The organism is Burkholderia sp. A2 (genome assembly GCF_001729305.1).
Taxonomy (GTDB): domain Bacteria; phylum Pseudomonadota; class Gammaproteobacteria; order Burkholderiales; family Burkholderiaceae; genus Burkholderia; species Burkholderia sola.
Map to the genome: position 1 here is coordinate 335 of NZ_LZXX01000093.1, position 54,692 is coordinate 55,026.

Here is a 54,692-nt window from a genome sequence, read left to right on the forward strand (position 1 = left end):
GCGCGGCCGCGGCGATCGCGACGGCCGCGCAGGCCAGCACGCGCCGCGCGACAAACTTCGATTCGAATGCTGACTTCATGGCGTTTTCTCCCTATGGGTGATGGCGTGATGGAAATTCCTGCTCCGATCCTTCAGCAAGGCCCATGCCGTCCCCGGCCACGGTCGCGACGCGGCACGCGATTTGCGGCGCCTCTCTGCGCACGACCCTTCTGTCACCCTTCTGTCACCCCATACGGAGCCCTGCCTTATGCCTTCCGCTTCCGCTTCCCACGCGCACGGCAAGCGCCACACGCGCCGCCCGGGCCGCGCGCGCAGCGCCGACCCGGCCCACCGCAAACGCTGGTCCGGCGAAGTCACGCAAAAAAGCGATGCGCTCGACATCGAGCCCGACATCTTCAAATCCGACGATCCGGCCGCGATCGCCGCGTCGCTGAAGCACTCGGCCGAACACAGCCGCCGCCGCAAGGCGTCGCCGTTCCAGTCGGCGATGTCGATGCTGAACTTCTACGTGAACCGCGCGGGCCGCAACCTGCCGAAGACGCGCCGTACCACGCTCGAACGCGCGAAGCGGAAACTGCGCGAAGCCTTCGGGCGCAAGCCCTGACGGCTGGCGCGCCGCTCATCCCCGTCCGCCGCGATTCCCACGCATGCACGAAACCCTCTGGTACCTGATCATCGGCGCGGTGCTGCTCAGTATGGGCGTCGTGACATCCGCGCTGCGCCACCTTCCCTGTAGCTCGGCCATGATTTACCTGGTGCTCGGCGTCGCGCTGGGCCCGGCCGGCGCCGGCCTGCTGCATCTCGACCTCGAACGCGACGGGCCACTGCTGCGCGAAATCGTCGAAGTCGCGCTGCTCGTGTCGCTGTTCGCGATCGGGCTGCGGCTGCGCGTGCCGCTGTCCGACAAACTGTGGCTCGTGCCGTGCCGTCTCGGGCTGCTCGCGATGATCGTCACCGTGCCGCTGCTCGCCGCATGCGCGGTGCTCGCGCTGGACCTCGGCTGGGGCCCCGCGCTGCTGCTCGCGGCGATCCTCGCGCCGACCGACCCGGTGCTCGCGCACGACGTGCAGGTGCACGATCCCGGCGATCGCGACCTGGTGCGCTTCGCGTTGTCCGGCGAAGGCGGGATGAACGACGGCATCGCACTGCCGTTCGCGCTCGCGGGGCTCGCGCTGTGCGGCACCCCGGGCGCGACGCACGGCATCCCGCCGCTGTCCGGCACGTTCGCGCTCGTCGCGCTGTGGGGCATCGCGGGCGCGGCCGCGATCGGCGGCGGGCTCGGCTGGGTCACGACGAAGATGATCGGCTGGCTGCGCACGCGGCACGCGCAGGCGCTCGGCCTCGAAGGCTTCTTCGCGCTCGCGCTGATCGTGCTGTCGTTCGGCGCCGCGCAGCTCGCGCACACGTTCGGCTTCATCGCGACGTTCGCGGCCGGCGTCGCGATGCGGCGCGTCGAGCATCGCGCGAGCGGCGACCGGCCGCCGCGCGAAGTGATCGGCCAGATCGATTCGGAAGACGTGGTCGCCACCGAGAAGCATCCGGACAAGGCACATGCGTTCATGGCCGAATCGGTGCTGGGCTTCACGATCGAGCTCGAACGGATCGCCGAAGCGATCGTGATGACGATGATCGGCAGCGTACTGTCGACGCTGCCCGGCCCGCTGATCACGTGGGGCGCCATCGCGCTGGCCGCCGCGCTGTTCGTCGCCGTGCGTCCGCTGGCGGTGCTGCTCACGCTCACCGGCTCGCGCGCGACGCATGCGCAGCGGCGGCTGATGGCGTGGTTCGGCATCCGCGGGATCGGCTCGTTCTACTACCTGCTGTTCGCGCTCGAGCACGGGCCGTCCGAGGTGGTGCGCCCGCTCGCGGCGCCGGTGCTGGCCGTGATATCCGCGTCGGTGGTCGCGCACGGGATCTCCGCGACGCCGCTGATGAACTGGTATTACCGGCTGCAGCAGCATCGGCGCTGACGCTTCACGCGTCGACACCAAGCCGCGCCCGCATCGCCGCGGTGATGCGCTGGCGCGTGCTCGCATAGCCTTCCCACGGGTCGCGCTTCAGCGTGTCCAGCCGCGCGTGCAGCGTATCGATCGTCCATTGCGCGCCGCCCGTCGTGTCGGGTACTTCGTCCCAGTCGAGCGGCACCGACACGCCCATGCCGGGCCGCGCGCGCACCGAATACGCGGCGATCGTGCTCGCGCCGCGCCCGTTGCGCAGATAGTCGACGAATATCTTGCCGCGCCGGTGGCGCGGCCCCATCGTCGCGGTGAAACGGTCGGGCAGCGTGCCGGCGACGTGCTGCGCGACCGCACGCGAAAAGTCCTTCACGTCGTCCCAGCCCGCATGCCGCGTGAGCGGCACGACGACGTGCAGCCCCTTGCCGCCGCTCGTCTTGCAGAACGACACGAGCCCGAGCTCGTCGAGCAGCCCGCGCACGAGTTGCGCGGCGTCGATCATCGTGCGCCACGGCAGCGCCGGGTCGGGATCGAGGTCGAACACGATGCGGTCCGGCCGCTCGATGTTCGACGCGTGCGCGTTCCACGTGTGCAGTTCGACCGTGCCCATCTGCGCGGCGCCCAGCAGCGCATCGACGCTGTCGATCGACAGCAGCGGCCCGTGGCCCGGATCGAGCCCTTCGTGCTGCGTGACGAACGGAATCTCGCGGCGTTCCGCGTGCTTCTGGAAGAACAGCTCGCCGGCGATGTCGCCCGGCGCGCGCACGAGCGACACGGGCCGGCCTTTCAGATCGGCCAGCAGCCACGGCGCGACCCACTGCCAGTAACGCGCGAGGTCGATCTTGCGCGTGCCGCTTTGCGGGTCGACCACGCGCTCGGGATGCGTGATCCGCACGCGGCCCAGCGTATCGGGGCCGGACGCGTCGCCTTCCGCGCGGGCGACCGTGCGAGCACGTGACCGGTGCGTGCGATCGGCGGTTGCGTGAGCGGCCGACGATGCGCGCTTGGGTTTGTCGTCGTGGGTGGTTTCGCGTTGATCCATCGTCACCTCCGTTTCCGTGTGTTTCGGCCTCTCGCGGACGATCTGCTCCGCCGGCTTGTCGTCGCGCAGCGCGATGAATGCGGCCTGCCGCACGATCCCGTCGCCGGTCCATTCCGCGAATTCGCATTCGGCGACGAGCGTCGGCTCGACCCAGTGCACGCGCGTGCGCGTGCGCTCGCGCGGCGGCGCATCGAACGGCATCGTGTCGCGTTCGTGCTTGCGCAGGATCGCGGCGAGACGGTCGAGCATCCGCGCGTCGAAGCCGGTGCCGACGCGGCCGACGTAGCGCAGCGGCGCCGGCCCGCGCCGCCGTTTGCCGGCCGGCGCCGGCTCGTGCACGCCGAGCAGCAGCGCGCCGAAGCCGTGCCGGCTGCCCGACGGCTCCGTAAAGCCGCCGATCACGAACTCCTGCCGGCGCCGGCATTTGAGCTTGATCCACGCAGGCGAACGGCCTGCGCGATAGCGCGACTCCGCCCGCTTGCCGATCAGCCCTTCGAGGCCGGTGTCGCACGCGCTCGCGATCAGCGACGCGACGTCCTCGCCGAGATCGGGCGAAAAGCGCACGCGCGCCGGATCGCTGTTCGCGAGCAGCGGTTCGAGCAGTGCGCGACGGGCGGTGAGCGGCGCGTCGCGCAGGTCGTATCCGTCGAGATAAGGCAGATCGAATACGAAGAAGGTGACCGTGTCGGAGCGGTCCGTGCCGAACGCGTTCTGCAATGCCTGGAAATCGGGCAGCCCGTTTTCGCCGAGCACGACGGCCTCGCCGTCGAGCCATGCGTCGTCGACGTCGAGCGCCGCGAGCGCGTCGCGCTGCGCGCGCAGCTTCGCGGTCCAGTCGCGGCCTTCGCGCGTCATCAGCGTGACGCGCCGGCGTGCGCCCTTCCCTGCAATGCGCGCGAGAATCCGATAGCCGTCGAACTTCAGTTCGTAGCACCAGCCGCCCTGGGTCGGCGGCGCATCGACCAGCGTCGCGAGTTGCGGCGCGACGCGCTCGGGCAGCGGCGCACGCACCGCGCCTTCGACCTGCGACGGATCGGCAGGGCGCGGGCTGTCGCGGCTTGCGTCACTTTCGTGTCGCGCGTCGTGTCCATCGCCGGCGTCACCGGTCGATCGGCCGCGCCGCGCCGCATGCCTGCGCGCGGCGCCGTCGGATGCGCCGTCGTGCACGCTCCCCGGCCGCTCGCCGACGACGTCGAATTCATCGGCGCTGCGGGCGTCGTCGTCGCGCTCCTTGATCAGGAGCCACTGCTCCTGGCGCCCTTCCTGCCGCCCGCTGCGCACGAGCGCCCAGCCGCCGTGCAGCTTCTCGCCGTCGAGCCGGAACGTCAGCTTGCCGGCCCGATAGCCCTCGCGTGCCTGCGCAACACCGCCGTCGGGCGTCCAGGTCCCCTCGTCCCAGACGACGACCGACCCCGCACCGTAATGCCCGGCCGGAATCTCGCCTTCGAACGACGCGTATTCGAGCGGATGGTCCTCGACGTGCACCGCGAGCCGCTTCACCCTCGGATCGAAGCTCGGCCCCTTCGGCACGGCCCACGACTTCAGCGTGCCGTCGAGTTCGAGCCGGAAGTCGTAGTGCAGCCGGCGCGCATGGTGCTCCTGGATCACGAAGCGCAGCGGATGGCGTTCGCGCGCGGCGGGCTTCGCGCCTGCTTTCGCATCGGCCTTCGTGCGCCGCTTCCCGTGCGCCCCTTTGGGCTCGGGCGTCGCGCCGAAATGGCGCTTGCGGCGATACGGATCGAGCTTGCCGGCCATCGCGTCACCTCGTCTGAATCGGAACCGGAGTCGGCGTGATCCGCATCACGCCGCGTGCTTGCGGCGCGCGGCGGTCTTTTTCGTCGCATGGTCGCTCGCCGCGCCGCGTTTCGCGGCGGTCTTCTTCGCCGCGGTTTTCGCCGTCGTGCCTTTCGATGCGGATGTCGATGGCGGCTTGCGACGCGCGCCGCTGCGAGATGGGGACGACGACGCCTCGCCCTCGCCTTCGTCGCGCGCTCCACGCAGATCCGCCGCCCGCGCACCGGCGCCGCCCTTCAGGCTGCGCTTCAGCAGCTCGGTGAGATCGACGACGTTGCTCGCCGCGCGGCCGGTCTGCGCGGGCCGATCCTCGATCTCCTCGATCTTGCCGGCGCGCACCTTGCGCTCGACCAGTTCGAGGATGTCGTCGCGAAACGTGTCGTGATATTCGTCGGGCGTCCAGGTGCCGGACATGTCGTCGATCAGCTTCTTCGCCATCCCGAGTTCGCGCGCGGTGACGCCCGCGCCCTTCGCGTCGGCGGCCGGCACCGACAGTTCGTCGAGCGGCCGCAGTTCTTCCTGCCAGCGCAGCGTATCGAGCGCGAGTATCGGCCCCACCGGAATCAGCGCGCCCAGATGCTGGCGGTCGCGCATCACCACGAGCGCGATGCCGATCTTGCCGCTGTCCTTCAGCGCGTCACGCAGCAGCGCATAGACCTTCTCGCCCTTGCGGTCCGGCACCAGGTAGTACGGCGTGTCGAGATAGAGAAACGACACGGCGTCCTCGTCGACGAAGGTCAGGATGTCGACGGTCTGCGTCGATTCCGGATTCGCCGCGCGGATTTCGTCGTCGGTGAGCACGACGTAGCGCTCCTTTTCGTACTCGTAGCCGCGCACGATGTCCTCGCGCGTGACTTCCTTGCCGGTGCGCTTGTTGATCTGCCGATAGCCGATCGGGTCCATCGAGCGCTTGTCGAGCATCCGGAACGACGGCTTCACGGTGCGCGTCGCCGGAAACAGCTGCACGGGCACGTGCACGAGCCCGAAGCTGATCGCGCCTTTCCATATCATCCGCGGTGCCATGCGTGTTCCTCCTTGCCGAATGCGCGCCCGCCCGAAGGCAGGCGCGCGGTACGGCGCAAGCCGCCGTCGGCGGCTGTCGGCCGCTTTGGGCCGCTTTGGGCCGCTTTGGGCCGCTTTCGGCCTTAAGCAGGCAACTCCGCCGCCTGCTGTTCGCGCGCCCACACGCGATGCTGGCCGAGGTGATCCGACAGCGAATTCAGCACCGCGTCGAGATCGACGGCCTGTCCGACGCACACGCCTTCGGCCGGATCGGGCAGGTGCGCGGCGCTGAGCAGCTGCCGACCGGAGCCGACGGCCGCGATCGGCTTCAGGTGCTTGAACGCCTCGCGCACGAAATGGCGGGCGTCGGCGCTATGCGCGAGATCGCGGCCATCGCCGTCGCCGCCGCACACGAACACCGCGTCGAACATCACCGACGGCATGCCGACGAGTGTCGCCTCCGGCACGATGCCGCCGATCGGCGCGAGCGTCGGCGCGACGATCGTCGGCACCGCGTGCGCGGCCTGCAGCGCGTCGCGCACCTGCTCGAGCAGCACCGGGTTCACGCCAGGCGTCGCGATCAGCGCGATCTTGCGCGAGCGGATGCCGGGCTTCGCGCGGCCGATCAGGCTCAGCGCGGGCGAGCGCTGCGCGACGACCGGCGTCGCGGCCGCCTGCGGCGCGGGCAGCCCGAGCCGTTCGGCGACTTGCGCGGCGAGCCCCGCGTCGAAGCGCGCGATGATCTCGTTGACCACGCGCTCGCGAATGTGCGGCTGCGTCACCTTGCCGAGCTCGAAGCAGTACGCGTCGCGGATATGACGCTGCTCGATGTCGGTCATGCTCTGGTAGAACAGCGCGGCCTGCGAGAAATGGTCGGCGAACGATTCGCTGCGAATGCGCACCTTGTGGCCTTCGAGCGGCTCGGGCACGGTCTCGAACCCGCCGCCGGACGGCGCGGGCGGCGTCTCGCGCGGCCAGCCGCCGCTCGTCGAATTCGGCTCGTACGACGCCTGCCCGACGTTGATCGTCTGCCGGTGCATCGCGTCGCGCTGGTTGTTCGCGAACGGGCACACCGGCCGGTTGATCGGGATCTCGTGGAAATTCGGGCCGCCGAGCCGGCTCAACTGCGTGTCGGTGTACGAGAACAGCCGCCCCTGCAGCAGCGGGTCGTTCGTGAAATCGATGCCCGGCACCACGTGGCCCGGGTGAAACGCGACCTGCTCGGTCTCCGCGAAGAAGTTGTCGGGGTTGCGGTTCAGCGTCATCCGGCCGATCGGCCGCACCGGCACTTGTTCTTCCGGTACGAGCTTGGTCGGATCCAGCAGGTCGAAGTCGAATTTGTCCGCCTCGGCCGGGTCGATCATCTGCACGCCGAGTTCGAACTCCGGATAGTCGCCGCGCTCGATCGCCGTCCACAGATCGCGCCGGTTGAAATCGGGGTCATGGCCGGCGATCCGCTGCGCCTCGTCCCACAGCAGCGAATACGCACCGCTCACGGGCCGCCAGTGGAATTTGACGAAACGCTCGACGCCGGCCGCGTTCACGAAGCGGAACGTATGCACGCCGAAGCCGTCCATCGCGCGATAGCTTGCCGGCAGCGCGCGGTCCGACATCAGCCACAGCACCATGTGCGTGGTTTCCGGCACCAGCGACACGAAATCCCAGAACGTGTCGTGCGCGGACGCGCCGGTCGGCATCTCGTTCGGCGCCTCGGGCTTCACCGCATGGACGAAGTCGGGAAACTTGATCGCGTCCTGGATGAAGAACACCGGCATGTTGTTGCCGACGAGGTCGTAGTTGCCTTCCTGGGTATAGAACTTCACCGCGAAGCCGCGCACGTCGCGCACGGTGTCGGACGACCCGCGCGGCCCCTGCACGGTCGAGAAGCGGACGTATACCGGCGTTTCGGCGGCCGGGTCCTGCAGGAACGCGGCCTTCGTGTAGTCGGCCATCGGTTCGTACACGCGGAACACGCCATGCGCGGCCGAGCCGCGCGCATGCACCACCCGCTCCGGAATGCGCTCGTGATCGAAATGCGTGATCTTCTCGCGCATGATGAAGTCTTCGAGCAGCGACGGGCCGCGCGCGCCGCCGCGCAGCGTGTTCTGGTTGTCGGCGATCCGCACGCCCTGGTTGGTACGCAGCGCCTCGCCGTCGGGCCGCGCACGGTGCTCGTCGAGCTGGCGCGACTTCGCGCTGTCGTGCGGTTGAGTCGGGGGCGTCTTGCCGGCGGATGGGGGATTCGTCATCGTCTGGAGTCCTCGTGGGATTCGGTAGAAGCCGCTGCCGCACGGCGACGCGCCGCGGCGCGCGCGTGCGGACGGCACGGAAAGCCGGCCCGGCGCGCCGCGAACGGCCCCGGGCCGGCGGCGGCGTCAGGGCGCGCGCAGCGCAGCGTCGAATTCCGCGGCCGTCACGTCGAGCGCGACGTTGCATTCGATCGCGGTGTCCTCGACGCGCGGCTTGTGCTCGTCCACCGCGCGCCGCGCGCGGTCGCACAGCTGCGTGCGCACGCGCAGCCGGTCGGCCGCGTCGAGCGTCGCGTAGCGTTCGATCACGTCCGCGTCGAACCGCATGTCGACCGTGCAGCGCCATTCGCGCGCGTCCTCCTCGGACGGCACGCGCACCCACGACACGTGGATCGTCAGCCGCCCGGACGCGTCGTCCGCGTGCACGACGACGGTCGACTGCGACGGAAAACCGATCGCGAACGCGTGCTCGAGTTCCGCGACGCGCTGCGACCGGTCGGGCGTGACCGTCATCGGCGCACGACCCCCAGCAGCAGCGTGACCAGGAAGATCACGACGAAGATGTAGAACAGGATCTTCGCGATCTCGGCCGCACCGGCCGCGATGCCGCCGAAGCCGAACACGGCGGCAATGATCGCGATGACGAAGAAGATGATGGCGTATCGAAGCATGGAACCCTCCTGGATGACAGCGGTCGTCACTAAACGTCGGCGCCGATCACGCATCGTGCTTGTGTTTCGGTTTGCCGTGCGTGGGCGTCGAAGCCATTTTCTCGAGCTCTTTCTCGCTCATCGACTTGGCCATCGATTTCGACGGCGGCTTCAGGTCCTTCATTTTCGTGTCGCCGCGCTTGGCCGACAGCGCGGCCCCGGCGGCGCGCTGCTGAGCCTGGGATTTGGCTGGCATGGTTGCGCTCCTCTCGTTGGCGCGCGAGCCGACGCAACGCGCGGCACGCGCGGGTTGGAACAATGAGGCCGTCACGCGGCGTCGCGACGCCGCAGGTCGGCCGGCGGAATCTTCATCGCCTGGCGATACTTGGTCACCGTTCGACGCGCAAGAAGAATGCCGCGGCCCGCGAGGTTCTCCGCGAGCGCGACGTCGGACAGCGGGTCGGTATGCCGCTCGGCCGCGATCATGTCGCGAATCAGCACCTTCGCGGCCGACGCCGAACACACGCCCTTGCCCGCCGCCTCGAGCTTGCGCGGGAAGAAATGCTTGAACTCGAAGGTGCCGTGCGGCGTGGCCATGTACTTGTTGCCGGTGGCGCGCGACACGGTCGATTCGTGCAGGTCGAGCTCTTCCGCGATGTCGCGCAGCACGAGCGGCTTCATCGCGATCTCGCCGTAGCGGAAGAAATCGCGCTGGCGCGCGACGATGCATTCGCCCACGCGCTGAATCGTGTCGAAGCGCTTCTGCACGTTGCGGATCAGCCAGCGCGCTTCCTGCAGTTGCTGGCCGAGCGGCGAATCGCGTTCGCCGCTCGACTGCGCGAACAGCGTCGCATAGCGCTCGTGCAAGCGGGCGCGCGGCAGCACGGCCGGATTGATCGTCACGATCCACTCGTCGCGCACCTGGCGCACGATCACGTCGGGCACCACGTAGTCGCCGCGCGTGCTGCCGTAGTGATTGCCGGGGCGCGGATCGAGCCCGCGCACCAGCGCGCAAGCCGCCTGCAGCGTCTGCGGGTTGCAGCCGAGGCGCCGCTGGATCTCTGCCGTCTCGCGGCGCGCGAGCCGCTCCAGATGCTCGCGTGCGATCGCCTTCGCTTCCGCGAGCGCCGGCGTGCCGGCCGGAATCGCGTCGAGCTGCAGCACCAGGCACTCGGACAACGAGCGGGCGGCGATGCCCGGCCGGTCGAGCATCTGCACGAGCCGCAGCGCGACCGCCAGATCCTGCTCCGACAGCAGCAAGGCCGGATCGGCGGCAACCAGCAGTTCGGGCAGTTCCTGACGCAGATAGCCGTCGTCGTCCAGCGCATCGATCACGAGGCGCGCGGCTTCGCGGTCGCGCTTGTTGAGCGGATAGAGCCGCAGCGCATCGTGCAGCTGCTGATGCAGCGACGGCTCGGCGGCCATCCATTCACCCGGCGACAAGCCGTCGGCGTCGTCGCCCTGACGGCTCGTGCCGCGCGGCGCGGGCGCGGCCGTAAACGGCACCTCGCCGTCCGGCGGACGGATGTCGTCGCGCTCGGGCGCCGCGTCGGGCGCGGCCGCCTCGGGCGGCTGCTCGGCGGTCGGCGCAGCGGTTTCGTCGTCGCCCTGGCCGTCTTCCAGAAACGGGTTCATGTCGAGCGCCTGGCGCAATTCCTGTTGAAACTCGAGCGAGGACAACTGAAGCAGCCGGAGCGACTGCTGGAGCCTCGGCGTAAGTGCCAGATGCTGTCGCATCTGCAGCGCAAGCGAGACGGGCATCGAAAGCCTCCTGACGTTGGGTTCGCGGGTTCGCGGTAGGTCTTCTACCGGACGTCATGCAGCTTCCATGCCAGTCGCGTAAAGCGCGCTACGACGCGGTTCTCGCGGGTTCGCGCCCCGTTTCGCCGCATGCGAGAGCCGCTTTTTTACAAGCCGGGGGCAAGTTAGGGGGCACGTATTTCGCTCGCGGGAAACGACGCCTGCCGGCAACTGCCCGACGGCCGCACGGCTAGCGTTTTGCGTCGATGCGGTCGACCGCCGAACGATCGAGAAAAGCGGTCGTCAACTCGGGCAGATGGCGCAGCAGCCACGCGGCCATGTCGCGCTCCTGCTGCAGGATCCGCTCGCAACACGCGCGGATTTCGTCTTCGCCCGCTGCTTGCGCGGCCGCGACGAGCGCCGTGTACGCGGCGATCTCGAGTTGCGCGAACGCGTAAGCGGCGAGCGCCGTCTTCACGACCTCGTCATCCGCGAGCATGCCGCTCGCGATCTGTCCGTATGCGGCGACGCGCGCGGCGAGATCCTTGGTCGCCGACGGCGACGTGCCGAGCCGCATCAGGCACGCTTCGACGAGCGCCTGCTGGCCGAGCGTCTCGTCGAGATGAAGCCGCAGCCGGTCCTGCAATTGCGGATAGTGGCCAACCCGCCTCATCTGCGCGTCGATCATCGTCTCGGCCTGGCGCTCCATCGCGTACGCATCGCGCAGCCAGTCCTCCAGGTGCTCATGCTGATTCGCCATCGCGTTCCTCCGGCCGCATCGCGGTGCGGCATGCCGTGACGCGGCGCGTCCCCGCGAGGCGTCCCGTCAGTACTGCATCGGCGGCGGCGTGCCCGGCAGCGGCTGGTCGCCCTGCGTGCCGTTCGGGCCCGGCGGCGGCACGTCGACCGGTTCGCCGACGGTCGTCCCCGGCGGCATGGTGTTGCCCGGCGACGGACGCGTGTCGTAACGCGTGTTCGCGTCCGGCATCGTCGTGGTCGACTGCGCGCCGCGGCCGTCGGGCGGCGCGGGCGGCGCCGCGCGCGTACCGTACGGGCCGCTGGCCGGTTGCGTGCATGCGCCCAGCGCGCACGCCGCGGCGAACGCACAGGCGCCCGCGCGTAACGTCTGGATCGTGTTCATCGAATCCTCCCTGGCATCGACGGCTCCGGGCTGCGCCGTGGCGGCGCCGCTCAGAGCCGGTTGAAGTGGAAATCGCCTGCGTACGCCGTCGGTGCGCGGCGCGCCATCATCGTGTCGAACTCGGCCGCGACGCGCGTGAGCGTGCCCCGTTGCCGGTCGATGTCGGCCTGTTCGAGCGCGGCGAACGCGTCGGCGTCGAACGTCACGGTCAGCGACGCCGGATGGCCATCGACACGAAAGCCGATATGCAATGCGCCGGCCGGGTGCTCCTCGACATGAAACGGCATCGCGCGCGCCTCGAAATGGCGGCCCAGCGTTTCGGCGATGTCCCGCAGCATGCCGGGTTTCACGCGGATGCTCATTGCAGGCCCTCCCTTCGTATCGGCGGCATCGCACCCGCCGGCCGCGCGCGCACCGGCGGCTCCGGCGACGGCGGATCGCGTTCCGGCGGCGCATGCCCGGGCGGATCGCCCTCCGGCTCCCGGTACGGTTCGGGCATGTCCGGCGGCACGTCGTCGGGATCGGGCGGCCCGGGGTCCGGCTCGATGTCGGGCAACGGCGGTTCGGGCCGTTGCAGCCACTGCGCGGGTTCGTGTGTCATCGGCATTCCTCGTTGCGGGTTCGGATCGGGATCGGCGCAACGCGCCGCGTAACGAAGATTCGCAAGCCGCATGCCGTCCGTTCATATCGTCCGCGCGGACGGATCGGGCCCGGATCTGCGGGGTTCGATACGCAGCCGCTCCGTCGCGCGCGAAACGCCATGCATTCGCTACACCGCTCGCTGCAAATCTTGCAAGCACGCCGCTACGCGTCGTACGCGGCCATCACGAGCCACAGCTCGCGGCCGTCGTCGCGCACGCGCGCCGCGAGCGCATACGGATCCGACGGCTCGCATGCGCGCTGCAGCGCGAAGCGCGCGGGTTCGGTCGCGCCGAACGTCTCGTCGCCCAGCCGCCGCACGTCGGCCTTGCCTTCGAACATCCGGCGCTCGGGCCGGTAGATCAGCGGTTCATGCTTCCACATATCGAAATGGCTTTTCACCGAATCGAATCCGCCGCCGCATACATTGATTTCGTAGCGCACCCCTGGTCGTCGTTTGGGAATCATCGTCGTGCCTCCTGCTCGATGGGCGCGCGGCAGGCGCCCCTGCTGCGCTGTGTCGTCATGGTCGTCGTCGTGGTCGTCGCGGTCGCAGTGGCAAGTCGCGTGCCGGGCGTGCGGAGCGGGCACGCGGGTTGCGACACAGGCGGCTCCTCGTCACCCATACGGAGCACCGCCATGAAGGATTCGACCCGGCACGGCCACGACGCACCGGCGCGCGAGCGGCAGCCCGACCCGCAACCCCCGCTGAAGGACCAGGACCACACGCGCACGCGCCATTCGGAGCGCCATATCGACAAGCAGCTGGAGGACACGTTTCCGGCGAGCGATCCGCCCGCGACCGGCGGCGTCACGCGCATCGAGCCCGACACGCCGCCCGGCACGCACGATGGCGGGCCGTGGGAGGACAAGCGCAAACGTGACGACAAGTGACGAGACGAGCCGCGTGCACGGCATGCGGTTTGCTGGATCGCAGGGGCCGCATCGGCACATTGCTTCACCCACCCGCAAGGAGAATTTCATGCATCGCGTCAACGAAATCATGTCGCAGGACGTCGTGCGGATCGCACCGACCGACTCGATCCGTCACGCCGCCCAACTGATGGAGCGCTACGACATCGGCGCGCTGCCCGTGTGCGACAACAACCGGCTGATCGGGATGGTGACGGACCGCGACCTCGCGGTGCGCGCGATCTCGGCCGGCAAGCCGCCGGAGACGCGAGTCCACGAGGTCGCATCCGGTCCGATCGAATGGTGCTTCGACGACGATTCGCTGGACGAGATCCAGCACTACATGGCCGACGCGCAACTGCGCCGGCTGCCCGTCGTCGATCACGACAAGCGACTGGTCGGCATGCTGTCGCTTGCCGACATCGCGACGCGCACGGCCAGTCCCGAGCGCGACGACGTCGCGAACACGCTGGAAGGCGTGTCGCAACCGAAGCAGACGTGACGGGGCGATTCCCGCTCCGCCTCGACAACCCGCGCGACCCGCAGGGCCCGCCCCCCGGGCACGGTCGCGCCCCACGCAGCCAGGAGGAAACCATGCAGACTTCCGATCAAGGTCAGACCCGCATCATCGGCAAGGGCGCCGCGACGGCGGCCGGCCCCGGCCCCGACGTGATGGCGGCCGATACGCTGGAAGGCGACAAGGTCTATACGACCGACGGCGACGATGTCGGCAAGATCAAGGACATCATGCTCGACGTGCGCTCGGGCCGCATCGCGTATGCGGTGCTGTCGAGCGGCGGCATTCTCGGCATCGGCGACAAGCTGCACGCCATTCCGTGGAGCGCGCTGACGCTCGACACCGAACGCAAGTGCTTCCTGCTGTCGGTCTCGTCCGAGCGTATCCGCAATGCGCCGGGGTTCGACAAGGACCACTGGCCGGCAATGGCCGATCCGCAATGGGCCGAGCCGCTGCACGAGTTCTACGGCAGCACGCCGTACTGGAGCGCCGGCGACGAACTCGGGCTGACCGATCCGACCGAGGACCTCGACGATCCCCGCACGCGCGGGCGTCACTGAGCGCACCCTGACGCGGCGCCGGTCCGCCGGCGCCTGCGTTCCACATCCGTTCGATACGCCCCGCGCGCGCGGGGCATTTTTTTGTCCTCGCGCCGCGGCGGATGCCGCGTCCGGCGCGCCGCCGGCCTTTTTACAAGGGTCGTGTAACGTCCTCGTCGGGGCTCACCGCGCCGCCGCTCGCCGATTCGAGGTAGCCCAGCAGCCGGTGCGGCGTCAGCGGCTTCGCGCAGTGCGCGTCGAAGCCGGCTTCCTTCGCCCGTTCCCAATCGCGCCGCGACACGAGCCCGCTGCACGCGACCAGCAGCATGTCCGACGTTTGCGGATCGCCGCGCAGCCGCGCCGCGAGCTGCAGCCCGTCGAGGCCCGGCATCGCGATGTCGAGCACGACCGCGAACGGCTGCCAGTCGCGCGCGACGTCGCACACGGCGAACGGATCGTCGGCGACCCGGCACTCGAAGCCGCGCGCCTCCAGCAGCAGGCGCAGCGCGTCCGCCGCATCGCGATAGTCGTCGACGACCAGCACGCGACGCGGGCGGCGCGGCACGCTGTCGGGCGCGCGCCACAACAGCACGTCGTCGGCGGCCGGATCGTCGCCGGGTTCGGGTTGCATCGTGCTTCTCCTGTCGTTGGACGGGTTTGCCACGCAAGGCGCGCGCCCATTCCGACTGCATGCGGCATGCCGGTTGCTGTCTCTTTCGCATCGTCGACACAGGAGTCTTTCATGCGCACGATGCGGCTTCGATCTTCCGGTTTGCTTCCCTCACCGCGTGCGACAGCACGCACGCCGGCATGTTCCGCGCGAGCGCGGCGCGCCGCCCGTTCGGCCTGCGCCGGAGCGGCCGCATGACGCGCAAAACGCCCGACCGCCAGGCACCGACGACGCCGACCGACGACGATGCGCCGGCCACGCTCGACGCGTGCCGCCGCTGCGCGCTGTGGGAACACGCGACGCAGCCGGTGCCGGGCGCCGGGCCCGTCGACGCGCCGATCATGCTGGTCGGCGAGCAGCCGGGCGACCAGGAGGACCGCGCGGGCCTGCCGTTCGTCGGCGCGGCCGGCCGCATGCTCGACCGTGCGCTCGACGAGGCCGGGATCGAACGCTCGCACGTCTACCTGACGAATGCGGTCAAGCACTTCAAATGGGAACCGCGCGGCAAGCGGCGGCTGCACAAGACGCCCGCGCAGCGCGAAGTGGCCGCGTGCCATTACTGGCTCGAGCGCGAGCTCGAAGCCGTCCAGCCGCGCGTGGTGGTTGCGCTCGGCGCGACGGCGCTGCGCGCGGTGCTGCAGGACAACGACGCGACGCTTGAGCGCACGCGCGCCCCGGTGCGCACCGACGACGGCCGGCTCGTCGTCGCGACCTATCACCCGTCGTACGTGCTGCGCACCCGCGGCGCCGACTCCCGCGAACACGCATATCGCACGCTGGTCGACGCACTGCGCACCGCGTCGCGCCTCGCACGCGAGCGGCGCCACGGCGGCGGGCGCCCGTCCCACGGGGACGCCGGATGAGCGGGCTGGACGAAGACGCGCGGCCGGCGGCCGACGCGCCGCCGCGCGCCGCGAAACCGTGGTATCGGCGGCTCGGCCCGGGTCTGCTCGCGGGCGCGTCCGACGCCGATCCGAGCAACGTCGCCGTCTACGCGCAGGCCGGCAGCCAGTTCGGCTTCAACATGCTGTGGATGATCGTCGTCACGCTGCCGATGATGGTCGCCGTGCAGCTTGCGGCGGCGTTCATCGGGCGACGCAATCGCGAAGGGCTGGTGGCCGGCATCCGCGAACACTTCTCCGATCGCATCGCGAAGACGCTGATCGCGATGGTCGTGATCGTCAACGTCGTGAACGTCGGCGCCGATCTCGCGGCGATGGGCGATGCGACGGCGCTCGTCGTCGGCGGCCGCAGCTACTGGTATGCGCCGGTATACGGCCTGGCGTCGCTCGGGCTGCAGGTACTGATGTCCTACGAGCGCTACGCGCGCTGGCTCAAATGGATGACGCTCGGCCTGCTCGCGTATGTGATCGAACTCGGCTTCGTGCACGTCGACTGGGGCAATCTGCTGCATGCGATCGCGCTGCCGCGGATTTCGTTCACGCACGACTATGCGACGACCGCGGTCGCGGTGCTCGGCACGACGCTCAGCCCCTACCTGTTCGTGTGGCAGGCCGCGCTCGAGGTCGAGGAGACCCAGGCGGAGCGCCGCAACGGCGGCACGTCATGCGCGCCGGCGGCGCGCCGCGAGACCGAACAGCGCATCACGTTCGACACGTGGACCGGGATGATCGTGACCAACGCGGTGTCGTTCTGCATCATGGTGGTCGGCGCGGCCGTGTTCTTCGCGCGCGGACGGCACGACCTCGCCAGCACCGCGCAGGCCGCCGAGGCCCTGCGACCGATCGCCGGCGAAGCCGCGTTCCTGGTGTTCGCGTTCGGCATCGTCGGCTGCGGGCTGCTCGCGATTCCGGCGTTCGCGGGTAGCGCGGCCTACGGTTGCGCGGAAGCGTGGCGGTTCCGCGAAGGGCTGAACGAGCCGGTGCGGCGCGCGCCCGCGTTCTACACGGTGCTCGCGCTGTGCGTGATCGTCGGCATCGCGATCTGCTTCAGTCCGATCGACCCGATCCGCGCGCTGTACTGGAGCGCCGTGCTCAACGGCGTCGCGGCGGTGCCGATGCTCGTGTTCGTGATGCTGCTGTCGCGCAAGCGCGATGCGGCCGGCCAGCCGGGCAGCGGCCCGGTATCGAAACTGTTGGGCTGGCTGGCGGTGGCGCTGATGGCGGTGTCGGTGGCGACGATGATCGTCGACATGCTGACGTGAGGCATCCAGGCGGGATTGGTAGACGGTTGCGTACGCAACCTGATGAACCGGCAAGGGGGCGGCGCCGCACGTGCCGCCGCCCGCCTGCCCGGCGTTACATCATCTTGCCGCGCGAGCGCTCGGCACGCGCCGCATCGGCGGCGGACTCCACCTTCTTCACTTCTTCCGGCGGCGGCAGCACCGCCTTGAAGCCCATCGACTCGATCCACATTTCACGCGCCCAGCCACGCGTGTGATACAGGTGATGATCCTCGTCGGCCTCGACCTCGTCGTGCGCGGCCTTCAGCGCCTTCGCCGCGTCGCTGTCGGGCAGTTGGTCGGCCGCGTAGCCGATCAGCTCCCAGTTCAGGTGATCCTTGGTTTCGGCCAGCACCACGCACTCGGCCGCGACGACCTGCGCGACGGCCGGGTCGGCCTGCTTCTTCGCCTGTTCGATCACCCGCACCAGCGACTCGCCGGTCGCCGCCACCGCGGCGCGCCCCGGCGATTGCGCATCGGGATCGAGGCCGAGCGTGTCGAATACCTTGCGCAGCACCTCCTGGTGATGCATCGTCTCGCGGTGGTACTTCTCCCATTCCTTGTGCAGGTCCTCGTCGGTCGCGCACTGGAGCGCGGCCTCGTAGATCTTCGCGCCGCCAAGCTCGGTTTCGTATGCCTGGCAGAGCAGTTCGAGGATACCTTCGTGCTTCGATTGCCGTTGGGCCATGACTGCTTCTCCGAAAAAGCGGGCCGCCCGTGCGGCCCAGGGGTGGAACCGGGCGCGCGTTATTGCGCGCCCACCTTGCGTGCGACCGTCTCCGCCATGCTCAGGTGATGCTTGAGCGTCGGCAGCGTGGATTTGGCGAATGCGCGCAGTTGCGCATCCTTGCCGTCGCGCGCTTCGTCTTCGAACAACGCAACCGCCTTCTTGTGCGCATCGGGGCCGGCCGCCGCCAGATACGCGGTGTCGAAGTCGCGCCCGCTCTTGCCGCGCAGCGCCTGCACGTCGGGATCCGACAGCTGTTCGACCTGCGGCTTCATGCCCTTGCGCGCCGCGATTTCACTGAGCTTCGCGTTCGCCTTGCCATGGTCCGCGACCATCCGCTTCGCGAACGCCCGCACGTCCGGCGACTGCGCCTGCTTCAGCGCGAGCTGGCTCGCCTGCACTTCCGCCTTGCCGGCCATCGCGGCCTTGTCGACGAACTCCGCGTCGGCGCCCTTCGGCGCTTTCGCGATGCCGGGGTCGCCTGCGCCGCCCGCGCCCGACGACGGGTTGATCACGCCGCCCGGCACATGCGAATTCGACGCGGGAGGCTCGCTCGGCATCTGCGCGCGGGCGAGCCCCGACACGGCGAACACGCCGGCGGCGAGCGCCGCGATCGTCCAGTGGGGTTGTCTCATCTGCTTTCTCCTTGTGCTTGCATGGAAACGGCCATCAGCCGCCGACGATCGAGCCGCCGTTCGGATGCAATGTCTGCCCGGTCATGTAGCTCGCACCGTCCGACGCGAGCAGCACGTAGCAGTCGATCAGTTCGTCCGGCTGGCCCGGCCGCTTGAGCGGCACGTTCGAGCCGAATTTCGCGACCTGCTCGGGCGTGAACGTCGACGGAATCAGCGGCGTCCAGATCGGCCCCGGCGCGACCGCGTTCACGCGGATGTCGCGTTCGGCCAGCTCGATCGACAGCGAGCGCGTGAAGGCGACGATCGCGCCCTTGGTCGCCGAGTAGTCGGGCAGTTTCGGGCTACCGTGATACGCGGTGACCGACGCCGTGTTGACGATGCGCCCGCCCTGCTTCATGTGCGCCAGCGCGGCCTGCGTGCAGAAGAACATCCCGTACACGTTCGTGCGGAACGTGCGTTCGAGCTGCTCCTCGGACACGTCCTCGATGCCCGGCTGCGGATGCTGCTCGCCCGCATTGTTGACGAGCACGTCGAGCCGGCCGAGCCGCTCGACCGTGCGCGCCACCGCGTCGCGCGCCTGCCGGCGATCGCCGACGTCGCAGGCGATCGCTTCGCAGCGGCGGCCGGCCTGCTCGATCAACCGCTTCGTATGCGCGGCGTCGTCGGATTCCTTCAGGTAGACGATCGCGACGTCCGCGCCCTCCTTCGCGAAGCCGATCGCCACGGCGCGGCCGATCCCGCTGTCGCCGCCCGTCACCAGCGCGACCTTGCCCGCGAGCTTGCCGCTGCCGACGTAGTCGGCCGCTTCGTCGCGCGGCTTCGGATGCATGTCGCGTTCGGTGCCCGGCTGCTGCGCCTGTTTCTGCGGCGGTGGAGTCTGTGCGGTGGTCATGGGTTCCTCCTTGAACGGGTGCCGCCGATGCTGCGCAAGCGGCGTGCCGCGTGCGGCGCACGCCGGCGCGCACGCGGCGGCCGGATGGTGGCGGTCGGCGTTGCAAGCGTTTGGAAAAAGGGCGTATTCAGCGCGGGCTGCGGGACGCGGCTTCGTCGGGTCGGCGCACCGGATCGAAATCGCGCCATTCGCCGTCCTGCCAGTCGCCTTCGACGCGCTCGATCGACTTCGCGCCGGTCGCGCGCAGGACCTCTTCCGCGGCCGTCGCGGTGTCGGGCGTCACGCGCGCGGCGAGGATCACGCCCGTTTCGCTCTGCGCGAGCGTGCCCTTGCCTTCGGCCTGCTCGCCGCGCATCCGGCCGAGCGCGCCGCCGAACGCGCCGAGATACGCGCCGGCCAGCGCGGCGGCGGCCGGCACGAACCAGTAGCGCAGGCCGAGCGCATACACGATCAATCCGATCACGACGCCGATCAGCAGCCCGCGCATCGCGCCGACCATCGCGCCGCGCCCGCCCGGCTTCGCCGCCGTGTCGGCGTACACGTCGCCGCCGATCGGGAAGCGCGCGTGCTGGCCGCCGGGGTTCAGGAAGAAGATCGACACGTCGTCGGGCCCGAACGCGCGCTCGTAGAGGTGACGCGCCCCACCTTCCGCTTCATCGAACGTCGTGAAACGGCCTGCGACGATCATCGCCATGGTCGTGCTCCTCGTGATGGGTGCGCCGCGCGCGCACGCACGCGGCGCGACGGGGCGACGCTTACATCAGCCGCCCGAGTTCCTTCGATACCGATGCCGGCGTGTCGTATTCGCGCTCGGGAATCCTGCGCAGCATGTCGAGCACCTCGCGGTCCGCATGCGAGCGTTCCGCGCACTGCACGACGTCCGACTTGCTCGCCGGATAGTCCATCCCCTTCAGCGCCTTCTGCACGTCGACGGGGCTCGGCGGCTTGCCGTGGCCGGACTGATGGCCGCCCTTGTCGTGGTCCTGCTGCGTGCGCTCGCCTTCGTGCGCGCGCGAGTGGCTGTATTCGTGGCCCGTATGTTGTCGGGATGTCATGAAAGCCTCCTTGGAAAATGAACGAAATCACGCGGACGACCGTCGCGCCCGCGCGAACGCGGCAAACACCAGCGCCGCCGCGCCGAGCGCGACCGCGCCGGCGACCTTCGGGCGCTGCACCACCGAGTTGTACGCGCAGCTGCGCAGCACCGGCCCTTCCATGCCTTCGCGCTCGTGCAGCGCGTGGCGCGAGTCGTACAGCGCGTTGTCGTCGCGCGGCCGTGCGGGTCGCACCGTGCGCTGGCCGCGCGAGAACAGCGTGGCCGCGACGCGATCGAACAGCCGCGGCGCGTGATACGCGCTGGCCGACGTGAACTTCGCGGCGCCGCCGACGAACAGCGTGCGGCGCGGATGCGCGGCCGCGAACAGAATCGCGTCGGCCACCAGATCGGGGTCGTAGATCGGCGGCGGCAGCTTCGGCTCGACGTTCATGTAGTTCTTCGCGTGCATCACGAACATCGTGTCGATCGCGGCCGGCTTGATCAGCGTGACGGACACCGGCAGGTGATCGGCTTCCATCTCGAGCCGTAGCGAATCGGTGAAACCCTTCACCGCGTGCTTCGACGCGACGTACGCGCTTTGCAGGGGCACCGGCGCGTCGGACGCCTCGCTGCCCATGTTGATGATCGCGCCGCCGTGGAAATCGCTCTTGCGCCGAAAATGATCGGACGCGACGAGCGAGCCGTGCACGACGCCCCAGTAGTTGGTGTCGAACAGCCGGCGCTGATCCTCGAGCGGCACCGTGGCCGCCGTGCCGAAGATCGACACGCCCGCGTTGTTCACCCAGGTATCGAAGCCGCCGTACGTGTCGGCCGCGGCCGCGGCCGCGCGCTGCAGATCCTCGATGTTGCCGACGTCGCCGGCGACCGGCACCGCGAGGCCGCCGTGCTGGCGGATTTCCTCGCACAGCGTGTTCAGCGCGTCCTCGTTGCGCGCGAACAGCACGAGCTTCGCGCCGCGCCGTGCCGCCTTGCGCGCGGTGACGAGACCGATGCCGCTCGTCGCGCCGGTGATCACGATCGTCTGTTCGCCGACCGGTTTGAGCATGCAGTTCATCGCTGGACTCCTGTTACGGTCGCGTCACGGTTATTTGGGCCGGATGGTCAACTGGTCGCGCACGTCCTGCACGCCGTCGACCTGCTTCACGACGCTGACGGCTTGGGTGCGCTGCTGCTCGTCGGGCACGCTGCCGGTGAGCGTCACGGTGCCGTGCCGCGTCTTCACGTGGATGTCGCCGGCCGACAGGCCGCTCGTGCCGACCAGCTCGGCCTTCGCCTTGGTGGTGATCGTCGCGTCGCGGATCTTCGTGCCGGTGCTCGAATGCGACGACGTGGACGACGATGCGGCGCCGTCGTCGCCGGCGGCGACCGCGTTCGGCGCGACGACCATGCACGCGGTGGCTGCGGCGATCGCGACCGCCATGCCGGTGCGCAGCGCGCGTTGCCGGCGGATGCGCGGGGGGTGGGCTTGCAGCTGGAATACCTTCATCGTGACCTCCTTTTCATCGGGCCGGGCGAACCGGCGGGTGAGCAGAAGTCGCGCAAATCGCGTGCCGCGGCGCGTGCGCCGCATGCACGCGCGCCCTCGCGATCAGACGCCCTTTCATCCAACGCGTTGTAATTTTTTCGGCACAGGGGGAAGCGGTTTTCCCCGCAATGCGGCGGGCATGCCGATTGCCGAGCGACCGGTGACGGCGGCCCGTGTGCGCGGCCCCGATATCGGGAGCAATACCATGCAGAGAATCGCGTTGATCAGTGAACATGCATCGCCGCTGGGCGTGATCGGCGGCGTCGATGCCGGCGGTCAGAACATCTATGTCGCGAACGTCGCAAAGCAGCTCGCGGAGCGCGGCCTCGACGTCGACGTCTACACGCGCTGCGACAATCCCCATTTGCCGGAAGTGGTGCCGATCGGGGCGCGCATGCGGGTGATCCACGTGCCGGCCGGGCCACCGACCGACGTGCCCAAGGAGCGGCTGCTGCCGTACATGGGCGCGTTCGCGCAATACATGATCGCGCGCATGCGGCGCGAGCCCGACCCGGTCGACGTGATGCACGCGAACTTCTTCATGTCCGGCGAAGCCGCGTTGCGCGTGAAAAAGGCGCTCGGCATTCCGCTCGTCACGACGTTCCATGCGCTCGGGCGCGTGCGGCGGCTGCACCAGGGCACGGCCGACGGCTTCCCCGACGCGCGCTTCGCGATCGAGGACACGCTCGCGCGCCGCTCGGACCGCCTGATCGCCGAATGCCCGCAGGATGCGCTCGACCTGACGACGCACTATCGCGCCGATACCGCGCGGATCGAGATCGTGCCCTGCGGCTTCGATGCACGGGAATTCCGGCCGGTGCCGCGCGTCGATGCGCGCGCGCGGCTGGGCTGGCCGCAGGACGCATTCGTCATACTGCAGCTGGGCCGCCTCGTGCCGCGCAAGGGCATCGACACCGTGATCGATGCGCTCGCGCGCATGCCGCGCGACCCGCAACGGCCGACGCACCTGTACGTCGTCGGCGGCAGCCAGCCGACGCCCGACCCCGCGCGCGATCCGGAATTCGCGCGGCTCGCCGCCTTCGCGCACGAACTCGGCATCGCGAATCGCGTGACCTTCGTCGGCCGGCGCGATCGCGACGCGCTGCACCTGTACTACAGCGCGGCCGACGTGTTCGTGACGACGCCGTGGTACGAGCCGTTCGGCATCACGCCGGTCGAGGCGATGGCGTGCGCGGCGCCGGTGATCGGCAGCGACGTCGGCGGCATCCGCACGACAGTCGACGACGGCACCACCGGCTATCTCGTGCCGCCGCGCGACCCGGCCGCGCTGGCCGCGCGCCTCGTGCAACTGCGGGCGCAACCGGAGCTGTGCGCGGCGCTCGGCCGCGCCGGCTACCTGCGCGCGCATCGCTTCTACACGTGGCAAGGCGTCGCCGACCGGCTCGTCGACATCTACCGCGACGTCGCCCACCCGCAGCGCGCCGGTACGTCGGCCGGCACCGGCCGGCGCACGCCGGTCGCCACCACGCGAGGCGTGCTCGCACACCGCAAGGAGAATACGTAATGAAGGGCTACGATCGAAAACGCGTGCTCGTCACCGGCGGCGCCGGCTTTCTGGGCTCGCATCTGTGCGAACGCCTGGTGACGGACGGACACGACGTGCTGTGCGTCGACAATTTCTACACGGGCGCGAAGGACAACATCGCGCACCTGCTCGATGCGCCGAACTTCGAGCTGATGCGGCACGACGTGACGTTTCCGCTCTACGTCGAAGTCGACGAGATCTACAACCTCGCGTGTCCGGCGTCGCCCGTCCACTACCAGCGCGACCCCGTGCAAACGACGAAGACCAGCGTGCACGGCGCGATCAACCTGCTCGGCCTCGCGAAACGCGTGAAGGCGCGGATTCTGCAAGCGTCGACGAGCGAGGTGTACGGCGACCCCGACGTCCACCCGCAGGACGAGCACTATTGCGGCCGCGTCAATCCGACCGGCATCCGCGCGTGCTACGACGAAGGCAAGCGCTGCGCGGAAACGCTGTTCGCGGACTATCACCGCCAGTACGGCGTCGACGTGCGGATCGCGCGGATCTTCAATACCTATGGCCCGCGCATGCACCCGGCCGACGGGCGCGTGGTGTCGAACTTCGTCACGCAGGCGCTCGCTGAACAGCCGCTGACCGTGTACGGCGACGGCAAGCAGACGCGCTCGTTCTGCTACGTGGACGACATGATCGACGCATTGATCCGGCTGATGGACGAACCGGGCGACGCGAGCGAGCCGGTCAATCTCGGCAGCGACGTCGAGATCGCGATGATCGACGTCGCACGCGAAGTCGTGCGGATCGTCGGCGCCAACGTACCGATCGAGTTCCGGCCGCTGCCGTCCGACGATCCGCGCCAGCGGCGGCCGAATCTGGCCGCCGCGCAGAAACGGCTCGGCTGGCGCGCGACGACGACGTTCGCGAACGGGCTCGCGCACACCGCGCGCTACTTCATTCAACGCCAGGTCACGCACCACGCGCCCGGGGACCTCGTGCGCAGCACGCGCATCGCGTCGCATCTGCTCGCGCAGGTCCACACGCAGAACCGGCCGGCGCCGACCCCTTGATGCGATCCGACGCGACCTGACGCCGCCGCTACGCGCCGCGCGTCAGTCGTCCCGCTTCGTCGCGTGCGCGATCTTGTACGCGAGTTCGCGCACGTCGACCGGCTTGCACAGGTAGCCGTCGAAACCGGCCTCCAGCGCACGGCGTTCGTCGGCGAGTCCCGCGTGCGCGGTGACGGCCAGCACGCGCACGTCGAGCGGGCGGCCGTCGCCGTTCATCGTGCCGCGCCGCAATGCGTCCAGCAGCCAGAAGCCGTCGCCGTCCGGCATCGCGAGATCGGACAGGACGACCGTCGGGCACATGTCGGCCGCCATCGCGAGCGCCTCGCGGCCCGACGACGCGATCGCGACGGTTGCGCCGAACGTGGTCAGCGCGGCCGTGAGGCTCGCCCGCGTGGTCGCATCGTCGTCGACGATCAGGATGCGGTGCGTGTCGAGCACGAGCGCGTCGCGGCGGCCGCTCCCCTGCACGATGCCCCACGCCATCGCGCCGCCCGGCTGCCATCCGACCGGCAGCGTCACCGTAAACGTCGTGCCGCGATCGCGGCCCGCGCTCGTGACGCTCACGCGGCCGCCGTGCAGTTCCGCGATGTGCCGCACGATCGACAGGCCGAGACCGAGCCCGCGCCGCGGCGACGCGGGCGAATCGTCCGCGCGGCGGAACATGTCGAACACGTACGGCGCGAATTCCGTCGCGATGCCCTGCCCGGTATCGACGACGGTCAACACCGCATGCTTGTCGTCGCGTGCGAGCCCGACCGTCACGCTGCCGCCGGTCGGCGTGAATTTCAATGCATTCGAGATGAGATTGGACAGCATCTGGCGCAATCGCTCGGCGTCGCCGGACACGATGCATGCGGACGCGTCGCAGTCGAATTCGAGCAGGATGCCGGCCGACGACGCGGCGGTCTGGAACGTGCCGACCTGGTCGGAGAACAGCCGCACGACGTCGACTGGCGTCGCATCGAGCCGCAGCTTGCCGGTCGCGAGCGACGACGCGTCGAGGATGTCGCCGACCATCCGCGTGAGCGAGCGCGCGCTGCGGTCGATCGCGTCGATCGCCTGATGCTGCAACGCCTGGTCGCCCGTATTGCGCAGCACCTCGATCCATCCGTAGATCACGTTCAGCGGCGTGCGCAGTTCGTGCGACACCGTGGCCAGCAACTCGTCCTTCAGCCGGTTCGACGTGTCGGCCTGGTCGCGCTCGTCGCGCGCACCCTGCAACGAACGCTGCGCCCGCAGGTCGCGGCGGCGCTGCGCGCCGGTTTCGTGCAGCGTCAGCGACAGCGCGACGCACGCACGCGCGTCGCCCTGCACCGGGCACGCCGAGACCATCGCACGAAAGCGCCGGCCGTCGCGCCGCACGCACAGCAGTTCGAGTGGCCCGACCGGCTCGTGCATCGCGTCGAACGATTCGGCGAGCGGGTTGAGCCGCAGCCAGCGCCGCGCGATCAGCGTGTCGAACCGCCGGCCGCGCGCGTCGGCCTCGTCGTAGCCGAAGATCCGCCGCGCAGCCGGATTCCAGCTCGCGATGCGGCCGTCGGCGTCGATCCCGACGATCGCGTCCGGCGAGGCCTCGACGACCGCATGCTGGAGCCGCGACGCGTCGACGCGTGCACGGTCCGCGCCGGCATCGCGCAGCAGCAGCACCGCGCCGTCGACGTTGCCGTCCGCATCGCCGATGGGCGACGCGACCGCGACGATCGGCACCGGATCGCCGCTGCCGGCCTTCAGCCAGTGCCGGTCGGACGTCGCCTCGGCGCCGCCGAGCGCGTGATCGAGCGGCGTGGTCGGCACGCGGCGGCCTTCGTGATCGACGATCCGCAGCACGTCGCGCGCCGGCCGCCCCAGCGCCTCGTCCGGCCGGCAGCCGACCAGTTCGGCCCCGGCTGCGTTGAGATACGTGAGCCGCCCTTGCGTATCGGTCGCGATCACGCCATGCGGCAGCGCGCCCAGCACGGCCTCGAGCTGTCGGCGCGCGGCCGCCTCGCGCCGGCGTGCGCGATCGTTCGTGAGCCGCGTGTGATGCAGCATCGATGCAACCGCGCAGACCAGCGCACCGATCAGCATGAACGTGCCGAGCTGCACGAGCCGGTCGGGCAGCGGCGCCGGATAGGCGGCCGGGTCGGACAGGAACAGCGTCCAGACGAGCAGCCCGCTGACCACCGTCGACACGATGCCGAACACGAACGACGTCGCCCACGCGGCGCCGGCGAGCAGCGGGTAATACAGCACGAACGGCAGATTCACGCCGCCGAACCGGATCGCGAGCGTCTGCAGCACGGTCGCGATCGCGACCAGCATCACGGCCGTTGCGTAATTTCCGGCCTGCGGCCGTGCAATTTCGATCATTGAACACGCTCCTGCGGGGACAGTCGACGGCGGCCGGCCGGGGCGCCGCCGGCGGGCACGGCACATGCTGGCCGATCGGCACCGGCGGCCCGGCCGCTCACGATGGAGATCTTCACGTCATGCCCGACCCGACACGCTGGCTCGTCGTCTCGCCGCATCTCGACGATGCCGTCTTCAGTTGCGGGCAACTGCTCGCGCAGGCGCCCGGCTCGATCGTCGTCACCGTGTTCGCGGGGATTCCGCCGCGCGGCATGCCCGCGCCGCCGTGGGATCGCCGCGCGGGGTTTCGCCACGCCGACGAAGCGATGCGCGCGCGCCGCGACGAAGACCGCCGCGCGCTCGCGCTGCTCGACGCCCGCCCCGTGTGGCTCGACTTCCTCGACGATCAGTACGGCATACCGACTACGTCGGCCGCGATCGCGGCGCGCGTAGCCGACGTGATCGACGCGCACCCGGGCTCCGGCGTGCTCGCGCCGGCCGGCCTGTTCCACCGCGATCATCTGCAGGTGCAGGAAGCCATGCTGTCGCTGCTGCGTGACGACGATGCGTCGCACGTCTGGCGCTTCTACGAGGACATCCCCTATCGCCGCATCGACGGGCTGATGGCCGGGCGCGTGTCGGGCTGGCGCGAACGCGGCTGGCTCGCGCATCCGGTCACCGCGCCGGCCGGCAGCGGGTCGGACGGCGTCGCCGCGAAAGCCGCCGCCGTCGATGCGTATGCAAGCCAGGTGACGCTGCTCGAGCCTCATATGCGCGCCGCTCTCCGCGAACCCGAAACGATCTGGCGACTCGAATGCGACGTCACGTCCGTGTAACGCCCGCGCGCGCCGCGCAGCCGCCGGCCGAGCCGCGCGTAACGGCCGTCGTGCTGACCTGCCGGCGCGCCGCCGAACTCGCGCGCACGCTCGAACACCTGTGCGCGCTGCCCGACCGGCCGGCGATCGTCGTCGTCGACAACGGCGCCGACGCCGAGACGGCCGCGCTGATCCGCGCGCGCTTTCCGTATGTCGCGCTTGTGCACGCGCCGGGCAACCTCGGCGCGGCCGGCCGCAATCTCGGCGTCGACATCGCCCGCACGCGCTACGTCGCGTTCTGCGACGACGACACGTGGTGGGCGCCCGGTTCGATCGCCGAAGCCGCGAACCTGCTCGACGCGTATCCGCACGTCGCGGCCATCACCGCGCGCGTGCTGGTCGGCCCCGACGAGCGCGAGGACCCGACCTGCCGGCTGATGGCCGACAGCCCGCTCGACGCGCCGGTCGCGCTGCCCGGCCGCCCGATCCTCGGGCTGCTGGCCGGCGCGACCGCGTTCCGGCGCGACGCGTTCGTGCATGCGGGCGGCTACCATCCGCGCTACTTTCTCGGCGGCGAGGAAGCGCTGCTCGCGCTCGATCTGACTCGCGCGGGGCACTGGCTCGTGTACGCGCCGCGCCTCACCGTCCATCACTACCCGTCGACGCAGCGCGATCGGCCGACGCGCGAGCGCACCGCCGCTCGCAACGCCGTGTGGACCGCGTGGCTCAGATGGCCGGCCGCCGCCGCGTGGCTGCATACGGTGCGCATGCTGCCGCTGCTGCGCCGCGAACGCGCGCTCGTGCGCACGTTCGCCGGGCTGCCGTGGATCCTGCGCGAACGACGCGCGATCCCGCCGCACGTCGAACGCATGCGCCGCCGCCTCGAGCGCGAGCCGCGCCGCGAGGCCGGAACCGAAACATGAACGCAGTCGTAGCGGCATCAGGAATCGGGCTTCTCCGCTTCGTCTTCGAGTTGCGCGAGGCGGTTGTAGATCGTCTTCAGGCTGACGTCGAGCACCTCGGCCGCCTGCGCCTTCACGCCGCCGCATTGGGCGATCGTGCCGAGGATCAGCTTGCGGTCGACTTCCTCGAGCGGCGTGCCGAACGGCACCGTCACGCGATCTTCATGCGAATCGACCATGCTGGACAGTTCGTCCATGATCGGCGGCGGCAGCGTGTCGATCACGTCGGCATCGGTGAAGATGCTCGCGCGCTGCACGAAGTTGCGCAGCTCGCGCACGTTGCCGGGCCATTCGTAAGTTTTCAGCGCTTCGCGCGCGGCCGGCGAGAAGCGCAGATTGCGGCCGCTCTCCTCGTTGTAGCGCTGCAGGAACGCATCGGCGAGCATCGGGATGTCGTCGCCGCGTTCGCGCAGCGACGGCAACGGGATCGGGAACACGTTGATCCGGTGGAACAGGTCCGGCCGCAGCTTGCCGTCGGCCATCGCGGCTTCGGGGTCGCGGTTCGTCGCGGCGACGATGCGCACGTCGACGTCGATCTCGCGCGTCGAGCCGAGCCGCGTGACACGCCCCGTTTCCAGCACGCGCAGCAGCTTGACCTGCGATTCGAGCGGCATCTCGGTGATTTCGTCGAGAAACAGCGTGCCGCCGTCCGCGCGTTCGAAGAAGCCCTTGTGCTGACGTTCCGCGCCGGTGAAGCTGCCGCGGTCGTGGCCGAACATTTCGCTCTCGACGAGGTTCGCGGCGATCGCGCCGCAGTTCACCGCGAGGAACGGGCCGCGGCGGCGCAGGCTCAGATCGTGCACGGTTTGCGCGGCAAGCTCCTTGCCGGTGCCCGATTCGCCGGTGAGCAGCACCGACGCTTCGGTGCGCGCGACGCGGCCGATCGCGTCGTAGACGGCCTGCATCGCGGGCGAGCTGCCGAGCATGCGGCCGAAGCGGCCGAGGCGCTGCAGTTCCGAGCGCAGCTCCGCGATTTCCTCGTGCAGGGCTGTCGTACGCGGCACGCGCGCGAAGATGCTGTTCAGCCGCTGCATGTTGAGCGGCTTCACCAGGTAATCGGACGCGCCGCGCCGCAATGCATCGATCGCGGTTTCGAGGCTCGCGTGGCCGGTGGTCAACACCATTTCGCAATGCCCGCGCTTGGGCAACGCGTCGAACAGATCCATCCCGTTGCCATCGGGCAGCACGAGGTCGCACAGCACGAGATCGGGGGTATGCGTCGAGACGAGCGTGCGCGCTTCTTCAAGCGTCGCGGCCGTATCGCACGTGAGTTGCTGCGTGCGTGCGAGCGTGGCCAGCATCGTTCGCGTATCGGCGTCGTCTTCGACGATCAGGACGTAAGGCATCGAGGCTCCTGGTAATGCGGGCCGGCGCGAGTGTCGGCCGGCACCGCGACACGTGCGGCGCCATGCGCGTCACAGAGCTCGCGACGGCATTTTCAACGCTGCACACGAGCGGGCAGACAAGCTGTCCTGCAATGAAAACGAGTGCTTAGCAGTATAGAAGAACGGTGTCGCGCATTCGTCGCTCATCGAATAAATCTATCTGTCGCCGTAAACCGCATTGCCAGATTCAATGTCGATGAATCGGTATAAAAGGTATTCTGAGTACGTGAAAGACGACGTATGCCACGTCGTTTTTTACCTGGTCACGACATATTCGGTCAAAACTTCCCAACCCGGTTATTACTCCATGTCGAAATCCGACGATGACGGCACGCGACTGTTCGGCCGTTCGCGAACAATTCAGGATCTGCTGCTGAAAGTGTCGCGCGTCGCCGCCACCCGCGTGAGTGTGCTGGTGGTCGGCGAAAGCGGGGCGGGCAAGGATATCGTCGCCCGCCTCATTCACGACATGAGCCCGCGCCGGCGCGGGCCGTTCGTGCCCGTCAATTGCGGCGCGATTCCGAAAGACATCGCGGAGTCGCACTTGTTCGGTCACGAAAAAGGCAGCTTCACGGGCGCCGTTGCACAACATGTGGGCATGTTCGAAGCCGCGCGCGGCGGCACGCTGTTTCTCGACGAAATCGCCGAAATGCCGCTCGAATTGCAGGTCAAGCTGCTGCGCACGCTCGAAACCAACACGATCGTGCGCGTGGGCGGCCACGACGCGATTCCGCTCGACGTGCGAATCGTCGCGGCCACGCATCACGATCCCGTCGAGGCCTTGCGCAACGGCACGCTGCGCGAAGACCTGTTCTACCGGATCGCGCCGATCGCGCTGCACGTGCCCGCGCTCCGGCAGCGCGAGGACGACGTCGGCGACATCGCGCTGCAGATCGTCGAACGGCTGAACGCGCGGCACCGCACGAGGAAGCGCCTGTCGACGCAGGCGATGAAGGCGCTGCGCGCGTACACGTGGCCCGGCAACGTGCGCGAGCTGCGCAATGCGCTGGAGCGCGCGTTCATCCTCGCCGACGAGCAGATCGAACTGCAATTGCCGCGCCGCCCGCCGCCGCGCGAGGAAGTGCGCCACAACGCGATGACGCTGCATATCGGCACGACGCTCGCGCATACGCAGCAGCGCTTCATCGTCGCGTCGCTGCGGCACTTCAACGGCGACAAGCCGCGCACCGCGAAAGCGCTCGGCATCAGCCTGAAAACGCTGTACAACCGCCTCGCGCTGCTACCCGAAAGCGAGCGCAATGCGGCCAGCGGCAACGCACCGGCGGCGGCGGCGACGAATGCGTCGAACGGCAACAGCGCGCCGAGTTCGCCGCCCGCGCCGCCCCCGTGAGCGCGGCGGGCCACGCCGCCGCCGTCAAGCCGTCACGTCCCGCAGCGCGGCGTCCCAGTCGCGCGCGAAGCGCTCGATGCCGAATCGCTCGCACGCGTCGCGTTTGGCCGCCGCGCCCCACTCGCGCGCCAGTTCCTGATCGCGAATCAGCATCCGCATCGCGTCGATCAGCACGGCCGGCCGCGTATCGGCCACGCCGTTGCTGCCCGTCTTCACGAGTTGCGCCATCTCGGTCGTCGCGAGCGCGACGATCGGCAGCCCGATCATCATCGCCTCGATCACCGCGAGCCCGAGGCTCGTATAGCGAATCGGATTGAAGAAGAACCGGTAGTGCGACAGGAACTGCGGCAGCGCCGGGTTCGGCACTTCGCCGATCCCGCCGAGTTCGGTCGAACCCATCCCGACCAGATCGATCGGCACGCTGTGCCGCACGACCTCGAACAAGTCCGCGCCAAGGCGCCGGCCGCGGCGCGCGAGGTTGTTCACGACGGCCACGCCCTTCGGCAGCGTGCCGTGATACTCGACGTCCTTCGGCACCAGCACGCCGTGCTCGATCACGCGCGTCGGCGTCACGCCGTTGTCCCACATCAGCGCGTTGAACGGCGTCACGTGCACCAGCAACACGTTCGGGTCCTGCACCGGATGCAGCGTATCGGTCGGATGCTCGCGCGGCGGATCGTGCTCGACGAACAGCGTCGGCAGCGTGCGCTGCGCTTCGCTCAGCAGCCGCAGGCGGTCGTGCTGGTAATGCTTCACGTGCTGATACAGCACGCAGTCGAATGTGGTGTCGCGCACGCACTCGGCCGGCACCTCGTGCACGTTGTCGCCCCACGGCAGGTGCCCGACGCGGCCCGCATAGCCGGGCGGATGCTGCGGCTTCGTCACGATGTAGAAATCGTGCGGCGCCTGCGACAGGTAATACAGATAATTGCCATGCACGTGCCAGGTCAGCACGCGCAACCGCTTACGTGACATGACGTCTCTCCTCCGCGAGCAGTTCGCCCGCCCGGTCGATCACGTCGCCGACGCCGATCGCGGTCGCGCACTCGTGCCCGTACGGGCAGGTATCGAACATGCACGGCCGGCACGCCGGGTAGTTCGCGAGCACGCGATGACGTTCGGCGTCGAGCGGCGCCCAGCGGGCCGTATCGCTGCCGCACGCGACGACGATACTCGGCGTGCCGAGCGCCGCCGCGACATGCGATACGCCCGTGTCGTTGCACAACAGCAGCCGCGCGCGGGCAATCAGCGCGGCCAGCGCGCCGAGCGGCGTGCGGCCGCACAGGTTCACGCACGGCCGCCCGAGGTGCTCGGCGAACGCGCTCGCCAGCCCCAGTTCCGCGCGCGTGCCGGTCAGCACGATCTGCCAGCCGTCGTCCGCGAGCTGCCGCGCGGCGAGCGCGAAGCGTTCGACCGGCCAGCGCCGCGACGCCATCCGCGCGCCGGGATGGACGATCACGTAGCGGCCGGGATCGAGCGCGTGTTCGTCGCGGAGCACGTGCCACAGCGCGTAGTCGAGGCCGCCGAGCGGGAATTCGAGGTAGTCGCCCCAGTCCGCGTAGCCGAGCTTGCGCGTGAGCGCCAGATAGCGCGCCACCTCCGGTTCGTCGTCGCGCCAGACGAGCGCGCAGTCGAGCGCGGTCGTGCCGCCGTCGGCCGGCACGAAGCCGGCCGTGCGCGTCGCGCCGAGCGACGCGACGATCGCGTTCGTGTGCACGCCGCTGCCGTGCAGCTGGATCGCGAGATCGAAGTCGCGCGCGCGGCATTCGGCGATGAACGCTTCGCGCGTGGCCGCGTCGGGTTCGGGCTGCTCGCCGAGGCCCGGCGCGCCGGGGAATGCGATGAAGCTGTCGATGTAATCGGAAAAGCGCGATGCGAACTCGCGCGCCCACGGCAGGCCGATCAGCGTGATGCGTGCGTCCGGTTCGCCGCGCCGCAGCGCACGCAGCGCGGGCACCGCGCACAGCATGTCGCCGAGCTGCAGCGCACGGAACACCGCGATCCGCTTCGGGCCGCGCGGGCCGTCCGAATCGACGCTGGGATCGAGCTTCATAGGAACATCACCCGGAAGTGAAGCGCGCCACGCATGCGCCAATACAGCGACACGGGCGGAATCGCGATGGACGTGACGATCATCTCGGCCACATGCGACGCCGTGAGCTGCGTGCCGCGCAGCCGTTTCGCGCAGAACCCAGCGGTAATCGCGGCCCACACCGCCGCGCACACGATGGCCGGCGCCGGCCAGCCGGCGGCGAAACAGCCGATCGCGCCGAGCGCGGCAAGCACGGCCGCGTAGTAATGCCACGGCGGCACGGGCCGGATATGACGCCGGTAGGTCGCGCGGTGCTTCTTGTACAGCAGCGCATCGAAATACACCTTCGACTGCGCGCCGATGCTCGATCCCCAGCGCGCGGGACGCACCGGATGCACGATGCGCGCGGCGTCGGCCTCGACGATCGGCCCCGCATGCTCGCGCAGCGCGAACATCAGGTCGGCGTCCTCGCGCCACGCGCGCGTGAAGCGCTCGTCGAAGCCGCCGATGCGTTCGAGCGCCGCGCGCCGCACGAAGCAGTTCGCGGTCGCGAATTCCGCATGCGCGAGCCCCGCCGCATCGCGTTCGTAGTCGGTCGGGCGCGGCCGCAACGGTACGTCGATCCGGCCGGCGGCGGCCGCCGCCGACGGCGCGGCCTGCAGCGCGGCCGCCCCGTTGCGCAGCCAGTCCGGATCGGGAATCGTGTCGTCGTCGGTAAACGCGATCAGCGCGCCGCCCGCGCTGCGCCAGCCGACGTTGCGCGCGCCGGCCGGCCCCTGCGTGTCCGGCGCGGTCATGTAGCGGATCACCGGCACGTCGGTCACGCGCGCGCGGCACGCATCGACGACGGCGCGCGCGCTGCCGGCCGGGTCGTCGTCCACGACGACGATCTCGTAGGTGGTCGGGTCGAACACCTGCACGCACAGCGCGTCGAGGCAGCGTGCGAGCAGGTCGGGCCGCCGGTAGGTCGGCACGACGACCGACACCACCGGCGGCAGCTGCGTGTCACGCATGTTCATCTTGGCTTCTCCAGCAGGAACGGGCCGATCACGAGCGCGTCGAGCGGCGACGTCCAGAAGCATTCGATCGCGTCGCGCGGCGAGCACACGATCGGCTCGCCGCGCGTGTTGAACGACGTGTTGACGAGCACCGGCACGCCGGTGAGCGCGTCGAACTCGGTCAACAGCGCATGCAGCAGCGGATGCTGCGTCGCGTCGACGGTCTGCACGCGCGCGGTGCCGTCGATGTGGCGCACGGCCGGAATCCTGTCGGCGCGCTCGGGCACGACGTCGTACACGAACAGCATGAACGGCGCGCGCAGCGGCGTGCGCCGGCCGCCGCTGAACCAGTGATGCGCGCGGTCCTCGAGCACGACCGGCGCGACCGGCCGGAAGTCCTCGCGATCCTTGATCCGGTTCAGCTTGCGCTGCATGTCCGGATCGATCGGCGACGCGAGAATCGACCGCGCGCCGAGCGCGCGCGGGCCGAACTCCATGCGCCCCTGGAACCAGCCGATCACGCGGTTCGCGGCAAGCAGCGCGGCCGTCTGCGCGGCGACGTCGGCGAGCCGCCGGTACGGCAGCTGCGCTTCCTTCAGGAACGCCTCGATCGCGTCGTCGTCGTAGGCCGGCCCAAGATACGCATGATCCATCCGCCAGCCGCCGCGCGCGCCGCGCATCCGGAAATCGGTCCATAGCGCGGCGCCGAGCGCGGTGCCCGCGTCGCCGGCGGCCGGCTGCACCCACACGTCGTCGAACGGGCCGCGATCGCGGATCTTCGCGTTCATCACGCAGTTCAGCGCGACGCCGCCCGCCATCGCGAGCTGCCGCTCGCCGGTCTCGGCGGCGAGCCAGTCGACCGCCTGCAGCGTCGTCTCCTCGAGCACCAGTTGCAGTGCATGCGCGATATCGCAGTGATGCGGCTCGATCGGGCCGCCGCGTTCGCGCGGCGGGCCGAAGCGCGCGGCCAGATCTTCGTCGACCACGTCATAGCGCCCTTCGCCGCGATACCGCACGAGCTTGCGCATCTCGTCGGCGAACACCGGCTTGCCGTACGACGCGAGCGCCATCACCTTGTATTCGTCGGACGAGTGCAGGAAGCCGAGATAGCGCGTCACGCGCTCGTACAGCAGCCCGAGCGAATGCGGCAGATTGACCTGCCCGAGCCGCCGGTACGATCGGCCGTCGAATACGCCGTAGCTCGTCGTCGCACGTTCGCCGCGCCCGTCCATCGTCATCACCGCGCAGCGTTCGAACGGCGCCGCGAGAAACGCGCTCGCCTCGTGCGCGAGATGGTGCTCGATGAAATGCCAGCGGAACGGCCCGTCGTGCGTGACGCCGCGAAAGCGCCGCTGCAGATGATGCGGCACGCCGCCCGCGAGCTGGCGCGGCGCGTTGACGATCGACGACAGGAACAGCGGATGCCACGGCGACGCGCCGTCCGCGCGCGGCGCATGCGCGGACGGCGACAGCGGCAAGGTCAGCGCCGGCGCCGTGCCTTCGCGGTCGAGTTCGAACCACGGGTCGTACGAATACGCGACGTGGTCCACGTCCGCGAGCGTGATGCCGGCTTCCGCGAGGCAGTAGTCGATCGCGTGGAAGGGCAGCTCCCAGGTCGAGAACGGCACCGGGCGCTTCGCGTGCTTCACGTGCGTGAAGCGTTCGTCCTCGGCCGCCGCGATCACGACGCCGTCGCGCACGATGCACGCGGCGCTGTCGTGGAAGGCGGCGTTGATGCCGAGCGTATGGATCGGATCAGGCATGCGTCAGTTCCTCGTGATGACGTGCGCGAACGGAATCACGTTCGATGCGTTCGCCGCGACCGGCTCGCCGTCGTGCGCGGCGGCCCGCGCGGCCGTGCGTTGCGCATGGCGCGCGCTGCCGCGCAGCAACGCGTGCACGGCGGCGGCGACATCGTCGACGCTCACGCCGCGCAGGCACGGATGACCGGGCTGGTTGCACACGCTGCGGTAGCAGTTGCGGCACGGCACGTCGACGTTCAGCACACGGTGCGGCACACGCCACGGCGTGTGCTGCGGATTGGTCAATGCATACAGGTCGACCACCGGCGTGCCGAGCGCGGCCGCGAGATGCACGGGGCCGCTGTTGTTCGACAGCAGCAGGTCGGCCGTCTCGATCAGCGCGCCGAGCTCGCCGAGCGGCAACACGCCCGCGAGCGGCACCGCGCGCGGCCCCGCCCGTTCGCACACCGCGTCGACCAGCGCGCGTTCGTCCGCGCTGCCCGTCACCGCGATGCCGTCGAACAGCGGTGCGACCGCGGCGGCCGCTTCGCCGAAACGCTCGGCCGGCCAGCGCCGCGACGCGGCGGTCGCGCCCGGGTGGACGACGAGCCAACGCGGGCGCGCCGCCGCCGGCCGGCGCGCGCCGCCGATACGTTGCAACGCCGCCTGCAGCCGCGTGTGCACCGCACGGCGCGCCGCGTCGCCCGGCTCGAACGCCATCCGCCAGTCCGCCGTTTTCGCGCCGACGGCACGCACGAGCGCGAGCTGGCGCGCGACCTCGTGGCGCACGTGCGATTCCGGCTCGGTTTCCGGCACGCGGTCGGTCAGCAGTTCATACGGATTCTCGCGGCAATGCGCGAGCCGCAGCGGGATACCGGCGAGCCAGCACATCATCGCCGCGGGCAGCGGATTCTGGCTGTAGACGGTGAAGATCACGGCCGCGTCGAAACGGCCCGCCAGCAGCCGGTCGATCATGTCGAGATCGGCCACCGGATCGCCGCGCACGTCGGGATGCTTGACCCATGGCGCGTCGTAGCTCCACACGTCGTCGACCATCGGCAGATGCTTCGCGAGCGCGGCGCCCGTGCGCGACGTCAGCAGCGTCAGCTGGCGATCGGCGCCGCTCTCCTTCAGCGCGCGCAGCGCGGGCGTGGTCATCAGCACGTCGCCGATGCTGTCGAGCCGCACGCACAGAATGCGCCGGGCGCGGCTCCAGGCCGTGCTCATTGCCGCCCCCACGAGCCGTGCCGGCGCGCGGCCTCGCGTACGACGATGTCGGCCGCCAGGTCGACGCGATCGACCACGTGATGCGGCGTGCGCGCGGCGTCGAGCCGCCACTCGGTCTCGTTGCCGCAGTCGACCAGGATCGTGCCGCAGCGCGCGGTGCGGCCGGCCTCGACGTCGTCGAGGATGTCGCCGATCATCCAGCTCCATTCGGGCACGGCGCCGAGCGCGGCGAGCGCGCGGCGCAGCATGCCGGGGCGCGGCTTGCGGCAGATGCAGTCGCACGTGTAGCGCGGCACGCTGCCCTGCGGGTGATGCGGGCAGTAAAAAAAATCCGCCAGCGTCGCGCCGTTTGCTTCGAACAGTTCGGCGAGACGCTGGCGGACCGCGCCAAGCTCGTGTTCGGTAAAGCGACCGAGCGCGACGCCCGGCTGGTTCGACACGACCGCCAGCGGCATGCCGGTCGCGCCGAGCGTGCGCAGCGCGCGCGCGGCGCCCGGCGCGAGGCGCATGCGCGCGGGATCGACGTTGTACGGCACGTCGTCGAGCAGCGTGCCGTCCTTGTCGAGCAGCACCGCGCCGGGCAGCCCCCGTTCGCGCTTCAGGGCCATGATGTCTCCTTCATCGGCAGCACCATCAGCTCCGGCACCACGGTGCCCGGCGGCTGCGTCAGCACGAAGCGCACGGCGGCCGCGACGTGCTCCGGCGGCTGCAGCGTGTCCTCGTCGATGTCGGGAAAACGGTCGAGCAGGAACGGCGTGCGCATCCCGCCCGCGACGATCGCCGACACGCGCACGCCGCTCGGCCGCAGCTCCGCATGCAGCGCGTGCGACAGGCCGAGCAGCCCCCACTTCGTCGCGTGATACGCGGACGCGTTCGGCCACGCACGCTTGGATGCGGTCGACGCGATGTTCACGATATGGCCGTTGCCGCGCGCCTTCATCATCGGCACGGCCGCGTGACACATCAGGTACGGGCCGAACAGGTTCGTCATCAGCACCTGCTGCCACGCGTCGACGCTCACGTCGTCGATCGGCGCGGTCACGTCGATCGCCGCGTTGTTGACGATCACGTCGAGGTCGCCGAGCGACTCGCGCGCATCGTGCACGACCTGCAGCACCGATGCTTCGTCGCGCACGTCGAGCGGCCGTCCCATCGCCTGCCCGCCGTGCCGTTCGAGTCGCTGCGCGACGGCTGCCGCGCGGTCGCCGTCGAGATCAGCGACGACGACATGCGCGCCGTGCTGCGCAAGCTCTTCGCAAATGGCTTCGCCGAGACCGCGGCCGCCCCCGGTCACGAGTGCGGTCCGGCCGGCGAGCGGCGGTTTGGCTGAATCGTGAGTCGCGTTCACCTGCACCTCCTGTCGATGTCGGAAAGCAATCCGGCTGACGGCGACACTTGTCGCGACAACCGTCCGTGCAGGAGTACAGCGAAAACCGTGCCGGCCTGCGCGCGCCCGCGCCGCATCGGACCGTGGCGCGCGCTTGCTGGCTTTTTTATAACCTGCTGTAAAAACCGGCCCGGGCAGCCGCGCCCAGGCGGTCCCACCTAGGCGGCCCCACCTAGGCGGTCCCCTCAGATCGCGAGCCCGTCGGGCGTCGCCTGCGCGCGGTGCTTCGCGAGCGCACGCAGGCAGTGCGCGATGCAGCCCGCGAACGCCTCGTCGAACCACGGCTGCGCGCCCGACACGCCGACCACGATGCCGCCGAGCGCGACGCCACCCCACAGGTTCGTGTCGCCCGCGCGCAGCCGGTACGGCTCCAGCGCCTGCACGACGTGGCCGTCGCGGCCCGTTTCCCACGACAGCCGCGCCTTGGCCCGCGCGTATGCGCGATAGTCGGCGTCCCAGTCCTTCGGGTCGGGCAGCGAAAACTCATACAGGATCGCGTCCTCGAACGCCGCGTCGTGCGGCCCGAGCGCCGGGTCCATGATCACGATGTGCAGGCAACCGCTGTCGCCGACGAAATCGCTCTGCAGCGCGGCGGACAGGGTCGGCAGCAGCAGCTCGACGGCCGCCACCGCGGCCTGGCGGTCCGCGAACGCGCTACCGCCGCGACGTGCGTTCAGGGCTTCGGGTGTCGTCGGATTCAGAAGGTTCGGCATGGATTTCTCCGGAGGAAAACGCGAGCGCACGCAACGCCGCGATCAGGTCGGCCGCTACCGCGGGCTTGGTCAGGTACGCATGGAAACCGGCTTCGACGGCGCGCGTGCGGTCGCGATCGCGCGCATGGCCGGACAACGCCAGCGCTTCGAGCGGCGCACGGCCGTCGCGATCGCGCGCGGCGTCGAGCTGACGCACGCGCGCCATCACCGCGTAGCCGTCCTCCTCGTCGTCGCCGAGGTCGATGTCGCAGACGAGCAGCGCCGGCCAGTCGGCCCGGCGCGCGCGCCACAGGTCGTCCAGCAACGCCTGGCCCGACGCATACGCGTGCACGTCGGCGCCGGCCACCTTCAGCAGCGCGGTGAGTGCCTCGCGCGCCTCGTCGTGGTCGTCCACGCACGCGATGCGCAGCCCGTCGAGGGGCTTCGCGGCGGTCGCCCCGCCGGCGTCCGGATGCGGCGCGGCACCGTCCGGCTGCACCGACCCCGGCACCACCGCGTACATCGGCAGCGACAGGTGCAGCGTCACGCCGATATCGTCGCGTTCGCGCACGACGTAGCCGCCGGCTTCCTCGATCGCGTCCTGCAATCGTTCGAGATCGATCAGCGACAGTTCGGCGGCATCGACGCCCGCGCACGCGATCGTGATCCGCGCTTCCGGGTCGTGGCGCGCGGTGCGCACCTCGAGCTGCCCGCCGCTGCTCGCGTCGATCGCGCCGCGGCACAGTTCCCACACGAAGCGTCGCAGCGCGGCCGGATCGGCCTTGACGACGAGATCCTCGTCCGTCAGGTGGCGGAACACCGGCACGCCGCGCTGCGCGGCCGCCTCCGCCAGCGAATCGAGCACCTGCGACACGAGCGGGTTGATCCGCACCGGCTGCCGCGCGAACTTCGCCTCCGTGCGCTCCAGTTCGCGCTGCTTCGCCTGCAGCGACCACATCTGCGCATACACGCCGCCGCTTTCCAGCAGCTCGTCGTGGGTGCCCTGCTCGACGAGCCGGCCGTACTCCATCACGAGGATGCGGTCGGCATCGACGATCGTCGACAGCCGGTGCGCGATGATGAGGCTCGTACGATGCCGCGCGACGCGCATCAGCTCCTGCTGGATCGCGCGCTCCGAGCGTGTGTCGAGCGCCGACGTCGCCTCGTCGAACACGACGATCGGCGGCGCCTTCAGCAATGCGCGCGCGATCGCGACCCGCTGCCGCTCGCCGCCCGACAGCCGTACGCCGCGCTCGCCGACGCGCGTGTCGTACGCCTCGGGCAGCCGCTCGATGAACGCGTCGAGCTGCGCGCCGCGCGCGGCCGCGATCACCTCGCCGCGGGTCGCGTCGCGCTTGCCGTATGCGATGTTGTACGCGAGCGTGTCGTTGAACAGGATGGTGTCCTGCGGGACGATGCCCAGCGCGTCGCGCAGGCTGCGCTCGGTGACGAGCCGCAGGTCCTGGCCGTCGATGCGGATCGTGCCCGCATCGGGCTGGTACAGCCGGAACAGCAGCCGCGCGAGCGTCGACTTGCCCGAGCCGCTGCCGCCGACCACGGCGACCGTCTGCCCGGGCTCGATGCGGAACGACACGTCGAACAGGATCTGCCTGCTCGGCTCGTAGCCGAAGTCGACATGCTCGAACTCGATCGCGCCGCCGCGCACGACGAGCGGCTGCGCACCGGGCGCATCGCCGTCCTCGCCGGGCTTGCCGCGCGCATCAAGCAGCCCGAACAGCCGTTCGATGTTCGTCATCGCGTCGTTCGCCTCGCGGAACACGAAGCCGAGCGCATTCAGCGGCAGGCTGATCTGGATGATGTACGCGTTGATCAGCACGAGATCGCCGATCGTCATCGCGCCGCGCGCGACCTGCTGCCCGGCGAGCAGCATCACCGCCGCGATCCCCGCGCCGATGCACGCGCTCTGCCCGATATGCAGCGTCGACAGCGCGTACTGGTTGTCGACGCCGGCCTCGCGCCATTCGCCGAGCACGCGGTCGAGGCGGTCGCGCTCGACGTCGTCGCGCGCAAAGTACTTGACCGTATCGACGTTCAGCAGGCTGTCGACCACGCGCGAATTCGACTCGGCCTCCAGCGCGTTCACGCGCCGCTGGTAACGCATGCGCCGGCGCGTGAACACCACCGTATACGCCGCGTAGACGGTGAACGTGACGAGGATGATCGCGGTGAAGCCGCCGCCGTACTTGCCGATCACGATCACGAGCACCGAGCCGATCTCGATGGCCGTCGGCACGACCGTGAACACCGCGACGCCGAGCAGGTAGCCGATGCCGGCCGTGCCTTTCTCGAGATCGCGCACGACGGCGCCCGTCTCGCGCTGCGCATGAAAACGCGCACCGAGGCGATGCAGATGGCCGAACGTGCGCACGGTAAACGACGCGACCGTATGCTGCGTGACCTGCACGAAGGTCATGTCGCGTACTTCGTTCAGCGCGTTCGACGCGAAGCGCACGACCGCGTACGCGAACAGCAGCAACACCGGCCACGCCATCGGCTGGCCGGCCGCGCGGCCGAAGCCGTCGACGATGTCCTTGAGCAGCAGCGGCACCGATACGGCCGCCGCTTTCGCGAGCACCAGCAGCACGATCGCCGCCAGCACGCGTGCGCGGTAATGCCAGATCGCGCGCCAGAGTTCGACCGCGATCCGTACTCGCAGTCCGCGCTTGTCGCGGCGATGGCGGAGGTTGCGGCGGTCGCGGCCTGCCGCCGCATCACGGTCCTTGACGGGCGTTTCGTCGATTCCGGTCGTCATGCACGCAGTACTCGCGGTCGGGGGCGCGGCGTTTCACGCACGGGCGGTCAATGGCGCGGTTCGCGCTCGCGGCCGCTCGCCACGGTGCCCGGCTCGGGGTCGCGTGCGGCAGGGTGGGTCGGCGTGACGGTCCGCTGGTCCGGATGCAGCACCATGCCCGTATCGTGTTCGCCGTCGCGGCGCACGCGCACGCGATTCTCGACGTCGCGCACGCCCAGGCAGCCGTCGGCCAGATCCTCGATGTCATGCTTCATCCAGCGCGCCGGCACCGTGCCGTCCAGTTCGACGCGGCCCTCCTTCACCTGCACGGTGACGTCGCTCACGTCGATCTCGAGCGCATGCGCGAGCCGCTCGCAGACGTCCTCGCGAATCCGCTCGTCCGAGCGCGTATACCCTTTCGGCCCGCGGCGATGGCGCAGCGCGTCACGTTCGGTGTCCCTGCCGAACCGCGACAGGTCGGGCGCGCCGCCGCCGTAGCGCGGGTCGCCCCGATCGCGCTCGCCGCCGTACCCGCCCATCCGGTGCTGGCTGCGGAACTCCGGGCGCTCGCCACCGTACCGGCCTTCGCGCTCCTCCGCCCGGCGGCCCGGGTCGCCGTAGCCACGCTCGACGTCCCGCGCCGGCTGGCGCGCGCCGCCCGGCCAGTCCGGGTCGGCCGCGCCGCGCCGCTGGTCGGCCGGCCGCGCGGCGCGCTCGGTCCATTCGCTGCCCCAGTCTTCCGGGCCCACGTCCTCGCTCGCGAAGCGGCGGTAAGCCGATTCGTAGTCTTCTTCCGGCCACCGGGCCGGGTCGTCCGGGATACCGCGCTCGCCGGCGCCCCGGTACGCGCGTTCGTTGCGCTCGTGCCAGTCGGACGGCCCACCGCGCTCGCCGGACCGTCCGGGATATCGTCGTTGCATCGTGTCTCTCCTTGATCGCCTGCACCGCGCGCGGCACCATGCCGCGACCCGGCGTGCGACGGTCGGGTGAATGCAAATCGCGTGCCGGCGCCATTGCCGTCCCGCGACGGTTGCGCGTCGCAGCGCGGGGAAGCCGCCAGGCGCCCGAATCTGCAACGCGATTGCAGTTTTTGCGTGCCGGGCGTCACGGCGCGGCGCCGGGTTCGTCCGGGTCGTCCGTGCGACCGGGCTCGCTGAGCCGCTCCGTGCGGTCCGGCTCGATGTCCGCGCCTTCCTCGAGCGTCGAATCGCCGTCCGCCGACGCGCGCTCGCCCGTCCCCGCGCGGTCCGTATCGCTGTCGAGCGCCGCGTCGCCGCGTTCGAGCGCGTGGTCGTCGAGCGGCGAATCGACGTCGAACGGATGACGCCGCGCGCCCGCCGTGTCGCTGCCGCTGTCGGACGAGTCGCTCGGGCCCAGCGCCCGGCCGTCCCGGCCGCGGCTGGCGTTGTCGTCGTCCGGGCCGGCCGGTTCGTTATCGGGATTGAGCGTGCTGTTCATGTCGATCTCCTTGCCTGGCTTGCCGCCGCGCGATCGGCCGGAGGGCCGCCGCGCGGCAGGGACCGTACCGGCGTGCAATCGGCATGCCGCGCCGGGCGCAGCCGGCCGGCACGGCGGACGGCACGGCCCATGCGCACCCATTGATCAGCTGAATCGAGTTCCTTTATGCTTTCGGACGTGCCAACTCGCTCCATATGGCCGCCGCCGGCGCGTCCGGGGGCGGGCCGGCGACTTGCGGCCGCCCGTATTTTCAACTTGCCGCTCCGATGAAGAAAGACGACGCCGATCTCCAACCGCATCCGCCGCCGCCCGGCTCGTCCGACCCGCGCGACCTGCTGCACCGCTTCGCCGAATTCCGGTTTCAGACCGTGGTGGAGTCGATCACCGACTACGCGGTATTCATGCTCGACCCTTATGGCAACGTCGCGACGTGGAACGCCGGCGCCCAGCGCATCAAGGGTTACTCCGCCGCCGAGATCGTCGGCCACCATTTCTCGCTGTTCTATCCGACCGACGCGATCACGGCCGGCCGGCCGTCGCAAGGGCTCGCGCTGGCCGCCGCACACGGCCACTTCGAGGACGAAGGCTGGCGCGTGCGCAAGGACGGCACGCAGTTCTGGGCGAGCGTGACGATCACGCCGGTGCACGACGCGACGCATCAGCTGCGCGGCTTCATCAAGATCACGCGCGACATGACCGAGCGCAAGCGGCTCGAGGAACTCGAAGCATCGACGCATCGGCTCAGCGTGTTCATCGCGATGCTCGCGCATGAGCTGCGCAATCATCTCGCGCCGCTGCGCAATTCGGTCGGCGTGCTGCAGAGCCTGCCCGATCCCGCGCCCGCGCTCGCGCAGTGTCGCGACGCCGTGCATCGCCAGGTCGGACAACTGACGCGGCTCGTCGACGATCTGCTCGACGTCGGGCGCATCACGGCCGGCAAGGTCGAACTCGACGCGCGCCCCACTACCGTGCGCGACATCGTGTGCCGCGGCATCGAGAGCATCCAGCCGAAGCTGGCCGCGCGCGGGCAATGGATCCGCGTCGATCTGCCGGCCGATTCCGTGGCCCTGCACGGCGACGACGCACGGCTCGTCCAGGTGCTGCACAACCTGCTCGACAACGCGTCCAAATTCTCGCCGCACGGCGGCCGGATCGACGTCGGCGCGCGGATCGAGGGGCCGTTGGTCGCGATCCGCGTCGCCGATCACGGCGTCGGCATCGCGCCGGGCGCGCTCGACGCCATCTTCGACCTGTTCCAGCAGGAAGGCGCGTCGAGTCGCTCCCCGTCCGACGGGTTCGGGCTCGGTCTCGCGATCTGCCGGTCGTTCGTCGAACTGCACGGCGGGCGGATCGTCGCGGAAAGCGACGGGCCCGGCCACGGCGCAACGTTCACAATCTGGCTGCCGATCGCGCAAACGACCCGCACCGTCCCCTCCGCACCGCCCGCGCCGGCCGCGCTCGAACAGCCGGCCCACGTGCCGCTGCGCATCGTCGTCGTCGACGACAACCGCGATTCGGCCGATACGCTCGCGGTGCTGCTGCAACTGAAAGGGCATGCGCCGCGCGTCGCGTACAACGCGGCCGACGCGCTCGCCCTCGCGCGCGACTACGCACCGCAACTGATGCTGCTCGACCTGACGATGCCGGACGTCGACGGCTTCACGCTGCTGCAGGAACTGCGCGCGATCGACGCGCTGCGCGACACGACCTGCGTCGCGCTGTCCGGCCATGCGCGCGCGTCCGACCTCGCGCGCACCGAACGCGCGGGCTTCGACGACCATCTCGTGAAGCCCGTCGAGATGGCCGTCCTCGACGCGCTGCTGCAGCGCGTCGCGCGCCAGGTTCAGGACACGCCGTAAGCGCCCGGCCTCAGGCCATCGCGCGGCACATCGCCGCGCACGCCTCGCACGCAAGCGCGCAGCGGCGGCAATGTTCGTGCGCATGCCGCGAACACTCGGCCGCGCACAAGTCGCACGCGTGCGCGCACAGCGCGCAAATGCGCGGTGCGAGCCCGCTGCGGCGCGCCATCGCGCCCGACGCGAAGCGGCACAGCTGCGCGCATTCGATGTCGAGCGCGATACAGCCCGCCAGCGCGTGCACGTCGCGCTCCGCGAGGCAGGCGGCCGCACAGGTGTCGCACGCGTGCGCGCACGCATCGCACGCGGCCATGCAGTTGTCGTATTGATCGCTCATCGCAGTGCTCCCGGTTTCGGTTTGCATCGTTTAGGTTTGCATCGTTTCGGTTCGTGTCGTCACGGCGTCAGCTTCACCTTCATCCAGCCGGGCTCGCGCACGTCGAACGCGCGATACGCATCGATCGCGTTCGTCAGCGGCTCGCTGCGCGTGAGCACCGACAGCGGGTCGAATGCACCGCTGCGCACCAGCTCGATGAGCGGCGGCGTCACCGTCCGGTGATTGCAGTTGCCCATCTTGATCGTGAGATTCCGGTTCATCGCCTCGCCGATCGGAAACACGCGCGCCGCCTGCGGATATACGCCGATCACCGAGATCGTGCCGGCCTTCGCGACCGCGCGCACCGCCCATTGCAACACCTGCGACGGCCCGTCGCCCGGCACCCAGTTGCGGCCGTCCGGCTTGCGGTGCGGCGCGATCGCGTCCACTTCCGCATCGAACGCGCGCGCGGCGTCGCGATCGGCCGCGGCCGGCCCGTGCGTCGCGCGCATCGCATCGACGCCCACCGCGTCGATCACGCGATCGACGCCGATCCCGCCCGTCAGCCGCAATATCGTGTCGACTGGATCGTCCTCGGAAAAATCGGCGATCTCGGCGCCCTGCGCGCACGCCATCTCGAGCCGCGACGCGATGCGGTCGATCGCGATCACGCGGCCGGCGCCCATCAGTTTCGCGCTCGCGATCGCGAACTGCCCGACCGGCCCCGCGCCGAACACGGCGACCGTATCGCCCGGCTTCACTTCCGCAAGCTGCGCGCCGAAATAGCCGGTGGGGAAGATGTCCGACATCAGGATCGCGCGATCGTCGTCGATCGCATCGGGCAGCCGGATCAGGCTCGCATGCGCAAGCGGCGTGCGCGCGTATTCGGCCTGCAGCCCGTCGAACGGGCCGGTTTCAGCGGGCCCGCCGAAGAACGACGTGCCCGCGCGCGGCCCGCCGGGGTTCGCGACGTCGCATTGCGCGGTGTAACCGGCGCGGCAGTACGCGCAACTGCCGCACGCGATCGTCGATGGAATCAGCACGCGATCGCCGCGCCGCAGGTTGCGTACGTCGCGCCCGACCGCCTCGACGATGCCGACGCCTTCGTGGCCGAGGATCGTGCCCGGCTTCATCCCGCCGAGCGTGCCGCGCACCATGTGCAGATCGGTGCCGCAAATCGCGCTGGCGGTCAGGCGCACGACCGCGTCGGTCGCCGCGGAGACTTCCGGATCGGGCACCGTGTCGATGCGAATGTCGCCGATGCCGTGAAATACGACTGCTTTCATGTCAGGCCCTCCTTGTCGAAAGCGGAAACGGTAAAGGTCACCGTCGAGCCGATCGAGCAAGGCATGCGCCTGTGCGGCGCGCCGTGACGCACGGAGAGAAAGCGCTTCGTCTTCGGGGAGGGGCCGTGCCGGCGCGTCAGTCCGTGGGCGGACCGCTATCGCCGGGCTCACCGCTGCCGTCGCGCGCGTTCGAGATCGCTTCGACGAGCTTCAGTTCGTCGTCGATCGACAGCGTCGTGTCGGTCACTTCGCCGCCCAGCGGCGCGAGCGCCGCGCTCAGCGCGTAGATGTCGAGCTGCGTCGCGGCCAGCCCGAGCGACACGGTGCCCGGGCGCGCCTTGCGCGCGACGCGGTCGGTCAGCGCATCGTCCGCCGGACGTTCGCGCCACGCGTCGAGCGACGATTCGACGTGCGCGACCACGCTGTCGAGCAGCGAACCGGACGACACGCGGCCCGGATCGACTGCATGCGTGCGCAACTGTCCGTCGGTCGAGCACTCGACGATCACGACACCCGCGAGCGCGACGACGTGCCGGTCGCGCAGCGTGCCGAGTTCGGCCAGCGCGCGACGCGCCGCGTCGAGATCGGGATAGGACAAGACGATCAGCGTGTTCATTCAGCGACTCCATGCAGGCGAACGGGCGCGCTCAATGCGGCAACCCGAACGCGGCCTTCAGGCTCGCGACGATCATCTGCATCGCGATCGCCGCGAGAATCATCCCCATCAGGCGCTGCGTGACGGCCGTCACGCGCGGTGACAGGTAATGGCCGATCAACGGCGCCGACAGCAACGACACGGCCAGCAGCACGAGAAATGCGGCCAGCCCGAGCGCGAACGCGAGTTCCTGCCCGCTCGCGACGGCACTGTGCCCGAGCACGATCATCGTCGCGATCGTGCCGGGGCCGACCAGCAACGGAATCGTCAGCGGGTAGATCGCGACGCTGTCGGCTGCCGCCGGATCGGCGCCTTCGTCGGCGCCCGGCGCATGCTGGCGGCTCGGCGCACCATGCAGCATCGACAGCGCGATCAACAGCACCAGCAGCCCGCCCGCGAGGCGGAAATCGTCGATCGTCAAACCGAATACGTGCAGGATCGCGCCCCCTGCGACCGCCGACACGATGCAGCCGACCGTCACGCCGATCGCGGCCGTCAGCGCGACCTTGCGACGCACGCCGTCCGCCGCGCCTTCGGTCAGCGACAGGAACACCGGAATGTTCGCGATCGGGTTCATGATCGCGAACAGCGCCGCGAACACCTTGATGGAAAAGGTCAGGTCGAAGGCCACAGGGTCGCTCCCGTCTCGCGCGGCACGTGACACGCACACGCCGGTTCGTTTTCGATGCGCGGAGCCCGCCATGCTGATACGATCCACGCACCACGTTCATCCACGACGGAGGGCCCCGCTCGATGCAAGCCACCGACACTTTCATGGGTCACGAAATTCGCGTCGACGCGACGCGCAACGCGAACGGCGCATGGGTCGCGCAGGTGCGGATCTTCCGCGACGGCACGCCCGTCGACCTGCCCGCGCCCGAACTCGTCACGCCCGAATGGCTCACGTGCGACGAAGCGCTGCGCGGCGGCATCGACCAGGGGCGCGTGATCATCCGAACGCGCGACCGGTAACCGCGCGCGGTTCGGCCGCGCCCCATCGGCCGGCATCGCGCGACGCACGTCACGCATCGAAATCGAGGTCGCCGATCAGGATCTCGCGATCGCGCTGCGTCCGGCTGCTGAAATCGACCGGCAATTCCATCTGCCAGCGCTCGATCGTGACCGGCAGCACCGCGAGATAGCGATCGAAGCGGCCATGGTCGGGCTCGGCCAGCAGACCGGCGATCGCATCGTCGCGCCACGCGAGCCGCGCGTTCAACCGGTTCGGCAGGCCGACCGTCGACGTGAGGCCGATCACGTCGATGCAGGTCGGGCTGCCCTGCCCGTCGTGCGGCACGACGTCGACCTTCACTTCGCCAGGCTGATACAGGCCGCGCAAGCGCGTCGCAATGCGCGGCGCGAACTCGGTTTCGAAACGGGCACGGACGTCAGGGTTCATTTCGCCTCCATTCAAGGTTCGGTGGGTGTCGTCATGCTGCTTTCATGCGGAAGCCATCTGCCGCTCGAGCGCCGCTTCGGCCTTCAGGTTGTCGAGATCGCGGGCGATCGTCACGACCGCGAGCCGCGTGTTGCCGCGCCAGTACGCGATCGAGCAGTCGTGCTCGCCGAGGTCGCCGTCGATCTCGACGCGATCCCATTGCTCCGCATGCCCGACATAGCGGAGCGTCAGGTCGTAATGCTGGCTCCAGAAAAACGGCACCGCGTCGAACGGCCGCTGCTGGCCGAGCAGGTTGCGCGCCGCGACGATGCCCTGCCGCTCGGCGACGACCCAGTGCTCGACGCGAATCCGCTCGCCCGTCAGCGGATCGGGCCAACGCGCGATATCGCCTGCCGCATAGATGCCGGGCGCGCTCGTCTGCAGGAAGCGGTCGACCGTCACGCCGCGTTCGACCGCGAGCCCGGCGTCCTGCGCGAGTTCGACGTTCGGATGCACGCCGATCCCCACCAGCACGACGTCGGCCGGCAGCACGTCGCCGTTCGACAGCGTCACGCTGTCCGGCCCGATCCGCGCGGGCGTCGCGCCGAGATGGAATACGACGCCGTGCGCTTCGTGCAGCGCCTTGATCGTGTCGCCGAGCGCATCGCCGAGCACGCGGCCCATCGGATGCGGATCGGGCGCGACGACGTGCACGTCGAGCCCGCGCGTGCGCAACGCGGCGGCCGCTTCGAGGCCGATGAAGCTCGCGCCGACCACCACGCAGCGTCGCGCGGTTTTCAGCTTCGCGATCAGCGCATCGCAATCGGCGCGAGAGCGCAACGTACACACGTGCGGCAGATCGGCGCCGGGCACGTTCAGCCGGTTCGGCTCGGCACCCGTGGCGAGCAGCAGCGCGCCGTATTCGATACGGCTGCCGTCAGCCAGCTCGACCTCCCGCCGCGCGGGATCGATGCGCGCGACCCGCGTGTTGCAGCGCACGTCGATCCGCTGATCGGTATAGAACGACGGTGCGCGCAGCGGCAGCCAATCGGCCTGAGCCGTGCCCGCGAGGTAATCCTTCGACAGGTTCGGCCGGTCGTACGGCGGATCGGCATCGGCGCTCAGCAGCGTGATCGCGTGCGGATAGCCTTCCTGCCGCAGCGTCACGGCCGCCGCGATCGCAGCCGCGCCGCCGCCGACGATCACGACCGACGCAGGCAGCCCGGTGTCCTTCAGCGCAGGCGGCGCGGCGGCCGGCCGCGCATCGACCACGACCGCGCGGCCGTCGCGCCGCTCGACGCGCCAGCACGGCAGCGCGTCGAGCGCCGGCGCGCGTTCCATCTCGCCGGTGCGCAAGCAGAACGCCGCGTGATGCCACGGGCAGCGGATCGTGTCGCCGACCAGCAGGCCCTCGGCCAGCGGGCCGCCGTAGTGCGGGCATTGCGCGCCCACCGCGAACAGTTCGTCGGCACGGCGCACGAGCAGCACCGCCGCGTCGCCGACATGGCCTTCGATCATCGCGCCGTCGGCGAGATCGTCGAGCGCGATCCCTTGCGTGAGATCGGGTGAGGACGCAGCATCGCTTCCAGTCATGACGTGGCTCCCGAAAAGTCAGGTAACGATCCCATTATCGCCATCCCTCCTGAAAAGAACAGGTACAGACGCCTCGCAGCGCACGCAAACGCGGACTGTAGCTTGTACGCGATCCGCGACCGGCGTAGAACGTGATCAGCGTTGCGGCGCAACACGGCGGCCGCCTGCGAGGGGCACGGCGCGACCCGCGCAAGCCGCGTGCCGCCTTCACCTGTCAAAGGAGCACTACCCGATGGCCACCGTCCTGTGCGTGCTCTACCCCGATCCCGTCGACGGCTATCCGCCGCGCTACGTGCGCGACACGATTCCGGTCGTCACGCACTACGCGGACGGTCAAACCGCGCCGACCCCGGCCGGCCCGCCCGGCTTCCGGCCCGGCGAACTCGTCGGCTCGGTGTCCGGCGCGCTCGGCTTGCGCGGCTATATGGAAGCGCACGGCCACACGCTGATCGTCACGAGCGACAAGGACGGCCCCGACTCCGAATTCGAGCGCCGGCTGCCCGAAGCAGACGTGGTGATTTCGCAGCCGTTCTGGCCCGCGTACCTGAGCGCCGAACGCATCGCCCGCGCGCGGAAGCTGAAGCTCGCGCTGACGGCCGGCATCGGCTCCGATCACGTCGATCTGGACGCCGCCGCGCGCGCGCGCATCACGGTTGCCGAAGTCACCGGCTCGAACAGCATCAGCGTCGCCGAGCACGTGGTGATGACGACGCTCGCGCTGGTGCGCAACTACCTGCCGTCGCATGCGATCGCGCTGCAGGGCGGCTGGAACATCGCCGACTGCGTGTCGCGCAGCTACGACGTCGAAGGGATGCATTTCGGCACGGTCGGCGCGGGTCGCATCGGTCTCGCCGTGCTGCGCCGGCTGCAGCCGTTCGGCCTGCAGCTGCACTACACGCAGCGCCATCGGCTCAATGCGTCGATCGAGCAGGCGCTCGCGCTCACGTATCACGCCGATGTGGCGTCGCTCGCGAGCGCCGTCGATATCGTCAACCTGCAGATTCCGCTGTACCCGTCGACCGAGCACCTGTTCGACGCGGCGATGATCGCGCGGATGAAGCGCGGCGCGTACCTGATCAACACCGCGCGCGCGAAGCTGGTCGACCGCGACGCGGTCGTGAATGCCGTCACGTCCGGCCATCTCGCCGGCTATGGCGGCGACGTATGGTTTCCGCAGCCGGCGCCGGCCGATCACCCGTGGCGCACGATGCCGTTCAACGGGATGACGCCGCACATCTCCGGCACGTCGTTGTCCGCGCAGGCGCGCTATGCGGCCGGCACGCTGGAGATCCTGCAATGCTGGTTCGACGGCAAGCCGATCCGCAACGAATACCTGATCGTCGACGGCGGCACGCTCGCGGGCACGGGCGCGCAGTCGTACCGGCTGACATGACGTCGCGCGCCGCCCGCCGCGGCGCGGTCAGTCGATGCAGGATGCGGCGAGCTTGCCGACGGTGACGACCGCGCGCTCGATTTCCGGCGACCACGGGCTGCTGTAGTTCAGGCGGATGAAATTCCGGTAGCTGTCCGCGATCGAGAACATGTAGCCGGGGCCGATCGTGATCCCCTGCTCCAGCGCGAGCTGGTACAGCCGCATCGCGTCGATCTGCGCGGGCAGCTCGACCCACAGCACGTAGCCGCCCGCCGGGCTCGAAATGCGCGTGCCGTCCGGGAAGAACCGCGACACCATCGCGCGCATCAGGTTCGCCTGCTGCGCATACGCCTTGCGAACCCGCCGCAGGTGATGTTCGTAGCCGTCGCGTTCGAGAAACTCCGCGATCGCGAGCTGCGGCAACGACGGTGTCGCCAGCGTGTTCAGGAACTTCAGCTTCTCGACCTGCTCGCGGTAGCGGCCCGGCAACGCCCAGCCGATCCGGTACGCGGCCGTCAGGCTCTTCGAGAACGACGCGCAATGCAGCACGATGTCATGGCGATCGAACGACTTCAGCGTGCTCGGATGCATGTTGCCGAAATACAGTTCGTTGTACACGCCGTTCTCGATGATCGGCAGGTCGGCCTTCGCTGCGAACTCAACCAGTTCGCGCTTGCGCTCGTCCGGCATCTGGAAACCCAGCGGATTCTGGAAGTTCGGCATCACCATGCACGCGGCGATCGGCTGCGACTTCGCGATCGCGGCCAGCGCCGCGATGTCGATCCCGTATTCCGGATGCGTCGCCACCTCGATCGCCTTCATCCCCATCCGCTCGATCGCGTGCAGCATCGCGTAGAACGTCGGCGATTCCACCGCGATCGTGTCGCCCGGCTTCGCCACCGCCTGCAGACACAGGTTGATCGCCTCCGTCGCGCCGACCGTCACGATGATCTCGTTCGGGTCCACCGACATCCCGTTTTCCAGGTAGCGGCGCGCAATCTGCCTGATCAGCCGCGGATGGCCGGGCGGCAGCCCGTCGGTCACGCCCCACAGCGACTTGTCGCGGCCGGCCGCGTACGCGTAGCGGTTCAGCTTCTCGAACGGGAACAGGCTCGGGTCCGGATACGGCGAGCCGAGCGGCACCGCGTCGTCCGTGCCGATCGAGCGCAACGTCGACAGCACGAGCCGGCTTACATCCACCGACGACGAGATCGCGATCGGCTTCGACGGCCGCAACTCGCGTACCGGCGCGTGGCCGTCGTCACGCCGCAGGTTCACGAAATAGCCCGACTGCGGCCGGCTTTCGAGCAGCCCGCGACTTTCCAGCAGCAGATACGCATGCAGTACGGTCGTGATGCTGATCCGGTGCTGCTGGCTCGCCTGCCGCACCGACGGCACACGGTCGCCGTGTCGATATACCCCTTGCCGAATGAGTCGCTCTACGTCGTTCGCAAATTTCTCGTAGAGCTTCATCCGCCTCGCCCCGCCAGCGATGAACCGGCCTGCGCCGCATGAGCGGCACCGCCGCGCCGATGCACGAAGCCGGATAGCCGTCGCCGGGTGCGGGTGTCCCGGCTGGAACCTCGTCCGTTACCGAAATTGAAGGCGGATAGCAATGCGAATCTCATCAAGACAAGGTTCGGCATCCTACTGCGTCATTTCGGCGAATGTAAGTGACAGTTTGGCGAGGAAACGTCAAATCCGGCCGGCGTGGTGAACAGATGATGCGAACGCGACGGCGCGGCCGCGCGCGCTCGCACGGCAGCCGTTCGTCCGGCGCACGTCATGATGTATTGCGGTAGCAGAGGAAGCGGCGGCGAAGCGAAGCCCGGCCATGGGCGGGCCCGCTCGCACTCAAGCGTCGTCGACGTTGTCCGCGTAGTGGTCGATCGCGACCTTGCACTCGTCGAACACCACCGTCAGCAGCGCGATGTCGTTCGACTCGAGCCACTTGCGGATCTGGAGGAACTGGCCGGTGCCGAGATCGGCGACGCGGCCCGGATCGTCGGTCGTCACGTCGACGATCGCGATCGCGCGGTTGCCGGGCAGCGGCGACAGCGTCGCCGCGATGTCGAAGCGCCGGTACGATTGGTCGATGCGCATGCCACTCTCCTGAATCGATTCGACAGGCGCGCGCTCAGTCGAGCGCGTGGCGGAAGACCTTGCCGCCGAATCCCGCGACGACGTTGTCGACCGAGAACGGCGTGTCCTCCTTCGCTTCGAGAATGACCGCGACGCTGCCGGGCACGAGCCGCGCCGCGACCGTCTCGACGAACGTGCCGTCGAGCAGCGCGTTGCCGGCCGCTTGCGCGAGCAGGCCGGCGCCCGCGCCGGCCGCGATGCCGGTCACCACGCCGAGCGGCCCGGCGAGCAGGCCGAGCAAGCCGCCCGCGATTGCGCCGATTGCGCCGCCCCTGAACGGCCGCGATTCGGCGTCGAGCACCGCGAGCTCGCCGTTCGCGTCCTTCTCGACGACGACGCCATTTTCGATATGGAATCCTTCGTTCTTCTCCGACAGCGCGTCGAAATCGTTCGCGGCCCGGCGGGCCGTGTCGACGCTGCCGAATACGGCGACGATCAATTGGCTGGTCATGCGACACCTCGTGTGTTGGGATGAGGATGGGGCCGCCGCACGTCGCACGGCGCGCCGGGGTTCGCTTCGAATGCC

The 54,692-nt window shown here is 69.8% G+C and carries 57 protein-coding genes; 15 read left to right on the plus strand and 42 right to left on the minus strand.

Annotated elements, in window-relative coordinates; translation table 11 throughout:
• Positions 1-247: 247 nt before the first annotated feature.
• Together A9Z05_RS16680 and A9Z05_RS16685 are read left to right on the plus strand one after the other, a co-directional pair.
• Complete coding sequence (locus A9Z05_RS16680) at positions 248-604, plus strand: DUF3175 domain-containing protein (protein WP_069619082.1); 357 nt, start codon at positions 248-250, stop codon at positions 602-604.
• A gap of 43 nt (positions 605-647) precedes the next feature.
• Positions 648-1,970, plus strand: a complete 1,323-nt coding sequence (locus A9Z05_RS16685) for a sodium:proton antiporter (protein WP_069619083.1) — start codon at positions 648-650, stop codon at positions 1,968-1,970.
• Between the two features lie 4 nt (positions 1,971-1,974).
• Here the strand turns inward: A9Z05_RS16685 and ligD are convergent, their stop codons facing one another.
• The 12 genes from ligD to A9Z05_RS16745 all read right to left on the minus strand — a co-directional run bounded on the left by ligD (position 1,975) and on the right by A9Z05_RS16745 (position 12,680).
• Positions 1,975-4,752 carry a DNA ligase D gene (ligD, locus tag A9Z05_RS16690; RefSeq protein WP_069619084.1) on the minus strand — a complete coding sequence of 926 codons (2,778 nt, stop codon included), beginning with the start codon at positions 4,750-4,752 and terminating at the stop codon, positions 1,975-1,977.
• Between the two features lie 45 nt (positions 4,753-4,797).
• Entirely contained in the window at positions 4,798-5,814 is a 1,017-nt protein-coding gene (locus A9Z05_RS16695) for a Ku protein (RefSeq protein WP_069619085.1), read from the minus strand.
• A gap of 122 nt (positions 5,815-5,936) precedes the next feature.
• A complete protein-coding gene (gene katE / locus A9Z05_RS16700; protein ID WP_069619086.1) occupies positions 5,937-8,042 on the minus strand; it encodes a catalase HPII in 2,106 nt (701 codons plus the stop codon).
• A 126-nt stretch (positions 8,043-8,168) separates the two neighbouring features.
• Positions 8,169-8,555 (minus strand): DUF3022 domain-containing protein, encoded by a 387-nt coding sequence (locus tag A9Z05_RS16705; RefSeq protein WP_069619087.1) that lies wholly within the window; start codon positions 8,553-8,555, stop codon positions 8,169-8,171.
• Entirely contained in the window at positions 8,552-8,713 is a 162-nt protein-coding gene (locus tag A9Z05_RS16710) for a DUF1328 family protein (protein WP_006498332.1), read from the minus strand. The genes A9Z05_RS16705 and A9Z05_RS16710 overlap by 4 nt, the downstream gene beginning before the upstream one ends.
• 46 nt (positions 8,714-8,759) lie before the next feature.
• Entirely contained in the window at positions 8,760-8,948 is a 189-nt protein-coding gene (locus A9Z05_RS16715) for a DUF3008 family protein (RefSeq protein WP_006498333.1), read from the minus strand.
• A 71-nt stretch (positions 8,949-9,019) separates the two neighbouring features.
• Positions 9,020-10,453, minus strand: a complete 1,434-nt coding sequence (locus A9Z05_RS16720; protein WP_069619088.1) for an RNA polymerase factor sigma-54 — start codon at positions 10,451-10,453, stop codon at positions 9,020-9,022.
• Between the two features lie 229 nt (positions 10,454-10,682).
• Positions 10,683-11,192, minus strand: a complete 510-nt coding sequence (locus tag A9Z05_RS16725; protein ID WP_069619089.1) for a ferritin-like domain-containing protein — start codon at positions 11,190-11,192, stop codon at positions 10,683-10,685.
• Positions 11,193-11,258: 66 nt separating this feature from the next.
• Positions 11,259-11,573 carry a hypothetical protein gene (locus tag A9Z05_RS16730; protein WP_069619090.1) on the minus strand — a complete coding sequence of 105 codons (315 nt, stop codon included), beginning with the start codon at positions 11,571-11,573 and terminating at the stop codon, positions 11,259-11,261.
• A gap of 50 nt (positions 11,574-11,623) precedes the next feature.
• Complete coding sequence (locus A9Z05_RS16735; RefSeq protein WP_069619091.1) at positions 11,624-11,935, minus strand: hypothetical protein; 312 nt, start codon at positions 11,933-11,935, stop codon at positions 11,624-11,626.
• A complete protein-coding gene (locus A9Z05_RS16740; protein WP_069619206.1) occupies positions 11,932-12,174 on the minus strand; it encodes a hypothetical protein in 243 nt (80 codons plus the stop codon). The genes A9Z05_RS16735 and A9Z05_RS16740 overlap by 4 nt, the downstream gene beginning before the upstream one ends.
• Positions 12,175-12,377: 203 nt before the next feature.
• Positions 12,378-12,680, minus strand: a complete 303-nt coding sequence (locus tag A9Z05_RS16745; RefSeq protein WP_069619092.1) for a hypothetical protein — start codon at positions 12,678-12,680, stop codon at positions 12,378-12,380.
• 171 nt (positions 12,681-12,851) lie between these two features.
• Between A9Z05_RS16745 and A9Z05_RS16750 the strand changes: the two genes are divergently transcribed.
• From A9Z05_RS16750 to A9Z05_RS16760, 3 genes are all read left to right on the plus strand, one after another.
• Entirely contained in the window at positions 12,852-13,106 is a 255-nt protein-coding gene (locus A9Z05_RS16750) for a hypothetical protein (protein WP_069619093.1), read from the plus strand.
• 88 nt (positions 13,107-13,194) lie between these two features.
• A complete protein-coding gene (locus tag A9Z05_RS16755; RefSeq protein ID WP_027786011.1) occupies positions 13,195-13,626 on the plus strand; it encodes a CBS domain-containing protein in 432 nt (143 codons plus the stop codon).
• Between the two features lie 92 nt (positions 13,627-13,718).
• The gene (locus A9Z05_RS16760; protein ID WP_050013988.1) at positions 13,719-14,201 is read left to right on the plus strand and encodes a PRC-barrel domain-containing protein; all 483 of its coding nucleotides are present in this window, start codon (positions 13,719-13,721) and stop codon (positions 14,199-14,201) included.
• A 130-nt stretch (positions 14,202-14,331) separates the two neighbouring features.
• On the opposite strand, the gene A9Z05_RS16765 is transcribed toward A9Z05_RS16760, so the two are convergent.
• Positions 14,332-14,811: a response regulator gene (locus A9Z05_RS16765; RefSeq protein ID WP_069619094.1), complete on the minus strand. Its 480-nt coding sequence runs from the start codon at positions 14,809-14,811 to the stop codon at positions 14,332-14,334.
• A gap of 233 nt (positions 14,812-15,044) precedes the next feature.
• On the opposite strand from A9Z05_RS16765, the gene A9Z05_RS16770 reads away from it, so the two are divergent.
• Positions 15,045-15,713 carry a UdgX family uracil-DNA binding protein gene (locus tag A9Z05_RS16770; protein ID WP_069619207.1) on the plus strand — a complete coding sequence of 223 codons (669 nt, stop codon included), beginning with the start codon at positions 15,045-15,047 and terminating at the stop codon, positions 15,711-15,713.
• Positions 15,710-17,014: an NRAMP family divalent metal transporter gene (locus A9Z05_RS16775; protein ID WP_069619095.1), complete on the plus strand. Its 1,305-nt coding sequence runs from the start codon at positions 15,710-15,712 to the stop codon at positions 17,012-17,014. The genes A9Z05_RS16770 and A9Z05_RS16775 overlap by 4 nt, the downstream gene beginning before the upstream one ends.
• Positions 17,015-17,108: 94 nt before the next feature.
• Here the strand turns inward: A9Z05_RS16775 and A9Z05_RS16780 are convergent, their stop codons facing one another.
• The 7 genes from A9Z05_RS16780 to A9Z05_RS16810 all read right to left on the minus strand — a co-directional run bounded on the left by A9Z05_RS16780 (position 17,109) and on the right by A9Z05_RS16810 (position 21,829).
• Complete coding sequence (locus tag A9Z05_RS16780) at positions 17,109-17,720, minus strand: hypothetical protein (protein WP_069619096.1); 612 nt, start codon at positions 17,718-17,720, stop codon at positions 17,109-17,111.
• 59 nt (positions 17,721-17,779) lie between these two features.
• On the minus strand, positions 17,780-18,394 hold the full coding sequence (locus tag A9Z05_RS16785; RefSeq protein WP_069619097.1) for a DUF4142 domain-containing protein: 615 nt from the start codon (positions 18,392-18,394) through the stop codon (positions 17,780-17,782).
• 34 nt (positions 18,395-18,428) lie between these two features.
• Complete coding sequence (locus A9Z05_RS16790; RefSeq protein WP_069619098.1) at positions 18,429-19,286, minus strand: SDR family oxidoreductase; 858 nt, start codon at positions 19,284-19,286, stop codon at positions 18,429-18,431.
• 127 nt (positions 19,287-19,413) lie between these two features.
• Positions 19,414-19,980 carry a hypothetical protein gene (locus A9Z05_RS16795; protein ID WP_069619099.1) on the minus strand — a complete coding sequence of 189 codons (567 nt, stop codon included), beginning with the start codon at positions 19,978-19,980 and terminating at the stop codon, positions 19,414-19,416.
• 61 nt (positions 19,981-20,041) lie between these two features.
• Positions 20,042-20,341 carry a DUF2795 domain-containing protein gene (locus A9Z05_RS16800; protein ID WP_069619100.1) on the minus strand — a complete coding sequence of 100 codons (300 nt, stop codon included), beginning with the start codon at positions 20,339-20,341 and terminating at the stop codon, positions 20,042-20,044.
• A gap of 27 nt (positions 20,342-20,368) precedes the next feature.
• Entirely contained in the window at positions 20,369-21,397 is a 1,029-nt protein-coding gene (locus A9Z05_RS16805; protein WP_069619101.1) for an SDR family oxidoreductase, read from the minus strand.
• A 30-nt stretch (positions 21,398-21,427) separates the two neighbouring features.
• Complete coding sequence (locus tag A9Z05_RS16810) at positions 21,428-21,829, minus strand: BON domain-containing protein (RefSeq protein WP_069619209.1); 402 nt, start codon at positions 21,827-21,829, stop codon at positions 21,428-21,430.
• Positions 21,830-22,073: 244 nt separating this feature from the next.
• On the opposite strand from A9Z05_RS16810, the gene A9Z05_RS16815 reads away from it, so the two are divergent.
• Both A9Z05_RS16815 and A9Z05_RS16820 read left to right on the plus strand, forming a co-directional pair.
• The gene (locus tag A9Z05_RS16815; protein ID WP_069619208.1) at positions 22,074-23,393 is read left to right on the plus strand and encodes a glycosyltransferase family 1 protein; all 1,320 of its coding nucleotides are present in this window, start codon (positions 22,074-22,076) and stop codon (positions 23,391-23,393) included.
• Positions 23,393-24,439, plus strand: coding sequence for a UDP-glucuronic acid decarboxylase family protein (locus A9Z05_RS16820; RefSeq protein ID WP_069619102.1), 1,047 nt, complete (start codon positions 23,393-23,395; stop codon positions 24,437-24,439). The genes A9Z05_RS16815 and A9Z05_RS16820 overlap by 1 nt, the downstream gene beginning before the upstream one ends.
• 42 nt (positions 24,440-24,481) lie before the next feature.
• Here A9Z05_RS16820 and A9Z05_RS16825 read toward each other — a convergent pair whose 3' ends face one another.
• Positions 24,482-26,788, minus strand: a complete 2,307-nt coding sequence (locus A9Z05_RS16825; protein ID WP_069619103.1) for an ATP-binding protein — start codon at positions 26,786-26,788, stop codon at positions 24,482-24,484.
• Between the two features lie 119 nt (positions 26,789-26,907).
• On the opposite strand from A9Z05_RS16825, the gene A9Z05_RS16830 reads away from it, so the two are divergent.
• Positions 26,908-27,603, plus strand: a complete 696-nt coding sequence (locus A9Z05_RS16830; RefSeq protein WP_069619104.1) for a PIG-L deacetylase family protein — start codon at positions 26,908-26,910, stop codon at positions 27,601-27,603.
• The gene (locus A9Z05_RS16835; protein WP_069619105.1) at positions 27,582-28,505 is read left to right on the plus strand and encodes a glycosyltransferase family 2 protein; all 924 of its coding nucleotides are present in this window, start codon (positions 27,582-27,584) and stop codon (positions 28,503-28,505) included. The genes A9Z05_RS16830 and A9Z05_RS16835 overlap by 22 nt, the downstream gene beginning before the upstream one ends.
• A gap of 17 nt (positions 28,506-28,522) precedes the next feature.
• Here the strand turns inward: A9Z05_RS16835 and A9Z05_RS16840 are convergent, their stop codons facing one another.
• Entirely contained in the window at positions 28,523-29,890 is a 1,368-nt protein-coding gene (locus A9Z05_RS16840) for a sigma-54 dependent transcriptional regulator (RefSeq protein ID WP_069619106.1), read from the minus strand.
• A gap of 346 nt (positions 29,891-30,236) precedes the next feature.
• On the opposite strand from A9Z05_RS16840, the gene A9Z05_RS16845 reads away from it, so the two are divergent.
• A complete protein-coding gene (locus A9Z05_RS16845; protein WP_069619107.1) occupies positions 30,237-31,280 on the plus strand; it encodes a sigma-54-dependent Fis family transcriptional regulator in 1,044 nt (347 codons plus the stop codon).
• Between the two features lie 24 nt (positions 31,281-31,304).
• Here A9Z05_RS16845 and A9Z05_RS16850 read toward each other — a convergent pair whose 3' ends face one another.
• The 11 genes from A9Z05_RS16850 to A9Z05_RS16900 form a co-directional block, all read right to left on the minus strand.
• On the minus strand, positions 31,305-32,255 hold the full coding sequence (locus A9Z05_RS16850) for a glycosyltransferase family 4 protein (RefSeq protein ID WP_069619108.1): 951 nt from the start codon (positions 32,253-32,255) through the stop codon (positions 31,305-31,307).
• Entirely contained in the window at positions 32,245-33,333 is a 1,089-nt protein-coding gene (locus A9Z05_RS16855; RefSeq protein ID WP_069619109.1) for a glycosyltransferase family 9 protein, read from the minus strand. The genes A9Z05_RS16850 and A9Z05_RS16855 overlap by 11 nt, the downstream gene beginning before the upstream one ends.
• Positions 33,330-34,331: a glycosyltransferase family 2 protein gene (locus tag A9Z05_RS16860; RefSeq protein ID WP_069619110.1), complete on the minus strand. Its 1,002-nt coding sequence runs from the start codon at positions 34,329-34,331 to the stop codon at positions 33,330-33,332. The genes A9Z05_RS16855 and A9Z05_RS16860 overlap by 4 nt, the downstream gene beginning before the upstream one ends.
• Positions 34,328-36,073, minus strand: coding sequence for a carbamoyltransferase C-terminal domain-containing protein (locus A9Z05_RS16865; RefSeq protein ID WP_069619111.1), 1,746 nt, complete (start codon positions 36,071-36,073; stop codon positions 34,328-34,330). Before A9Z05_RS16865 ends, A9Z05_RS16860 begins: the two co-directional genes overlap by 4 nt.
• A gap of 3 nt (positions 36,074-36,076) precedes the next feature.
• Positions 36,077-37,279, minus strand: coding sequence for a glycosyltransferase family 9 protein (locus tag A9Z05_RS16870; protein ID WP_069619112.1), 1,203 nt, complete (start codon positions 37,277-37,279; stop codon positions 36,077-36,079).
• Positions 37,276-37,887 carry an HAD-IIIA family hydrolase gene (locus A9Z05_RS16875; RefSeq protein WP_069619113.1) on the minus strand — a complete coding sequence of 204 codons (612 nt, stop codon included), beginning with the start codon at positions 37,885-37,887 and terminating at the stop codon, positions 37,276-37,278. Before A9Z05_RS16875 ends, A9Z05_RS16870 begins: the two co-directional genes overlap by 4 nt.
• Positions 37,878-38,627: an SDR family oxidoreductase gene (locus tag A9Z05_RS16880; protein ID WP_069619114.1), complete on the minus strand. Its 750-nt coding sequence runs from the start codon at positions 38,625-38,627 to the stop codon at positions 37,878-37,880. Before A9Z05_RS16880 ends, A9Z05_RS16875 begins: the two co-directional genes overlap by 10 nt.
• 224 nt (positions 38,628-38,851) lie before the next feature.
• On the minus strand, positions 38,852-39,379 hold the full coding sequence (locus A9Z05_RS16885; protein WP_034196537.1) for a hypothetical protein: 528 nt from the start codon (positions 39,377-39,379) through the stop codon (positions 38,852-38,854).
• Positions 39,321-42,131 (minus strand): ABC transporter transmembrane domain-containing protein, encoded by a 2,811-nt coding sequence (locus tag A9Z05_RS16890; protein ID WP_256122009.1) that lies wholly within the window; start codon positions 42,129-42,131, stop codon positions 39,321-39,323. Before A9Z05_RS16890 ends, A9Z05_RS16885 begins: the two co-directional genes overlap by 59 nt.
• Positions 42,132-42,178: 47 nt before the next feature.
• The gene (locus A9Z05_RS16895) at positions 42,179-43,030 is read right to left on the minus strand and encodes a BON domain-containing protein (protein WP_069619115.1); all 852 of its coding nucleotides are present in this window, start codon (positions 43,028-43,030) and stop codon (positions 42,179-42,181) included.
• A gap of 184 nt (positions 43,031-43,214) precedes the next feature.
• On the minus strand, positions 43,215-43,568 hold the full coding sequence (locus A9Z05_RS16900; protein ID WP_069619116.1) for a chemotaxis protein: 354 nt from the start codon (positions 43,566-43,568) through the stop codon (positions 43,215-43,217).
• 266 nt (positions 43,569-43,834) lie between these two features.
• Here A9Z05_RS16900 and A9Z05_RS16905 point away from each other — a divergent pair, with 266 nt between their 5' ends.
• The gene (locus A9Z05_RS16905; protein WP_069619117.1) at positions 43,835-45,427 is read left to right on the plus strand and encodes an ATP-binding protein; all 1,593 of its coding nucleotides are present in this window, start codon (positions 43,835-43,837) and stop codon (positions 45,425-45,427) included.
• A gap of 10 nt (positions 45,428-45,437) precedes the next feature.
• Here A9Z05_RS16905 and A9Z05_RS16910 read toward each other — a convergent pair whose 3' ends face one another.
• The 4 genes from A9Z05_RS16910 to A9Z05_RS16925 all read right to left on the minus strand — a co-directional run bounded on the left by A9Z05_RS16910 (position 45,438) and on the right by A9Z05_RS16925 (position 48,312).
• On the minus strand, positions 45,438-45,761 hold the full coding sequence (locus tag A9Z05_RS16910) for a four-helix bundle copper-binding protein (protein ID WP_175975264.1): 324 nt from the start codon (positions 45,759-45,761) through the stop codon (positions 45,438-45,440).
• A 59-nt stretch (positions 45,762-45,820) separates the two neighbouring features.
• Entirely contained in the window at positions 45,821-47,026 is a 1,206-nt protein-coding gene (locus A9Z05_RS16915; protein WP_069619119.1) for a zinc-dependent alcohol dehydrogenase, read from the minus strand.
• A gap of 136 nt (positions 47,027-47,162) precedes the next feature.
• Positions 47,163-47,642, minus strand: coding sequence for a hypothetical protein (locus A9Z05_RS16920; protein WP_069619120.1), 480 nt, complete (start codon positions 47,640-47,642; stop codon positions 47,163-47,165).
• Between the two features lie 31 nt (positions 47,643-47,673).
• A complete protein-coding gene (locus A9Z05_RS16925; protein ID WP_069619121.1) occupies positions 47,674-48,312 on the minus strand; it encodes a MarC family protein in 639 nt (212 codons plus the stop codon).
• A gap of 122 nt (positions 48,313-48,434) precedes the next feature.
• On the opposite strand from A9Z05_RS16925, the gene A9Z05_RS16930 reads away from it, so the two are divergent.
• A complete protein-coding gene (locus A9Z05_RS16930; RefSeq protein WP_069619122.1) occupies positions 48,435-48,653 on the plus strand; it encodes a DUF6566 family protein in 219 nt (72 codons plus the stop codon).
• Between the two features lie 49 nt (positions 48,654-48,702).
• Here A9Z05_RS16930 and A9Z05_RS16935 read toward each other — a convergent pair whose 3' ends face one another.
• Together A9Z05_RS16935 and A9Z05_RS16940 are read right to left on the minus strand one after the other, a co-directional pair.
• Positions 48,703-49,080: a DUF5594 family protein gene (locus tag A9Z05_RS16935; RefSeq protein ID WP_069619123.1), complete on the minus strand. Its 378-nt coding sequence runs from the start codon at positions 49,078-49,080 to the stop codon at positions 48,703-48,705.
• 42 nt (positions 49,081-49,122) lie between these two features.
• Positions 49,123-50,652, minus strand: a complete 1,530-nt coding sequence (locus tag A9Z05_RS16940) for an FAD-dependent oxidoreductase (RefSeq protein ID WP_069619124.1) — start codon at positions 50,650-50,652, stop codon at positions 49,123-49,125.
• 232 nt (positions 50,653-50,884) lie between these two features.
• Between A9Z05_RS16940 and A9Z05_RS16945 the strand changes: the two genes are divergently transcribed.
• The gene (locus tag A9Z05_RS16945; RefSeq protein ID WP_069619125.1) at positions 50,885-52,045 is read left to right on the plus strand and encodes an NAD-dependent formate dehydrogenase; all 1,161 of its coding nucleotides are present in this window, start codon (positions 50,885-50,887) and stop codon (positions 52,043-52,045) included.
• Between the two features lie 27 nt (positions 52,046-52,072).
• On the opposite strand, the gene A9Z05_RS16950 is transcribed toward A9Z05_RS16945, so the two are convergent.
• From A9Z05_RS16950 to A9Z05_RS16960, 3 genes are all read right to left on the minus strand, one after another.
• A complete protein-coding gene (locus A9Z05_RS16950) occupies positions 52,073-53,497 on the minus strand; it encodes a PLP-dependent aminotransferase family protein (RefSeq protein WP_069619126.1) in 1,425 nt (474 codons plus the stop codon).
• Between the two features lie 381 nt (positions 53,498-53,878).
• Positions 53,879-54,127, minus strand: coding sequence for a hypothetical protein (locus A9Z05_RS16955; protein WP_069619127.1), 249 nt, complete (start codon positions 54,125-54,127; stop codon positions 53,879-53,881).
• Between the two features lie 34 nt (positions 54,128-54,161).
• Positions 54,162-54,617, minus strand: a complete 456-nt coding sequence (locus A9Z05_RS16960) for a DUF1269 domain-containing protein (protein WP_069619128.1) — start codon at positions 54,615-54,617, stop codon at positions 54,162-54,164.
• Between the last annotated feature and the right edge of the window lie 75 nt (positions 54,618-54,692).

Coding starts and splice junctions, on each gene's coding strand:
- A9Z05_RS16920 (WP_069619120.1), bottom strand. CDS start 47,642: ATGAACACGCTGATCGTCTTGTCCTATCCCGATCTCGACGCGGCGCGT.
- A9Z05_RS16850 (WP_069619108.1), bottom strand. CDS start 32,255: ATGTCACGTAAGCGGTTGCGCGTGCTGACCTGGCACGTGCATGGCAAT.
- A9Z05_RS16835 (WP_069619105.1), top strand. CDS start 27,582: ATGCGACGTCACGTCCGTGTAACGCCCGCGCGCGCCGCGCAGCCGCCG.
- A9Z05_RS16710 (WP_006498332.1), bottom strand. CDS start 8,713: ATGCTTCGATACGCCATCATCTTCTTCGTCATCGCGATCATTGCCGCC.
- A9Z05_RS16715 (WP_006498333.1), bottom strand. CDS start 8,948: ATGCCAGCCAAATCCCAGGCTCAGCAGCGCGCCGCCGGGGCCGCGCTG.
- A9Z05_RS16800 (WP_069619100.1), bottom strand. CDS start 20,341: ATGACATCCCGACAACATACGGGCCACGAATACAGCCACTCGCGCGCG.
- A9Z05_RS16945 (WP_069619125.1), top strand. CDS start 50,885: ATGGCCACCGTCCTGTGCGTGCTCTACCCCGATCCCGTCGACGGCTAT.
- A9Z05_RS16930 (WP_069619122.1), top strand. CDS start 48,435: ATGCAAGCCACCGACACTTTCATGGGTCACGAAATTCGCGTCGACGCG.
- A9Z05_RS16760 (WP_050013988.1), top strand. CDS start 13,719: ATGCAGACTTCCGATCAAGGTCAGACCCGCATCATCGGCAAGGGCGCC.
- A9Z05_RS16840 (WP_069619106.1), bottom strand. CDS start 29,890: ATGCCTTACGTCCTGATCGTCGAAGACGACGCCGATACGCGAACGATG.
- A9Z05_RS16685 (WP_069619083.1), top strand. CDS start 648: ATGCACGAAACCCTCTGGTACCTGATCATCGGCGCGGTGCTGCTCAGT.
- A9Z05_RS16680 (WP_069619082.1), top strand. CDS start 248: ATGCCTTCCGCTTCCGCTTCCCACGCGCACGGCAAGCGCCACACGCGC.
- A9Z05_RS16810 (WP_069619209.1), bottom strand. CDS start 21,829: ATGAAGGTATTCCAGCTGCAAGCCCACCCCCCGCGCATCCGCCGGCAA.
- A9Z05_RS16735 (WP_069619091.1), bottom strand. CDS start 11,935: ATGAGCATCCGCGTGAAACCCGGCATGCTGCGGGACATCGCCGAAACG.
- A9Z05_RS16960 (WP_069619128.1), bottom strand. CDS start 54,617: ATGACCAGCCAATTGATCGTCGCCGTATTCGGCAGCGTCGACACGGCC.
- A9Z05_RS16905 (WP_069619117.1), top strand. CDS start 43,835: ATGAAGAAAGACGACGCCGATCTCCAACCGCATCCGCCGCCGCCCGGC.
- A9Z05_RS16940 (WP_069619124.1), bottom strand. CDS start 50,652: ATGACTGGAAGCGATGCTGCGTCCTCACCCGATCTCACGCAAGGGATC.
- A9Z05_RS16915 (WP_069619119.1), bottom strand. CDS start 47,026: ATGAAAGCAGTCGTATTTCACGGCATCGGCGACATTCGCATCGACACG.
- A9Z05_RS16950 (WP_069619126.1), bottom strand. CDS start 53,497: ATGAAGCTCTACGAGAAATTTGCGAACGACGTAGAGCGACTCATTCGG.
- A9Z05_RS16695 (WP_069619085.1), bottom strand. CDS start 5,814: ATGGCACCGCGGATGATATGGAAAGGCGCGATCAGCTTCGGGCTCGTG.
- A9Z05_RS16870 (WP_069619112.1), bottom strand. CDS start 37,279: ATGAGCACGGCCTGGAGCCGCGCCCGGCGCATTCTGTGCGTGCGGCTC.
- A9Z05_RS16910 (WP_175975264.1), bottom strand. CDS start 45,761: ATGAGCGATCAATACGACAACTGCATGGCCGCGTGCGATGCGTGCGCG.
- A9Z05_RS16900 (WP_069619116.1), bottom strand. CDS start 43,568: ATGAACAGCACGCTCAATCCCGATAACGAACCGGCCGGCCCGGACGAC.
- A9Z05_RS16725 (WP_069619089.1), bottom strand. CDS start 11,192: ATGGCGAATCAGCATGAGCACCTGGAGGACTGGCTGCGCGATGCGTAC.
- A9Z05_RS16860 (WP_069619110.1), bottom strand. CDS start 34,331: ATGAACATGCGTGACACGCAGCTGCCGCCGGTGGTGTCGGTCGTCGTG.
- A9Z05_RS16815 (WP_069619208.1), top strand. CDS start 22,074: ATGCAGAGAATCGCGTTGATCAGTGAACATGCATCGCCGCTGGGCGTG.
- A9Z05_RS16780 (WP_069619096.1), bottom strand. CDS start 17,720: ATGGCCCAACGGCAATCGAAGCACGAAGGTATCCTCGAACTGCTCTGC.
- A9Z05_RS16855 (WP_069619109.1), bottom strand. CDS start 33,333: ATGAAGCTCGATCCCAGCGTCGATTCGGACGGCCCGCGCGGCCCGAAG.
- A9Z05_RS16820 (WP_069619102.1), top strand. CDS start 23,393: ATGAAGGGCTACGATCGAAAACGCGTGCTCGTCACCGGCGGCGCCGGC.
- A9Z05_RS16765 (WP_069619094.1), bottom strand. CDS start 14,811: ATGCAACCCGAACCCGGCGACGATCCGGCCGCCGACGACGTGCTGTTG.
- A9Z05_RS16845 (WP_069619107.1), top strand. CDS start 30,237: ATGTCGAAATCCGACGATGACGGCACGCGACTGTTCGGCCGTTCGCGA.
- A9Z05_RS16830 (WP_069619104.1), top strand. CDS start 26,908: ATGCCCGACCCGACACGCTGGCTCGTCGTCTCGCCGCATCTCGACGAT.
- A9Z05_RS16740 (WP_069619206.1), bottom strand. CDS start 12,174: ATGACACACGAACCCGCGCAGTGGCTGCAACGGCCCGAACCGCCGTTG.
- A9Z05_RS16825 (WP_069619103.1), bottom strand. CDS start 26,788: ATGATCGAAATTGCACGGCCGCAGGCCGGAAATTACGCAACGGCCGTG.
- A9Z05_RS16790 (WP_069619098.1), bottom strand. CDS start 19,286: ATGACCACCGCACAGACTCCACCGCCGCAGAAACAGGCGCAGCAGCCG.
- A9Z05_RS16875 (WP_069619113.1), bottom strand. CDS start 37,887: ATGGCCCTGAAGCGCGAACGGGGGCTGCCCGGCGCGGTGCTGCTCGAC.
- A9Z05_RS16935 (WP_069619123.1), bottom strand. CDS start 49,080: ATGAACCCTGACGTCCGTGCCCGTTTCGAAACCGAGTTCGCGCCGCGC.
- ligD (WP_069619084.1), bottom strand. CDS start 4,752: ATGGCCGGCAAGCTCGATCCGTATCGCCGCAAGCGCCATTTCGGCGCG.
- A9Z05_RS16785 (WP_069619097.1), bottom strand. CDS start 18,394: ATGAGACAACCCCACTGGACGATCGCGGCGCTCGCCGCCGGCGTGTTC.
- katE (WP_069619086.1), bottom strand. CDS start 8,042: ATGACGAATCCCCCATCCGCCGGCAAGACGCCCCCGACTCAACCGCAC.
- A9Z05_RS16720 (WP_069619088.1), bottom strand. CDS start 10,453: ATGCCCGTCTCGCTTGCGCTGCAGATGCGACAGCATCTGGCACTTACG.
- A9Z05_RS16865 (WP_069619111.1), bottom strand. CDS start 36,073: ATGCCTGATCCGATCCATACGCTCGGCATCAACGCCGCCTTCCACGAC.
- A9Z05_RS16885 (WP_034196537.1), bottom strand. CDS start 39,379: ATGCCGAACCTTCTGAATCCGACGACACCCGAAGCCCTGAACGCACGT.
- A9Z05_RS16770 (WP_069619207.1), top strand. CDS start 15,045: ATGACGCGCAAAACGCCCGACCGCCAGGCACCGACGACGCCGACCGAC.
- A9Z05_RS16750 (WP_069619093.1), top strand. CDS start 12,852: ATGAAGGATTCGACCCGGCACGGCCACGACGCACCGGCGCGCGAGCGG.
- A9Z05_RS16730 (WP_069619090.1), bottom strand. CDS start 11,573: ATGAACACGATCCAGACGTTACGCGCGGGCGCCTGTGCGTTCGCCGCG.
- A9Z05_RS16775 (WP_069619095.1), top strand. CDS start 15,710: ATGAGCGGGCTGGACGAAGACGCGCGGCCGGCGGCCGACGCGCCGCCG.
- A9Z05_RS16795 (WP_069619099.1), bottom strand. CDS start 19,980: ATGGCGATGATCGTCGCAGGCCGTTTCACGACGTTCGATGAAGCGGAA.
- A9Z05_RS16755 (WP_027786011.1), top strand. CDS start 13,195: ATGCATCGCGTCAACGAAATCATGTCGCAGGACGTCGTGCGGATCGCA.
- A9Z05_RS16705 (WP_069619087.1), bottom strand. CDS start 8,555: ATGACGGTCACGCCCGACCGGTCGCAGCGCGTCGCGGAACTCGAGCAC.
- A9Z05_RS16890 (WP_256122009.1), bottom strand. CDS start 42,131: ATGACGACCGGAATCGACGAAACGCCCGTCAAGGACCGTGATGCGGCG.
- A9Z05_RS16955 (WP_069619127.1), bottom strand. CDS start 54,127: ATGCGCATCGACCAATCGTACCGGCGCTTCGACATCGCGGCGACGCTG.
- A9Z05_RS16805 (WP_069619101.1), bottom strand. CDS start 21,397: ATGAACTGCATGCTCAAACCGGTCGGCGAACAGACGATCGTGATCACC.
- A9Z05_RS16745 (WP_069619092.1), bottom strand. CDS start 12,680: ATGATTCCCAAACGACGACCAGGGGTGCGCTACGAAATCAATGTATGC.
- A9Z05_RS16895 (WP_069619115.1), bottom strand. CDS start 43,030: ATGCAACGACGATATCCCGGACGGTCCGGCGAGCGCGGTGGGCCGTCC.